This is a genomic window from Polaromonas sp., assembly GCF_029945925.1.
Lineage (GTDB): Bacteria > Pseudomonadota > Gammaproteobacteria > Burkholderiales > Burkholderiaceae_C > Polaromonas.
This window is the reverse complement of sequence record NZ_JAQSDN010000013.1, coordinates 1-55,004: the sequence shown is the minus strand read 5'-3', so window position 1 is coordinate 55,004 and position 55,004 is coordinate 1. Positions and strand designations below refer to the sequence as shown.

Annotated in this window: 54 protein-coding genes, 1 other RNA gene and 1 pseudogene (1 of these 56 running past the window's edge); 34 read left to right on the top strand and 22 right to left on the bottom strand. The window is 64.2% G+C overall.

Annotated elements, in window-relative coordinates; all coding sequences use genetic code 11:
* Both PSV40_RS03600 and PSV40_RS03595 read right to left on the bottom strand, forming a co-directional pair.
* Positions 1 to 1,157, bottom strand: the 5' portion of a protein-coding gene (locus PSV40_RS03600; protein WP_300534281.1) for a hypothetical protein. 208 nt of this gene lie to the left of the window's left edge; only the first 1,157 of its 1,365 coding nucleotides appear in the window; it begins with the start codon at positions 1,155 to 1,157; its stop codon lies off the left edge, out of view.
* 13 nt (positions 1,158 to 1,170) lie between these two features.
* The gene (locus PSV40_RS03595) at positions 1,171 to 1,512 is read right to left on the bottom strand and encodes a metalloregulator ArsR/SmtB family transcription factor (protein ID WP_300534278.1); all 342 of its coding nucleotides are present in this window, start codon (positions 1,510 to 1,512) and stop codon (positions 1,171 to 1,173) included.
* Between the two features lie 53 nt (positions 1,513 to 1,565).
* Between PSV40_RS03595 and arsC the strand changes: the two genes are divergently transcribed.
* Together arsC and arsH are read left to right on the top strand one after the other, a co-directional pair.
* On the top strand, positions 1,566 to 1,970 hold the full coding sequence (arsC, locus tag PSV40_RS03590) for an arsenate reductase (glutaredoxin) (RefSeq protein ID WP_300534303.1): 405 nt from the start codon (positions 1,566 to 1,568) through the stop codon (positions 1,968 to 1,970).
* Complete coding sequence (arsH, locus tag PSV40_RS03585; protein ID WP_300534277.1) at positions 1,967 to 2,704, top strand: arsenical resistance protein ArsH; 738 nt, start codon at positions 1,967 to 1,969, stop codon at positions 2,702 to 2,704. Before arsC ends, arsH begins: the two co-directional genes overlap by 4 nt.
* A gap of 345 nt (positions 2,705 to 3,049) precedes the next feature.
* Here arsH and PSV40_RS03580 read toward each other — a convergent pair whose 3' ends face one another.
* From PSV40_RS03580 to PSV40_RS03570, 3 genes are read right to left on the bottom strand one after another with little or no spacing between them, the layout of a single operon-like run.
* Positions 3,050 to 3,307, bottom strand: a complete 258-nt coding sequence (locus PSV40_RS03580; protein WP_300534274.1) for a DUF2798 domain-containing protein — start codon at positions 3,305 to 3,307, stop codon at positions 3,050 to 3,052.
* Complete coding sequence (locus tag PSV40_RS03575; RefSeq protein ID WP_300534272.1) at positions 3,304 to 3,897, bottom strand: flavodoxin family protein; 594 nt, start codon at positions 3,895 to 3,897, stop codon at positions 3,304 to 3,306. Before PSV40_RS03575 ends, PSV40_RS03580 begins: the two co-directional genes overlap by 4 nt.
* A gap of 49 nt (positions 3,898 to 3,946) precedes the next feature.
* Complete coding sequence (locus tag PSV40_RS03570) at positions 3,947 to 4,444, bottom strand: DUF2938 domain-containing protein (protein ID WP_300534270.1); 498 nt, start codon at positions 4,442 to 4,444, stop codon at positions 3,947 to 3,949.
* A gap of 77 nt (positions 4,445 to 4,521) precedes the next feature.
* Here PSV40_RS03570 and PSV40_RS03565 point away from each other — a divergent pair, with 77 nt between their 5' ends.
* Positions 4,522 to 4,953 carry a helix-turn-helix domain-containing protein gene (locus tag PSV40_RS03565; protein ID WP_300534267.1) on the top strand — a complete coding sequence of 144 codons (432 nt, stop codon included), beginning with the start codon at positions 4,522 to 4,524 and terminating at the stop codon, positions 4,951 to 4,953.
* 354 nt (positions 4,954 to 5,307) lie between these two features.
* Here the strand turns inward: PSV40_RS03565 and PSV40_RS03560 are convergent, their stop codons facing one another.
* Positions 5,308 to 5,685: a hypothetical protein gene (locus PSV40_RS03560; RefSeq protein WP_300534265.1), complete on the bottom strand. Its 378-nt coding sequence runs from the start codon at positions 5,683 to 5,685 to the stop codon at positions 5,308 to 5,310.
* A 277-nt stretch (positions 5,686 to 5,962) separates the two neighbouring features.
* Between PSV40_RS03560 and PSV40_RS03555 the strand changes: the two are divergent.
* Together PSV40_RS03555 and PSV40_RS03550 are read left to right on the top strand one after the other, a co-directional pair.
* Positions 5,963 to 6,091 (top strand): annotated as a pseudogene (locus tag PSV40_RS03555) (arsenical resistance protein ArsH); the annotation flags it as partial.
* Positions 6,092 to 6,169: 78 nt separating this feature from the next.
* Positions 6,170 to 7,201, top strand: coding sequence for an IS30 family transposase (locus tag PSV40_RS03550; protein ID WP_300534262.1), 1,032 nt, complete (start codon positions 6,170 to 6,172; stop codon positions 7,199 to 7,201).
* 61 nt (positions 7,202 to 7,262) lie between these two features.
* Here PSV40_RS03550 and PSV40_RS03545 read toward each other — a convergent pair whose 3' ends face one another.
* From PSV40_RS03545 to PSV40_RS03515, 7 genes are all read right to left on the bottom strand, one after another.
* On the bottom strand, positions 7,263 to 8,108 hold the full coding sequence (locus PSV40_RS03545) for a class II glutamine amidotransferase (RefSeq protein WP_300534259.1): 846 nt from the start codon (positions 8,106 to 8,108) through the stop codon (positions 7,263 to 7,265).
* Positions 8,101 to 9,009: a cation diffusion facilitator family transporter gene (locus tag PSV40_RS03540; protein WP_300534256.1), complete on the bottom strand. Its 909-nt coding sequence runs from the start codon at positions 9,007 to 9,009 to the stop codon at positions 8,101 to 8,103. Before PSV40_RS03540 ends, PSV40_RS03545 begins: the two co-directional genes overlap by 8 nt.
* A gap of 217 nt (positions 9,010 to 9,226) precedes the next feature.
* Positions 9,227 to 9,646 carry an OsmC family protein gene (locus PSV40_RS03535; RefSeq protein ID WP_300534254.1) on the bottom strand — a complete coding sequence of 140 codons (420 nt, stop codon included), beginning with the start codon at positions 9,644 to 9,646 and terminating at the stop codon, positions 9,227 to 9,229.
* A 113-nt stretch (positions 9,647 to 9,759) separates the two neighbouring features.
* Positions 9,760 to 9,999 carry a thioredoxin family protein gene (locus tag PSV40_RS03530; RefSeq protein WP_300534252.1) on the bottom strand — a complete coding sequence of 80 codons (240 nt, stop codon included), beginning with the start codon at positions 9,997 to 9,999 and terminating at the stop codon, positions 9,760 to 9,762.
* Positions 10,000 to 10,040: 41 nt separating this feature from the next.
* Positions 10,041 to 11,087, bottom strand: coding sequence for a permease (locus tag PSV40_RS03525; protein ID WP_300534251.1), 1,047 nt, complete (start codon positions 11,085 to 11,087; stop codon positions 10,041 to 10,043).
* Between the two features lie 350 nt (positions 11,088 to 11,437).
* On the bottom strand, positions 11,438 to 11,980 hold the full coding sequence (locus tag PSV40_RS03520) for a sigma-70 family RNA polymerase sigma factor (RefSeq protein WP_300534248.1): 543 nt from the start codon (positions 11,978 to 11,980) through the stop codon (positions 11,438 to 11,440).
* Between the two features lie 30 nt (positions 11,981 to 12,010).
* Positions 12,011 to 12,430 (bottom strand): helix-turn-helix domain-containing protein, encoded by a 420-nt coding sequence (locus PSV40_RS03515; RefSeq protein WP_300534245.1) that lies wholly within the window; start codon positions 12,428 to 12,430, stop codon positions 12,011 to 12,013.
* Positions 12,431 to 13,466: 1,036 nt separating this feature from the next.
* On the opposite strand from PSV40_RS03515, the gene PSV40_RS03510 reads away from it, so the two are divergent.
* From PSV40_RS03510 to PSV40_RS03485, 6 genes are all read left to right on the top strand, one after another.
* Positions 13,467 to 15,419: a PhoX family phosphatase gene (locus tag PSV40_RS03510; RefSeq protein ID WP_300534242.1), complete on the top strand. Its 1,953-nt coding sequence runs from the start codon at positions 13,467 to 13,469 to the stop codon at positions 15,417 to 15,419.
* 99 nt (positions 15,420 to 15,518) lie between these two features.
* Positions 15,519 to 16,373 (top strand): GNAT family N-acyltransferase, encoded by an 855-nt coding sequence (locus tag PSV40_RS03505; RefSeq protein WP_300534240.1) that lies wholly within the window; start codon positions 15,519 to 15,521, stop codon positions 16,371 to 16,373.
* Positions 16,373 to 17,236 (top strand): UDP-2,3-diacylglucosamine diphosphatase, encoded by an 864-nt coding sequence (locus tag PSV40_RS03500; protein ID WP_300534238.1) that lies wholly within the window; start codon positions 16,373 to 16,375, stop codon positions 17,234 to 17,236. Before PSV40_RS03505 ends, PSV40_RS03500 begins: the two co-directional genes overlap by 1 nt.
* Positions 17,233 to 18,300: a glycosyltransferase family 1 protein gene (locus PSV40_RS03495; protein WP_300534235.1), complete on the top strand. Its 1,068-nt coding sequence runs from the start codon at positions 17,233 to 17,235 to the stop codon at positions 18,298 to 18,300. Before PSV40_RS03500 ends, PSV40_RS03495 begins: the two co-directional genes overlap by 4 nt.
* 88 nt (positions 18,301 to 18,388) lie before the next feature.
* Positions 18,389 to 20,503: a polyphosphate kinase 1 gene (ppk1, locus tag PSV40_RS03490; RefSeq protein ID WP_300534302.1), complete on the top strand. Its 2,115-nt coding sequence runs from the start codon at positions 18,389 to 18,391 to the stop codon at positions 20,501 to 20,503.
* Positions 20,504 to 20,509: 6 nt separating this feature from the next.
* Positions 20,510 to 20,980, top strand: a complete 471-nt coding sequence (locus tag PSV40_RS03485) for a histidine phosphatase family protein (RefSeq protein ID WP_300534232.1) — start codon at positions 20,510 to 20,512, stop codon at positions 20,978 to 20,980.
* A gap of 29 nt (positions 20,981 to 21,009) precedes the next feature.
* On the opposite strand, the gene PSV40_RS03480 is transcribed toward PSV40_RS03485, so the two are convergent.
* Together PSV40_RS03480 and ppx are read right to left on the bottom strand one after the other, a co-directional pair.
* The gene (locus tag PSV40_RS03480; RefSeq protein WP_300534229.1) at positions 21,010 to 21,432 is read right to left on the bottom strand and encodes a hypothetical protein; all 423 of its coding nucleotides are present in this window, start codon (positions 21,430 to 21,432) and stop codon (positions 21,010 to 21,012) included.
* Between the two features lie 79 nt (positions 21,433 to 21,511).
* Positions 21,512 to 23,002: an exopolyphosphatase gene (gene ppx, locus PSV40_RS03475; protein WP_300534228.1), complete on the bottom strand. Its 1,491-nt coding sequence runs from the start codon at positions 23,000 to 23,002 to the stop codon at positions 21,512 to 21,514.
* 315 nt (positions 23,003 to 23,317) lie between these two features.
* On the opposite strand from ppx, the gene pstS reads away from it, so the two are divergent.
* The 7 genes from pstS to phoR all read left to right on the top strand — a co-directional run bounded on the left by pstS (position 23,318) and on the right by phoR (position 29,961).
* Positions 23,318 to 24,349: a phosphate ABC transporter substrate-binding protein PstS gene (gene pstS / locus PSV40_RS03470; protein ID WP_300534226.1), complete on the top strand. Its 1,032-nt coding sequence runs from the start codon at positions 23,318 to 23,320 to the stop codon at positions 24,347 to 24,349.
* 111 nt (positions 24,350 to 24,460) lie between these two features.
* Positions 24,461 to 25,441, top strand: a complete 981-nt coding sequence (pstC, locus tag PSV40_RS03465; RefSeq protein ID WP_300534223.1) for a phosphate ABC transporter permease subunit PstC — start codon at positions 24,461 to 24,463, stop codon at positions 25,439 to 25,441.
* 37 nt (positions 25,442 to 25,478) lie between these two features.
* Entirely contained in the window at positions 25,479 to 26,333 is an 855-nt protein-coding gene (pstA, locus tag PSV40_RS03460; RefSeq protein WP_300534221.1) for a phosphate ABC transporter permease PstA, read from the top strand.
* A 54-nt stretch (positions 26,334 to 26,387) separates the two neighbouring features.
* Positions 26,388 to 27,173: a phosphate ABC transporter ATP-binding protein PstB gene (gene pstB / locus PSV40_RS03455; RefSeq protein ID WP_300534219.1), complete on the top strand. Its 786-nt coding sequence runs from the start codon at positions 26,388 to 26,390 to the stop codon at positions 27,171 to 27,173.
* A 2-nt stretch (positions 27,174 to 27,175) separates the two neighbouring features.
* Positions 27,176 to 27,877: a phosphate signaling complex protein PhoU gene (phoU, locus tag PSV40_RS03450; RefSeq protein WP_300534216.1), complete on the top strand. Its 702-nt coding sequence runs from the start codon at positions 27,176 to 27,178 to the stop codon at positions 27,875 to 27,877.
* 16 nt (positions 27,878 to 27,893) lie between these two features.
* Positions 27,894 to 28,592, top strand: a complete 699-nt coding sequence (gene phoB, locus PSV40_RS03445; RefSeq protein WP_300534213.1) for a phosphate regulon transcriptional regulator PhoB — start codon at positions 27,894 to 27,896, stop codon at positions 28,590 to 28,592.
* 28 nt (positions 28,593 to 28,620) lie between these two features.
* Positions 28,621 to 29,961 carry a phosphate regulon sensor histidine kinase PhoR gene (gene phoR / locus PSV40_RS03440; RefSeq protein ID WP_300534210.1) on the top strand — a complete coding sequence of 447 codons (1,341 nt, stop codon included), beginning with the start codon at positions 28,621 to 28,623 and terminating at the stop codon, positions 29,959 to 29,961.
* 33 nt (positions 29,962 to 29,994) lie between these two features.
* On the opposite strand, the gene PSV40_RS03435 is transcribed toward phoR, so the two are convergent.
* The 6 genes from PSV40_RS03435 to trxA form a co-directional block, all read right to left on the bottom strand.
* Positions 29,995 to 30,915: a carbon-nitrogen hydrolase family protein gene (locus PSV40_RS03435; RefSeq protein WP_300534207.1), complete on the bottom strand. Its 921-nt coding sequence runs from the start codon at positions 30,913 to 30,915 to the stop codon at positions 29,995 to 29,997.
* Positions 30,912 to 31,586: a GNAT family N-acetyltransferase gene (locus PSV40_RS03430; protein ID WP_300534205.1), complete on the bottom strand. Its 675-nt coding sequence runs from the start codon at positions 31,584 to 31,586 to the stop codon at positions 30,912 to 30,914. Before PSV40_RS03430 ends, PSV40_RS03435 begins: the two co-directional genes overlap by 4 nt.
* Before the next feature lie 125 nt (positions 31,587 to 31,711).
* Positions 31,712 to 33,481 (bottom strand): hypothetical protein, encoded by a 1,770-nt coding sequence (locus PSV40_RS03425; RefSeq protein ID WP_300534203.1) that lies wholly within the window; start codon positions 33,479 to 33,481, stop codon positions 31,712 to 31,714.
* A gap of 96 nt (positions 33,482 to 33,577) precedes the next feature.
* Positions 33,578 to 33,859: a type B 50S ribosomal protein L31 gene (locus PSV40_RS03420; protein ID WP_096695864.1), complete on the bottom strand. Its 282-nt coding sequence runs from the start codon at positions 33,857 to 33,859 to the stop codon at positions 33,578 to 33,580.
* Positions 33,860 to 34,155: 296 nt separating this feature from the next.
* Positions 34,156 to 35,418: a transcription termination factor Rho gene (gene rho, locus PSV40_RS03415; protein ID WP_096662678.1), complete on the bottom strand. Its 1,263-nt coding sequence runs from the start codon at positions 35,416 to 35,418 to the stop codon at positions 34,156 to 34,158.
* A gap of 279 nt (positions 35,419 to 35,697) precedes the next feature.
* Positions 35,698 to 36,030, bottom strand: a complete 333-nt coding sequence (trxA, locus tag PSV40_RS03410; RefSeq protein WP_300534200.1) for a thioredoxin TrxA — start codon at positions 36,028 to 36,030, stop codon at positions 35,698 to 35,700.
* Between the two features lie 109 nt (positions 36,031 to 36,139).
* Between trxA and PSV40_RS03405 the strand changes: the two genes are divergently transcribed.
* The 6 genes from PSV40_RS03405 to PSV40_RS03380 all read left to right on the top strand — a co-directional run bounded on the left by PSV40_RS03405 (position 36,140) and on the right by PSV40_RS03380 (position 44,695).
* Positions 36,140 to 38,653, top strand: coding sequence for a PD-(D/E)XK nuclease family protein (locus PSV40_RS03405; RefSeq protein WP_300534197.1), 2,514 nt, complete (start codon positions 36,140 to 36,142; stop codon positions 38,651 to 38,653).
* 133 nt (positions 38,654 to 38,786) lie between these two features.
* Positions 38,787 to 42,098 (top strand): exodeoxyribonuclease V subunit beta, encoded by a 3,312-nt coding sequence (locus tag PSV40_RS03400; protein ID WP_300534194.1) that lies wholly within the window; start codon positions 38,787 to 38,789, stop codon positions 42,096 to 42,098.
* A gap of 168 nt (positions 42,099 to 42,266) precedes the next feature.
* Positions 42,267 to 43,628 (top strand): TIGR03862 family flavoprotein, encoded by a 1,362-nt coding sequence (locus PSV40_RS03395; protein ID WP_300534192.1) that lies wholly within the window; start codon positions 42,267 to 42,269, stop codon positions 43,626 to 43,628.
* Positions 43,629 to 43,765: 137 nt separating this feature from the next.
* The gene (locus PSV40_RS03390) at positions 43,766 to 43,990 is read left to right on the top strand and encodes an AbrB/MazE/SpoVT family DNA-binding domain-containing protein (RefSeq protein ID WP_300534190.1); all 225 of its coding nucleotides are present in this window, start codon (positions 43,766 to 43,768) and stop codon (positions 43,988 to 43,990) included.
* Positions 43,987 to 44,382: a type II toxin-antitoxin system death-on-curing family toxin gene (locus PSV40_RS03385; protein WP_300534188.1), complete on the top strand. Its 396-nt coding sequence runs from the start codon at positions 43,987 to 43,989 to the stop codon at positions 44,380 to 44,382. The genes PSV40_RS03390 and PSV40_RS03385 overlap by 4 nt, the downstream gene beginning before the upstream one ends.
* A gap of 28 nt (positions 44,383 to 44,410) precedes the next feature.
* Positions 44,411 to 44,695: a hypothetical protein gene (locus PSV40_RS03380; RefSeq protein ID WP_300534185.1), complete on the top strand. Its 285-nt coding sequence runs from the start codon at positions 44,411 to 44,413 to the stop codon at positions 44,693 to 44,695.
* Between the two features lie 203 nt (positions 44,696 to 44,898).
* Here the strand turns inward: PSV40_RS03380 and ffs are convergent.
* An RNA gene (ffs, locus tag PSV40_RS03375) (signal recognition particle sRNA small type) lies at positions 44,899 to 44,995 on the bottom strand.
* Between the two features lie 87 nt (positions 44,996 to 45,082).
* On the opposite strand from ffs, the gene PSV40_RS03370 reads away from it, so the two are divergent.
* The 10 genes from PSV40_RS03370 to PSV40_RS03325 all read left to right on the top strand — a co-directional run bounded on the left by PSV40_RS03370 (position 45,083) and on the right by PSV40_RS03325 (position 54,953).
* Entirely contained in the window at positions 45,083 to 47,092 is a 2,010-nt protein-coding gene (locus PSV40_RS03370) for a beta-propeller domain-containing protein (protein ID WP_300534182.1), read from the top strand.
* 30 nt (positions 47,093 to 47,122) lie between these two features.
* Complete coding sequence (dnaX, locus tag PSV40_RS03365) at positions 47,123 to 49,018, top strand: DNA polymerase III subunit gamma/tau (RefSeq protein WP_300534179.1); 1,896 nt, start codon at positions 47,123 to 47,125, stop codon at positions 49,016 to 49,018.
* 29 nt (positions 49,019 to 49,047) lie between these two features.
* Positions 49,048 to 49,380 carry a YbaB/EbfC family nucleoid-associated protein gene (locus PSV40_RS03360; protein WP_300534176.1) on the top strand — a complete coding sequence of 111 codons (333 nt, stop codon included), beginning with the start codon at positions 49,048 to 49,050 and terminating at the stop codon, positions 49,378 to 49,380.
* 137 nt (positions 49,381 to 49,517) lie between these two features.
* Positions 49,518 to 50,144 carry a recombination mediator RecR gene (gene recR, locus PSV40_RS03355; protein WP_300534173.1) on the top strand — a complete coding sequence of 209 codons (627 nt, stop codon included), beginning with the start codon at positions 49,518 to 49,520 and terminating at the stop codon, positions 50,142 to 50,144.
* A gap of 90 nt (positions 50,145 to 50,234) precedes the next feature.
* Positions 50,235 to 50,648 carry an MAPEG family protein gene (locus PSV40_RS03350; RefSeq protein ID WP_300534170.1) on the top strand — a complete coding sequence of 138 codons (414 nt, stop codon included), beginning with the start codon at positions 50,235 to 50,237 and terminating at the stop codon, positions 50,646 to 50,648.
* A gap of 166 nt (positions 50,649 to 50,814) precedes the next feature.
* On the top strand, positions 50,815 to 51,861 hold the full coding sequence (locus PSV40_RS03345; RefSeq protein WP_300534168.1) for an ABC transporter substrate-binding protein: 1,047 nt from the start codon (positions 50,815 to 50,817) through the stop codon (positions 51,859 to 51,861).
* 257 nt (positions 51,862 to 52,118) lie between these two features.
* Complete coding sequence (locus tag PSV40_RS03340; RefSeq protein ID WP_300534165.1) at positions 52,119 to 52,955, top strand: ABC transporter ATP-binding protein; 837 nt, start codon at positions 52,119 to 52,121, stop codon at positions 52,953 to 52,955.
* A 159-nt stretch (positions 52,956 to 53,114) separates the two neighbouring features.
* Positions 53,115 to 53,954: an ABC transporter permease gene (locus PSV40_RS03335; protein ID WP_300534162.1), complete on the top strand. Its 840-nt coding sequence runs from the start codon at positions 53,115 to 53,117 to the stop codon at positions 53,952 to 53,954.
* Positions 53,954 to 54,670, top strand: a complete 717-nt coding sequence (locus PSV40_RS03330) for a glutathione S-transferase family protein (RefSeq protein ID WP_300534159.1) — start codon at positions 53,954 to 53,956, stop codon at positions 54,668 to 54,670. The genes PSV40_RS03335 and PSV40_RS03330 overlap by 1 nt, the downstream gene beginning before the upstream one ends.
* A gap of 130 nt (positions 54,671 to 54,800) precedes the next feature.
* The gene (locus PSV40_RS03325) at positions 54,801 to 54,953 is read left to right on the top strand and encodes a DUF3096 domain-containing protein (protein ID WP_300534156.1); all 153 of its coding nucleotides are present in this window, start codon (positions 54,801 to 54,803) and stop codon (positions 54,951 to 54,953) included.
* Positions 54,954 to 55,004 lie beyond the last annotated feature (51 nt).

Below are 55,004 nucleotides of genomic sequence, written 5' to 3'. Positions count from 1 at the left end.
GCGCGCAGGTCCAGCTTCAGCCGGGTGGGCACGCCATCAACATCGACCAGGCGTTCACTCGGCGGTACCAGCGCCTGCGCGATAAAACCACCGGCCAGGATGGTGCTCCACACGCCGCGTGTGAGTTTGTCGCCGCGGTAGGCGGCTTTGGCGCCGTAACCTGCCACGGGTTTGAAGAAGAGCTGGCGGCGGCGCGCCCAGAGGTCGTCGGCGTGGTCGGCTCTGACGAGTTCGGTATGTGGAACCACCGCCTGCAGCAGGTGCCGGTCTTCAGCCGACACGCCCCATGAGGCCAGCAGTGCGTCGTCGCCGAGGGTGATGAGGTTGCGCTTGTCGGCGTACAGCGCATGGGCGCGCGGGTGCGGCGTGACGACCGCCGCGCCGGCCATATAGGCGCTGCGCAGGGCTTCATGCGCCGGCTCGGCCAGGCTGAAGTCGGTCAGGCGGTTGTAGACCAGATCGACCGCCACGCCCGGCAAGGCCGGGTGCCACAGCGCGCCGCCTTTCCATTGCAGCTCACGCGCGTCGCCCACGGCAGCCGTGATGCCGTGCGCCAGAAACAGCTGCCGTGCCAATGCAAATTCAGGCGCGAGGTATTGGTCTTCCGGTGCATCGTCAACAATCAGCACGCTGCGCAGCGGCTGCGCGCCACGCTGGGCCTGCCACTCGGCGCGGAACATGTCCACAAAGGTCTGGTCGATCTGCGTCAGGTCGCTCGCACTGTCCATCAGCCCCTGCATGGGTTCGCAGCAGTCGCGGTGCGCACGTGCCAGCGCGGCGTTGAGCAGCGCGCCGCCGGCATTGGTGTTGATCTCGATCAGGCGCGGGCCGTCGGCACCCAGGTGAAAGTCGTACGCCATGAAGACACCGGCCGGGCCGAAATTCTGGCGGGCAATCTCGGGCGCGCTGGCCAGGGCCGCTTGCTGGTAGGCGGGCAGGGCGATCACGCCTTCGATGGCGGCAATCGCCTGGCCCAAGGTCGCGCGGATGGCCGGGTCCAGAAACACCGCCGTCTCGGAGAACAGGTGCGGGTGTGTCGTGGCCAGTCCGGCCAACATGCCCTGCAGGCTGGGGTCGGTTTCCAGTTGCTGGCGCAGGCGCTCGGGGTTCAGGGTGCGGCACAGGCAGCCCAGGTTCAAGGCTTCGGCGAGGTTCATGGCGGCGCCCCGGTCAGCAGGCCGCGCACGAGGCGGCGTCGGCGACCACGCACGTTTCGCCCTGGCAACAATGTTGGGTGAGGTAACCCAGCAGGGCGTTCATCTGTTCGAAGTTGGCGCGGTAAATCAGGTTGCGGCCACGCGGCTCGCTGCTGACCAGGCCGGAATGCGCGAGTTCTTTCAGGTGGAAAGACAGCGCGCTGGGCGCGACTTCGAGCAGTTCGGCAATCGCGCCCGGTGTCAACCCGTCGGGCCCGGCGACCACCAGCGCGCGGAAGGTGCGCAGGCGCTGGGCCTGGGCCAGCGCGGCGAGGGCTTTGAGGGCGCCGGTTTCATCGAGAGATTTTGTTTCCATAATTCAAATATAATTGAAATATCGAATTGAAACAAGGCAACAAGGAAAAATTCATGGCCGACATCACGATTTACCACAACCCCCAGTGCGGCACCTCGCGCAACACGCTGGCGCTGATCCGCAACAGCGGGGCAGAGCCCGAAGTCATCGAGTACCTGCAGCACCCGCCCAGCCGCGAAACCCTGGTCGCGCTGGTGGCCCGGACCGGGCAGCCGCTGCGCGCGCTGATCCGCAGCAAGGAAAAGCGCTACGCCGAACTCCAGCTCGACAACCCGGCGCTGACGGACGACCAGCTGCTGGACGCCATGCTGGCCCACCCCCTCCTGATCAACCGGCCCATCGTCGTGACGCCGCTGGGCACCCGCCTGTGCCGGCCTTCCGAAGCGGTGCTCGACATCCTGCCTGCGCCGCAGCAGGGCGCGTTCACCAAGGAAGACGGCGAAACAGGTCATCAATGACAAAGGAGAACGTGTTGCCGGCGCTTGAAGACCTTCCCAACCTCGACCCAACCCTGTTCACGCTGCCCACGGCCAGCGCACTGCAGGCGTTCCGGCCCTCGGCCCATGCGCCGCGCATTTTGCTGCTCTACGGCTCGGTGCGCGAGCGGTCTTACAGCCGCCTGCTCAGCGAAGAAGCCGCACGCCTGCTGCAGGCCATGGGCGCCGAAACCAAAACCTTCAACCCGAGCGGCCTGCCGCTGCCCGACGACGCACCCGACAGCCACCCCAAGGTGCAGGAGCTGCGGCAACTCGCGCAGTGGGCCGAAGGCATGGTCTGGACATCCCCCGAGCGCCACGGCGCCATGACCGGCATCATGAAGTCGCAGATCGACTGGATTCCCCTGGCGCAAGGGGCGGTGCGGCCCACCCAGGGTAAAACCCTGGCCGTGATGCAGGTCAGCGGCGGCTCGCAGTCTTTCAACGCGGTGAGCCAGCTGCGCGTGTTGGGCCGCTGGATGCGCATGTTGACGATTCCGAATCAATCGTCGGTGGCCAAGGCCTTCCTGGAGTTCGACGAAGCCGGGCGCATGAAGCCATCAGCCTATTACGACCGCGTGGTCGATGTGATGGAAGAACTCGTCAAGTTCACGCTGCTCACGCGGGATGTGGCGCCTTATCTGGTGGACCGGTACAGCGAGCGCAAGGAAAGCGCCGAGGCGTTGTCCAAACGGGTGAACCAGCGGAGTCTGTGACTGGTGTAACTACTCAGGTCGTCTGGACTGGTTTTACTCCTTCTTCCCCTGGGAGAGGGCGGGTGCTGAACGCTACGGCTCCAAATGCGCTTGAGCGCATCTGGACAGCGTGAAGAGGCCCGGACTCCGGCCGGGCTGCGGTCTGCAAGACAGGACTGGCGGTCTGTGCATGGAGCTATCGTCATTGTGGCTTGCAGGCCCTCACCCCAACCCTCTCCCACAGGGCGAGGGGGCAAGAAAAGCGTGCTGCATGCAGCGCCCTGTGTAGTTACGATTTTGTGAACAAAATCTGCCCCTGGCCCATGCTGCACGGGCGCAATAAGCTATTGAATTGATAGCGCTGTGTCACCCGGTTTTTGATGCATGGCCTTCTGCTGCCTCCGGTTGCAGAAGGCTGCGAACCACCCGGCGCGCCACGGGCGAAACGAGCAGCACCTCCGGGAAGGCGAACAGCCACGCCGTGAGCCACGAAACCATCCACAGCGCCAGAAAGCCCGGCCCCACCCCGGTGGCGCGCAGCGTGGCTATTCCCGCCACCAGCAGCGACATCAGGCCCGAGAGAAAGAAGCCGAACAGGACGGGCTCGAATTTCCGGGGGATCATGGCGTCACTTCCGCTTCGACATCGGCTGCCATGCGCAGCAGCGCTTCGGCGACATTCGTGCCGAACATCCGCGCCGTCTTGATGTCCCCGGGCACGAACGAATCCGCCGGCGCCGAATGCCCGGCCTGCGCCATCATTCCCGACCACGAGCCCAGCCGGTTGGCGGCTTCTTCGTAAGGCACACCGCTGTGCTGTTCGGGCAGGATGGCGTTGCCGACCCAGACCATGCCGTGCTGCATCGCGAAGACGAACATCGACAGCAGGGTGGATTGCTTGTCGCCTGCAGGCAACGACGACACGGTGAAGGCCGAGGCCAGCTTGCCCTTGAGGGCATGGCTTTTCCAGAGCCGGCCTGTGGCGTCCATGAAAGTCTTGAAGGTGCCGGAGACACCGCCCAGGTAGGTGGGCGAGCCGAAGACGAATCCGTCGTATTCCAGCAGGCGCTCAGGCGAGCTGGTGAGATCTTCCGCTTTGAGCAAATGCGCGGTGATGCCGGGAACAGATTGCGCACCCGCCAGGATGTGCGCGGCAATGTGGCCGGTATGGCCGTGGGCGCTGTGATAGATGACGGCAAGTTGCTTGTTCTTCATGGTGTGGTGTCCAGTTCAGGTTGAGTGAGTGAATCTCTGAAAAAAGTCTTCATCGCGAGATCCAGACGATGACGACGGCGGCCAGGTACAGGCCGAGTCCAAAAATGCTGTGGTTGGCCAGGCTCCTGAGCCGGTTTTTTGCCGGTGCCGGCGTGCGCGACGAGGCGATGCCCGCCCCCATGGCCGGCTGCATGACGAGCCAGGGCGCTGCGACCGTGGCTATGCCCACGCACAGCGCCGGCAGCAGCGTCGGGTTGTGCACCCAGTCCATACCGGCGATGCCGGCCAGCAGGCCCGCGAAGCTGATGCCGGATGCGTAGTGGACGAACCACCCCAAAGCGCGTTCGCCTCGCACCGGCGCGGCCTTCGCGATCGCGTCATGCTTCCAGGTGCCGCGGCGCCAGTGGCCGACCCAGCGGCCGATCATCGCGAAGTTGAGCGTGGGCACGCCCAGGCGCTGGAGTAAGAGCAGCCAGGCGTCCATGAGCGCCGTGGCGCCTATGCCGATCAGCGCGATATGCGCCGCGCCTGCAGTGAATGTGTTCATGTGATTCCTCGTTGACAAAAAGTGACGGTGAGGGCACTCTACAAGTTCAAGTCAACTTGAAGTCAAGGGGTTTTTTCATGGACATTGCCGAAGTCGCCAAAAAGTCAGGCCTGCCTGCCTCCGCGCTGCGCTACTACGAAGAAAAAGGGTTGATAACCTCGGCCGGCCGGCAGGGCTTGCGCCGAACATTTGCGCCGGGTGTGCTGGACCAGCTGGCACTGATTGCGCTCGGGCAGGCCGCCGGCTTTTCGCTGGACGACATCGGCGCCATGTTCTCGCCCGACGGCCAGGCCAGCATCGACAGGACCTCGCTCAGCGCCAAGGCCGACGAACTGGACAACACGATCAAGCGCCTGAAGGCGATGCGCAACGGGCTCAGGCATGCAGCGGTGTGCCCCGCACCCAGCCACGCCGAGTGCCCGACCTTTCAGCGACTGCTTCGCGCCGCAGCGGCCGGCGAGCTGACCCCGCGCGCGAGGAAGCCCGTGCGCGTGCGTTCGAAAGGGTGAGCGCGCTGCCGAGGCACTGGCCAAACGGGTGAACCAGCGGAGTCTGTGAGTTTTGTGGTAACTACTCAGGTCGTCTGGGGCTGGTTTTACTCCCTCTCTCCCTGGGAGAGGGCGGGGGTGAGGGCTGGCGGTCTGTGCATGGAGCTATCGTAATTGTGGCTTGCTGGCCCTCACCCCAACCCTCTCCCACAGGGCGAGGGGGCAAGAAAAGCGTGCTGCATACCGCGCCTGAATAGTTACGTTTTATGAGTCAAATCGGCCTCTGGCCCAGTGGGGGCGGGCGAAAGGAGCTATTGAATTGATAGCGGATGGCCGTGTTTGTTTTCTTTGTCAGCTGCGCGCGTGGCTCAGTCCTCAGTCAAACAGATACTCCACCTCGCCCAACCAGCGCATCTCGATGCGCGTGAGATTGGCCCGCTTTCCAACCTGCACCCGGTCGCCCACCGAGCTGCGAAAGGCGGTCCCCGAGATCTCTTCCAGCCATCTGTCGGCCGTCTCCTCGGGAAAGTCCAGGCCAAGCGCTTCAGCCGCGTCAATTCCGCTTTCATACCCTTTGGCATAGGCGTACAGAAGCGACATCGTGTCGCGATGACGGCCCGGGACGCAGTAAAAAACGCCAAACGCCCGGTCATAAACAAACGGACGGCCCAGGTCGGCAAGATGGAGCGGCTCCGGTTCGGAGGCGCCAGCTTCCTTGAGGGTCTGCAATTGTTGAGAGGTCAAACTTCGCATGGCTGTCTGGTTCAGGCCGCAGCCTGGTACTTCAAATCAAGCCGGGACAGGCGCTTGTGGTTCATGGCATTTATCTTTCACACATCGACATATCCAGACGCCGGGGCGGATGGACGTTGAGGAGGATGCATTCGGTTTGATGCTAGCCCGCTTTGGAGGCGTTTGCACGGGTTCTGGGGATGTAAATAAGTCACACCAAAGTGGGGTGGTGTGCGGCGGCATCAACCGCGGCGTGCGCTGGCGAATCCCGACAAGTCGTCGGCGGGCGGTGTGGTGGAAACTCGTCAAATTCGCACTGCTCACGCGTGATGTGGCGCCCTACCTGGTGGACCGGTACAGCGGGCGCAAGGAGAGTGCGCAGGCGCTGGCGAAGCGGGTCAATCATCGGGGGTTTGTGAGTTTTTGAGCCAAATCGGCCTCCAACCCACGGCGGCCTCAAAAGTGAAGTGCAACACACCTTTAATTTATTCCCTTAAGGTGTGCCATGAAATCAGAACCTTGTTACAGCCAGCTGGACTACCAGGACCGGCAAACCATTGCCATCAGCCTTGAGCAGGGCTTAAGCATACGGGCCATAGGTCGCGTGCTCAATCGCAGCGCCGCGACCATCAGCCGCGAGATTGCCCGCAACAGTGGCGGCAGTAGCTACAGTTGCCGTTATGCCCAACAGCGCCGGGTGAGAAGACGTCGCCACGGCCGAGCCCAGCCCAAGCTGGTTGCCGGCAATCGCCTGTTTGAAGTCATGACTGAACTTCTTCGCCAGCTCTGGTCGCCCCAGCAAATTGCAGCGCACCTGGCTAAACTGCATCCAGGCGATGCTGCCCAACGCGCCTCGCATGAAACCATTTACAACGTCATCTACGCCCAACCGCGAGGGGAGCTGCGCAAAGAGCTCATTGCGTGCCTGCGCATGGCTCGTGCCAAGCGCTGGCCGCGTTCCAAGGGCGAGGATCGCCGTGGACAGATGGCGAACCTGTTGAGCATCCATGTTCGCCCGCCAGAGATTGAAGATCGTCAGTTCCCAGGCCATTGGGAGGGCGACTTGATCAAAGGCGCGCTCAACCAAAGTGCAGTGGGCACGCTCGTCGAGCGTCATACGCGGCTGCTGATACTGGTGAAGCTGCCGCACCCGCATCCCGCCACTGCAGCTCACGTGCTGCAAGCCTTTACGGACAAGCTCAACGCCATAGCGCAGCCCATGCGCAAGACCCTGACGTATGACCGGGGCACGGAGATGGCCTATCACCAGCAGCTCAGTGCCAATACGGGGATTGCGGTGTATTTCTGTGATCCGCACAGCCCATGGCAGCGAGGCACCAATGAGAACACCAACGGCTTGATTCGCCAGTTCCTGCCAAAGGGCACAGACCTGTCTGGCTACACGCAAGCGCAGCTTGATGCGATTGCTGATCTGATGAATGGCCGGCCCAGGAAAACGCTGGACTGGTGCACCCCGCATGAGGTCTACAGTGCCTGGCTGACCAAGCTTGAACCCTCAGCGCAAACTATCCAATAAAATACCTCAGTGTTGCACTTGGACTTGAGCGCGCCCACATCCCGTATGTGCAAGCAGCTATTTATTTAGTAGCAGATGGAGTCCCCGCGACCGTGACGACGCCACGCGTAGCGAGCAGGGCACCATGGCGCACCGCCACCAGCTCCCCCTCGGCCAGCGGCTGCCAGGCCTCGTCGGTGAGCGGCACGCTTGCGATGAACAGGACGACGCGTTCCTCTTGCACGATCGCGACGCCGGCTTCGCGGGCTGTCGCCGGCTCCTCGGGTGGGCAATGCCGTTGCAGCATCCACAGTCCCGGCGGTCCGGCACGGCCGATGTCGGGTTGCAGGCGCTTGTGGCCGTGTGCAAACAGGGTGTCGCCGTCGGCGTACAGGAAGTTGGCCGGGCCGAGCGCGCGCAGGTCGGCGGCGAAGGAGGCCAGCAGCGACAGGCGTGTGTCCAGGGACGGTGGCTCGGCCCCGTTCCACAGTGGCCGCAGGCGTTCCATCAGGGCGCAGAAGGCATGTTCCGAATCGGTCTGCCCCACGGGCCGGTACGCACCGAGCGTCAGCGTTTCGCAGCTTTCAATGCCAGGAAGGTCGCCGTTGTGGGCAAACACATGGGTGCGGCCGCCCAGTTCCCGAACAAAGGGCTGCGTGTTCGAAAAGCTCACCGCGCCCCGCGTGGCATGGCGGATGTGCGAGATGGCCAGTTGGGTGCTCGGCCCCTGGGTTTCGAGGTAGCGAACCAATGGGCTGTCCCCGGCGGCCAGTGGTTCGCGAAACAGCGCCACGTCTTCGCCCTGGTAGAAGGCGACACCCCAGCCGTCGCGCGAGCTGCCGGTAGCACCGCCGCGCGAAGCCAGGGTGTGCAGGGAAAATGTCAGCCGGGTCGGCCCGGAAGTCGACAGGGCCAGCAGCTCACACATCAGGCGGGGCGCAAGGCGCGGTAAATGCTTGCTGCATGACCTGCAGCGTGACATGCGTGATGTGGAAACGGTCGTGCAGCTGGTCGGTCGCGTGTTTCAGAAAGGCGTCGTCAGCGTGTCCTTGCGGCATCACCAGATGCGCCGTCAGGGCGATCTGCGAAGTGCCCATCGCCCAGATGTGCAGGTCGTGCACCCGTGTCACGCCTGGCAGCGCAGCCAGACACGCGTGAACGGCCTGCGGGTCCACGCTGTCGGGCACACCGTCAAACAGCATGTGAAGCGACTGTTTGAAAAGGCTCGCGGTTCCCACCAGGATGACGCCCGCAATCAGCAGGCTGACCACCGGGTCCAGCCACACCCAGCCCATCCACAGCGTCAGCGCCCCGGCGACCACCACCCCGGCGGACACCAGGGCGTCGGCGGCCATGTGCATGAACGCGCCGCGGATATTGAGGTCGTGCTCGCGTCCGCGCATGAACAGCAGGGCGGTGGCGGTGTTGATCACAATGCCGATGCCGGCCACCACCATGATGGTCACGCCTTCGGCACCGGCCAGCGGCTCGGGTGAGAAGAGGCGGCCCACCGCTTCCCAGGCCAGTGCACCCATCGCCATCAGGAGCAGCAGGGCATTGGCAAAAGCCGCCAGAATGGTGCCGCGCTTCCAGCCGTAGGTGTGGCGCGCGTTGGGGCGCAGCTTGCTGGCCAGTGCGCCGCCCCACGCCAGAACGAGACCCGCCACGTCGCTCAGGTTGTGCGCGGCGTCGGCCAGCAGGGCCAGCGAGTTGATCTTCCAGCCGTAAAACGCCTCGATCGCCACAAAGACGATGTTGAGCACGATGCCGATGGCAAAAGCGCGGTTGAAGTTGGCTGGCGCATGTCCATGGTCGTGGTCAGCGCTCATGCGGCGAGGTTCTCCGGCCTCACCGCGACACTGTCCGGCGGGAAAGGGGCGGGTGGGTCCGATGCATCGAAGGATTCTTCGAATGCGCGGCCCCAGGCGGCCATCATGGACTCGCGTTGGCTGCCGGCCTCCTCACACACCCACGCCCTGATTTCTTTTGCGTATCCCATGCACATGTCGCTTGTCCTCTTGTTGCGATGTCGATGTTGCTTGCAGTTCAGCGCCGCCGCAAGACACCGCTCAAGTCAGTTCCCGGCGCAACGGTATTGAACACCGTGCCGTATTTCTTCACATTTTCATGCATCAAGTCCAGTCGCTGGTCCGATTCGTCGGTATCCACGATGATTTCGTAACGGATGGACTCCATTCGGGGCGGCACGTCCTGCCGCACGCCATCGACGATGACTTCAACACCGCGCATCCTGAACTTCAGAATAGGCGCCACCCGCTCCATGCCCTTGATCATGCAGGCCGACAGGGCCGCCAGCAGCAACTCTGCCGGGTTGAAGGCATCCGGGTTGCCCGCCAGGTCGGTATCCAGGGCGATTTCGGCGCTTTTGCAAGTGGACAGGCTGCCGTGCGCATCGACGCGGCGCGACTTGACATGAAAAGTCATTTTGGCCGTGGGCTGGCTCATGAAGGGTGATCCTTGTCGGTTGCGTTCGTACTCGGGGCAGGCGCGGCACAAGCGTCAAGTCGCCCACCGATGACAGGGTAACCCTTTTGCAGCGGGGAACGCGCTTTCGCTGATCAAGCGGTGGCAGTGAGCCATTGCTCGATCTTGTCGCGGCTGGGCACGCCGCCCGCATGGACCACTTTGCCATTGATGACAACACCGGGTGTGCTCATCACGCCGTAGCCCATGATGTCGCGCACTTCCTCCACTTTTTCCAGACGGACGGTGACGCCTTTGGCTTTCGCCACCTGGTCAATGAGGGCGATGGTGTTTTTGCAGTTGGTGCAGCCGGTGCCGAGTACCTTGATGTCCATGGTGTTTCCTTGAGATTGAAGTTGATGAAAAGAGTCTGTGCCTACAGCACCGCGTTGAATACAAAACCCACCAGCAGGATGCCGCCGGACACCACCGCCACAAAGGTGGGAATCAGCCGCAGCTTGAGCACCTTGCGCAGGATGATCAGCTCGGGCAGGGACAGCGCAATCACGCTCATCATGAAAGCCAGCACGGTGCCCAGGGCCGCGCCCTTGGCCAGCAGCGCCTGCACGATGGGAATCACGCCGGCTGCATTGGTGTACATCGGCACACCCATCAGCACCGCCAGCGGCACCGACCACCAGGCTTCCTTGCCCATGAAGCTGGCCATGAACTCTTCCGGCACATAGCCATGAATCAAGGCGCCCAGTGTTATGCCGCCCAGAATGTAGGGCCAGACCTTGCCGACGATCTCACGCACCGCTGAAAAGCCGGCTTGAATGCGGTCGGCCAACGTGGTGCCCGCGTCGTCAAACTGGGCTGATGTTTTGGGCATATCGCGCACCCAGTCTTCGAGGTAGGCTTCCATCTTGAGGCGGCCAATGACCCAGCCCGCGACGATGGCGACCGAGAGGCCCAAGCCCAGGTACAACAGCGCCACCTTCCAGCCGAACAGGCCAAACAGCAGCGTCAGCGCCACTTCGTTGACCATGGGGGCAGAGATCAGGAAGGAGAACGTGACCCCCAGCGGCACACCCGCCTGCACAAAACCGATGAACAGCGGCACCGCCGAGCACGAACAAAACGGCGTGACGATGCCCAAGGACGCGGCCATCACGTTGGCCACACCCTCGCTGCGACCGGCCAGCAGGGCGCGGGTGCGCTCCGGGGTGAAGTAGCTGTTGATCATGCCCATGACAAACACCACGCCTGTCAGCAGCATCAACACCTTGGGGGTGTCGTAGAAGAAAAACTGCAGCGCACCCCCCAGGTGGCTGCCCCGGTCCACCGGCAAGGCGGCGACCAGTGCTTCAGAGCCGGGCAGCAGTGTCTGGTAAAGGCCCAGCCAGACCATGGCGGCCAGGATCAGGAAGATGACCGGCTGGCGCAGGGGCCAGGATTTTTGCGGCGTCGTGACGGTGTTCATATTTATGAAGACGAACGAAACCGGAAAAAGACGCAGAAATCGCAGGAGTAGGTAACTACTCAGATCGCTGCATGCGGCATGCTTTTCTTGCCCCCTCGCCCTGTGGGAGAGGGTTGGGGTGAGGGCCAGCAGGGCACAACAGGCGATAACTCTATGCACAGACCGCCAGCCCTCACCCCCGCCCTCTCCCAGGGGGAGAGGGAGTAAAACCAGCCCAGACGATCTGGGTAGTTACAGGAGTAGTGGTTAAAAGTGCCTCCAGCCCTTATGCAGAAAGCGCAGGCAGCTATTAAAACTGTAGCAATAGGGGCAACACGGCAGGGGGAGCCGGTGAATTCAGCTCTCTGGAACTATGGGCGCGGCACAAAATCCGCCACATGCCCCGCATCGTCGATTTGCACCTGACACGCCACGGTCATGCGCTGCTTCAGGCGTTGGCGTGCGCGCTGCAGGCGCGATTTGGCGGCACTCAAGTTCAGCCCCCTGGCGGCGGCGAATTCGGCTTGTGGCATGCCCTGCAGATCGCAGAGCGTGATGACCTCGCGGTCCTCGGCCGTCAGCTCGGAGAGCACGCGTGGCAGGCAGGCGGTGAGGGTGTCCACCGTGTCGGTCTCGTCGGCCGGTGCGGCCAGGTCGTCGGGCAATTCCACGGTCGCGCGGGCCACGCGCAGCCGATCAGCCAGGGTGTTGCGCGCTACCTCAAACAGCCAGGCGCGGGCGTTTTGCACCGAGCAAAAGCGTTCGCCGTGGCGCAGGGCCTTGATGAACAGATCCTGCAGCAGGTCATCGGCCTCGGCCGGATTGCGCAGCCGATGGCGCAGCCAGCCGCGCAACTCGGGCGCGTGGGAGGCCCAGGCAGCGGTCAGACAATTCGGTGCGGCTCCGTTCAACATGGTTTCCTCAGGCACTGATGGCCAGCCGCTTCATTTTCTCCCAAGCGTCTTGCGGCTGATACCCAGCAGTTCGGCGGTCTTGCCGACACTGCCTTCACAACGGTTCAGGGCCTTGCGGATGTGATCACGTTCTGCTTCCTCCACCATGGCTTGCAGGGGAACAATGGCCTCTGATTCCGAGTGACGTGGCGCAGTCAGGCTTCGTGTCTCGTTGTCGGGCAAGGGTTCGTCCAGAACACCGGCATCGCTCATCACGACGGCCTGCTCCAGGTAGGAACGCAACTCGCGGACGTTGCCACGCCAGTCACGCCCCATGATGTCGCGCAGGAAGGGCTCAGACATCGCCAGCGGCCTGCCTTGTTCGATCACCATGCTGGCCAGCAGACGTTCTGTCAGCCAGCGAATGTCATCGGGACGCTCGCGTAGCGGCGGCAAGGTGATGCGGATCACCGCCAGGCGGTAGAACAGATCTTCACGAAAGCTGCCGGCCTCATGTCAGCGTACAGGACCCGATTGGTGGCCGCCACAAATTCTCCCTTGCTGGCTCGCGGGTCCAGGCTGTGAGCGCGCACGGTATGGCATTCGGCAACAGCCTCACCAGCGGTCAGGCCATGTCTTCATCCCGAATGCGGGCGTTGTTCAGACTTCAAGCTGGCGAAGAGGCCGTGTGTTTCATCAATATCGGCACGGTTTCAAAGCGCAAAGCACCCCGCCTGCATCCCGACGCCTCTGAATTCGTTTCAAGCATGTAATCACCGGCAGTGAGTTGGGCAGAGCCCGATGTGCTGTTTTCAGGTGATCCTGTGAGTCAAATCGACCTCCAGCCCTTATTCTACGGGCGCGAGCAGCTATTTAATCAGGAGCGTGTTGAGACTTCTTCATCGCGTCAGCCGTGGTTCATTGGGACGTTCATGCCGGCCGGCCAGAAAACACTTTTTGACACATCTCTCCGTGGACGTTGCGCTCAGGCCACGGTCAGAGTTTTCCCCAACAATTTGACAGCTGCCGTGTGGAAAATGGGTTTGTGGCTATCCGAAACCTGCTCCTCACGCCTATCGGCACCTTTGTCCTCGCAGTCTTGCTGGGCGCAATGCTCTGGGCGGTGGCGCCCGTCGCTATTGGTCGCCCCCTCAGTCTCTGGGAAGCGTTTGTTGCTACTGCCGCGATTCTGGTGCTTTTGGAGTGGTGGCGACGGCGCCGGCTCTGGCGAGAGCGTGAGCAACTCGAAAGCTTGCGTGACTCTGCCCTCTGGTAGCAGCCCGGCCGAACGAAGGCCATAGCGACGTTCTGGCCGGTTTTTCGCTGATGCCCGGGAGTGTATCGAATTCGCCTCCAGCCCCCTGTTCAGCAAGCGCAAGCGGCTATCGAGTCAATAGCGGGACCCCCGCCGGCACCTGTCATCAAACCGCCATCAAAGTGACATGAACACGTCACCCACCGCTTCCAGAATTCCTCCATCAGTCAAAAACACGATGGAGAGTGATTCATGGGTCAAGGATTCGGCAAGGATTATGAGCAGGGCGAAGGCGTCAACACGACGTCCAATCCCTTCATTCATGAAGTAGACGGCGAGCGCCGCCATGTGCTGCGCTGCACGACGGCGGCGGTGGCGCTGCTGATGGGCTCGCACACGCTGACGGCCAGCGCCGCGGCGCCTGCCAAAGGCAAGCCGCTCGGTTTTACCAGCGTGCCGGCTTCCAGCGCCGACGCGCTGGTGGTGCCGCCTGAATACGATGCGCAGGTGCTGTACCGCTGGGGTGACGCGACCGGCATTCCCGGGGCTGCGGCGCCTGCCTTCAGTGCGGACGCATCGAACAGCTGGCAGGAGCAGTTGCTGCAGTCGGGCATGCACCACGACGGCATGGAGTATTTCCCGCTGGACAAGAACCCGCGCCACGGCCTGCTCGCCATCAACCACGAATACACCGACGACGGCCTGCTGCACAGCGACGGCATGAAGACCTGGACGGCCGACAAGGTGCGCAAGTCGCAGGCGGCGCACGGCGTCAGCGTGATCGAGGTGGTGGAACGCGCCGGTGTCTGGCGCGTGATGCCCAACTCGCGTTATGCGCGCCGCATTACGGGCAACACGCCCATGCTGTTCAGCGGCCCGGCGGCCGGACATGCACTGCTGAAAACCGCGGCCGATCCCGAGGGCCTGCGCCCGCTGGGCACGCTGAACAACTGCGCCGCCGGCCAGACGCCGTGGGGCACCTTTCTGACCTGCGAGGAAAACTGGAACGGTTACTTCTCGGCTCAGGACAAGCCGAACCCGGACGAGGCGCGTTACGGCCTGCGCGCCAAGGGCTTTGGCTACCGCTGGCACGAGTTTGACGAACGTTTTGACGCGGTGAAACACCCCAACGAGCCGCACCGCTTTGGCTGGGTGGTGGAGATCGATCCGCAGGATCCGACACAGACCCCGATCAAGCGCACGGCGCTGGGCCGCATCAAACACGAGGGGGCGACGACGACCTTGAGCCGCGATGGCCGCGCGGTGGTCTACATGGGCGATGACGAGCGTTTTGAATACATCTACAAGTTTGTCAGCCGCGACAAGGTCAAGCCTGGCGGTTACCGCGCCAACAAGGACATTCTGGACCACGGCACGCTGTATGTGGCGCGCTTTGATGCACAGGGTTACGGCCGCTGGCTGCCGCTGGTGCATGGCGAGGGCGGCCTCAATGCCGCCAGCGGCTTTGCCAGCCAGGCCGACGTGGTGGTGAAGTGCCGCCAGGCGGCAGACGTGGTGGGCGCCACCAAAATGGACCGCCCCGAATGGGTGGCGGTGCACCCCAACACCGGCGAGGTGTTTGTCACGCTGACCAACAACAGCAATCGCGGCAAGGACGGCCGCATGGCCGACGCGGCCAACCCGCGCAACGACAACATCATGGGCCACATCATCCGCTGGCGCGAAGGCAAGAGCCGTCAGGGCGACGCTGTCAGCCGGCTCGATGGCGACGCCAGCGCCACCGAGTTCCGCTGGATGCACTTTGCCCTGGCAGGTGACCCGAATGCCGACAAGGCTGAGTACCGCGGCACCATCAAGGGCGACATGTACGGCAGCCCCGATGGCCTGCAGTTCGACGCCAGCGGCCTGCTCTGGATACAGACCGACATCTCCACCTCGGCCATGCACAAGGGTGCCTACAAGGGCATAGGCAACAACATGATGTTGTGCGCCGACCCGGCGACCGGCGAGACGAAACGCTTTTTGACCGGCCCGGCCGGCTGCGAGGTCACCGGGGTGAGTTTCACACCGGATCGCCGCGCGGTGTTCATCAACATTCAGCATCCGGGCGAAACCGCCAGCGAGCGCAGCGACCCGGCCCAGCCGAAGGCGGTGAGCCATTGGCCGGACGGCCCGGCGGGCGGGCGGCCGCGCTCGGCCACCGTCGTCATCCGGCGCAAGGACGGCGGCATCGTCGGGACTTAATTTCCATACATCACAGCCCCGACCTCCGGGGCTTTTTTACAGCATTTTTTGAGTGTCGAGTGTCGAGAGTCATTTGCGAGAAGACAACCAGGAGTCATCATGAAAGAACTGCCCAATCCCACCTTTGCATTGTCGCCAGTCGCAATGCCACGGGGGTCACTTCATCAAAGCTCTCATGCTGCCAATCCGGTCGCTGTTCAAGGGACTGCGCCGGGGAAAATCCAGGTAGGCTGGGCCAGGCACCAGGACGAGGTCCGGCAGGCGCAGCGGCTGAGGTACCAGGTCTTCGCGCTGGAGATGGGGGCGACACTGCCCAGCACGGTGGCGGGCCACGACATCGACCTGTTCGACGATTTCTGCGAACACCTGCTGGTGCGCGACGAAGCCAGCCAGGAAGTCATAGGCACTTACCGCGTGCTCACGCCGACCCAGGCCAAACGCGTGGGCAGCACCTACAGCGACACCGAGTTCGACCTGACGCGCCTGCGCGCCCTGCGCGAACGCATGGTCGAGCTGGGGCGCAGCTGTGTGCATGCCGACCACCGCCACGGCGGTGTGATCCTGGCCTTGTGGGGCGCGCTGGCCGAGTTCATGGCGCGCAACCAGCTCGACACCATGATTGGCTGCGCCAGCATTCCGATGCAGCACAGCGGCCATCCGGAATACGGCAGCGGGCATGCCGCGGCCAGCATCTGGCGCCAGGTGCGGCAAAGCCACCTCGCAGCCATCGAATACCACGTGACGCCGCGCCTGGCCCTGCCGGTCGAGCAGCTCGACGATTCGCTGGACGTCGAGCCGCCCGCGCTGATAAAGGGTTACCTGCGTCTGGGCGCCAGGGTGCTGGGCGCACCGGCCTGGGACCCCGATTTCAACTCGGCCGACCTGCCCATGATGATGCGCATTGCCGACTTGCCGCCACGTTATCGCAAGCATTTTTCCGCGGTGGGGGCCTGATGCGTACGCTGTTCGACAAGCTCGGTTCGCTCAACCCCGGTTTCCCACCGGGTGGGGATGACGCGCATGACGACGCCGCATTGCGCAAACGCTACCGCAGCATCTTCATCTCCGACCTGCACCTGGGCACGCCCGGCTGCCAGGCCGCGGCACTGCTGGACTTCCTCAAGGCGCACCCGAGCGACTACCTCTACCTGGTGGGCGACATCGTGGACGGCTGGCAACTGCGGCGCAAATGGTACTGGCCGCCGTCGCACAACGACGTGGTGCAAAAGCTGCTGCGGCGCGCCCGCAAGGGCTGCCGGATTGTCTACGTGCCCGGCAACCATGATGAGTTTGCGCGTGAATTTATCGGCCACCAGTTCGGCGGCATCGAGGTCATGGAAGAAGCGGTTCACGTCACGGCCGATGGTCGCCGGTTGTGGATCGTCCACGGCGACTATTTCGACGCCGTCGTGCAGTGCGCCCGCTGGCTGGCCTATGTGGGCGACAACCTGTATGAATTCACGCTCAAGCTCAACCGCCACCTCAACAGCCTGCGCGCGCGCATGGGCCTGCCGTACTGGTCGCTCTCGGCCTACCTCAAACACAAGGTCAAGAGCGCGCTGAACTACGTCACCGACTTTGAAGTCGCGGTGGCCAACGAGGCGCGCCGGCGCGGCCACCAGGGGGTGGTCTGCGGCCATATCCACCGCGCCGAGATGCGCGACATCAACGGCGTGCTTTATTGCAACGACGGCGACTGGGTCGAAAGCCGCACCGCGTTGGTGGAGCACTACGACGGCAAGCTGGAGCTGCTGCACTGGGCGCCTGCCCACGAAACGCAGGGCCGGGGCCATGTGGCGGGCACGGTGACCGCATGAAGATTGCCCTTGTTACCGACGCCTGGCAACCGCAGGTCAACGGCGTGGTCACCACGCTGGTGGAGCTGGTGCGTGAACTGCAGGCCCTGGGCCACACGGTGGACGTCATCCATCCCGGCCTGTTCAAAACGCGGCCTTGCCCGGGTTACGCCGGCATCGATCTGGCCGTGCGTCCGAAGGCCTTGCTGACCACCCGGCTGGACGCCTTTGCGCCCGAAGCCATCCACATCGCCACCGAAGGCCCACTGGGCTGGGCGGCGCGCCGCTACTGCCTGAAGCGGGGCCTGCGTTTTACCACCGCGTTCCACACCAAATTCCCGGAAATCCTCCACGCCGCGCTGAAAATACCGCTGTCCTGGGGTTATGCGCTGTTCCGGCATTTCCACAAGGCCTCCTCCGGGGTCATGGTTCCCACCCACGGCGTGTTGCGCATGCTGGAGCAGCGCGGTTTTCGCCAGCTGCGCAGCTGGACGCATGGGGTGGACACCGCCTTGTTCCCGTTTCATCCCGAGGCGCGGCTCTATCCCCGCATGGGCACGCTGGTGCGGCCGGTGTCGCTGTTTGTCGGCCGCGTGTCGTATGAGAAAAACATCGAGGCCTTCCTGACGCTGGACATTCCGGGGACCAAGGTGGTCTGCGGCGTCGGGCCGCTGGAGGCGTCGCTCAAGGAACGTTATCCGCAGGTGCGCTGGCTTGGTGTGTTGCCGCGCGACGAACTGGCCAGGGTGTACGCTGCCGCCGATGTGTTTGTTTTTCCCAGCCGGTCGGAAACCTTCGGCCTGGTGATGCTCGAAGCCATGGCCAGCGGCACGCCGGTCGCGGCCTACCCGGTTGACGGCCCGCTGGAGGTGCTGGGCAAGCCGGATGGCAGTTGCCACGGCGGTGTGCTGGATGAGGACCTCAAGCGCGCTTGTTACAGCGCGATGGCGGTGCCGCGTCATGAGGCCCGCGCCCGTTCGCTGGACTTCAGCTGGGCGCATGCCGCCCAGCTGTTCGAAGGGTTTATGGTGCCGGTACGTGGCCAGGCCACCAGTGCCCTGGTAACGGTGCAAGCCGCGGCCTGAAACATTTGTCATGATGTTGTCACGCTTTTGTCATCAAACCAGCGCACACTGACAAGTCAGATTCATGACAATTACCAGCTCGGACCGCATGTTTCAAACTTCTGCCAACTCGCCCCCGGCTGCGAGCGCCCCTGCCGCGGCTGCTGCCGTCCAGTTTCTGGACCGGGATCACAGCATCCTGGCTTTCAACGAGCGGGTGCTGGACTGGGCCAGGCGGCCCAACGTGCCGCTGCTGGAGCGGCTGCGCTTCCTGTGCATTGTTTCGTCCAACCTGGACGAGTTTTTCGAGGTGCGCGCCGCACTGCACCTGACGGCTGCGCTCAGTCAGGAGCAGAAGGCGCCGTACTCGACCGAGTCCTTCAAGACCCTGTCTGCCGCCGCCCACGACATGGTGGCGCGCCAGTACGCGCTGTACAACGACGAATTGATGCCGGAATTTGCGAAGCAGGGCATTCGGATCGTTTCCCACGGCGACCGCAGTGCGGCGCAGCGCCGCTGGGTCAAGGCCTACTTCGAGCGGGAGGTCAGGCCGCTGTTGATTCCGGTCGGACTGGACCCTTCGCACCCGTTTCCGCAGGTGGCCAACAAGTCGCTCAATTTCATTGTCCGGCTCGGCGGGCGCGATGCCTTCGGCCGCGAAAACGACATCGCGATCGTCAAGGTGCCGCGGGTATTGCCGCGCCTGATCCACATGCCCGACAAGGGCTCCCAGAAGAAGCTGCTGTTTGTCTCGCTGTCGAGCATCATCCGGGCGCACCTGGCCGACCTGTTCCCGGGCCGCGAAGTCGGGGAGTTTTCGCAGTTTCGCGTGACGCGTCATTCCGACCTGGCGGTGGATGAGGACGACGTCAAAAACCTGCGCACCGCACTGCGTCTGGGCCTGGAGCAGCGTCATTACGGGCAGGCGGTGCGGCTGGAGGTGTCGGCCGGTTGCTCCAAACACCTGTCGGACTTTCTGCTGACCCAGTTCAGCCTGCCGGAGGAAGCCTTGTACCGTGTGCACGGCCCGGTCAACCTGGTGCGCCTGACGCAGCTGGTGGACCTGGTCAATGACCCGAAGCTGCTTTTTCCGCCCTACAAGGCCTGTTACCCGACGCAGCTGGTGCCGGGGCAGTCGTTTTTCGAGCGGCTCAAGCTGGGCGACGTGTCCATCCACCAGCCTTTCGAGAGTTTTAACGGCGTGCTCGATTTCCTGCGCGAGGCGGTGAACGACCCGCAGGTGCTGGCCATCCGGCAGACCATTTACCGCACGGGGCCCGACTCCGAACTCATGGTCCTGCTGCGCGAGGCGGTGCGTCGCGGCAAGGAAGTCACGGTGGTGCTCGAGCTCAAGGCGCGCTTCGACGAGGAAGCCAACATCAACTGGGCCGAGATGCTGGAGTCGATCGGGGCGCAGGTGGTGTATGGCGTGGTCGGGCTCAAGACCCATGCCAAGATGCTGCTGGTGACGCGGCGTGAAGGACGCCAGCTGGTGCGTTATGCCCATCTTTCCACCGGCAACTACAACCCGAACACCGCGCGCCTGTACACCGATGTCAGTTACCTGACTGGCGACCCGGCGCTGACTGCTGAGATCGACAGCGTCTTCGGGCATCTGGCCAGCCAGAGCAAATTGCCCAAGCTGCAGCGCCTGCTGGTGGCGCCGTTTCAGCTGCAGCGCAAACTGATCGAAAAAATCGATGCGCTGGCGGAAGCCGCTGCGCTCGGCAAGGACGCGCGCCTGGTGGCCAAGATGAACGCGCTGACCGACGAGGGCCTGATGCTGGCCCTGGTCAGGGCAGGGCAGCGCGGCGTGAAAATTGACTTGGTGGTGCGCGGCGCCTGCATGCTGCCTGCCGGCGTTCCGGGGGTGACGGACAACATCCGCGTGCGTTCCATCATCGGACGCTTCCTGGAGCATTCACGCGTGTTCTATTTTCGCTGCGACGGGGAGGAAACCCTGTACCTGTCCAGCGCCGACTGGATGAACCGCAACATGCTGCGGCGCGTGGAGCTGGCCTGGTCGGTGACCGATCCCGTGCTGCGCCAGCGCATCATCGACGAATGCCTGGTCGCCTACCTGCATGACAGCCAGGACGCCTGGGACCTGCAGCCCGATGGAAGCTACCTGCGGGCCGGTGCATCGCCGCAGGGCAAGCAGCACGGTGCGCAGGCCGCGTTGATGGCCCGTTACTCGGCCGGTGCCGCCGCCGTGCAGGGTTAGACCGTAATGGACCTGATCCTGTGGCGTCATGCAGAGGCTGAAGAGTTGCCTGCCGGCGTGCAGAGCGGGAATGACCTCGAACGTTCACTGACGACTAGAGGCGAGAAGCAGGCGGCCCGCATGGCCGCCTGGCTGGACCGGCAGCTGCCTGAGCGGGCGCGCATCCTGGTGAGCCCGGCGCGCCGCTGCGAGCAGACGGCGCTGGCGCTGGGGCGCAAGTACAAAATCCGTGCAGAACTCGGGCCCGACGCGCCGCCGTCGCAATTGCTCGAGCTGGTGCAATGGCCGGTCAACAAGCTGCCGATCCTGGTGATCGGCCATCAGCCGACCCTGGGGCAAACCATCGCCCAGTTGCTGGGCCTGCAGGAAAGCGAATGCGCCGTGAAGAAGGGGGCGCTCTGGTGGCTGCGCACGCGTGAGCGCGAAGAGGGGTTGCAAACCGTGGTGGTCACGGTGCAATCACCCGAGTTGCTCTGAGCCACGCCTGCCGACTGGGCGGCGCTGATTCAGGAGGACTTTGTCGGGCGGCCGGTCTTGATCGTCGGCACATTGGCCAATGCCGCCAGAAAGGCGGCATCCTGCATGGCGGCCAGTGCCTTGATGCCGGCCCTGAGCAGTTCACTTTTTTTGACCGGCTGGGTCAACTTGGCAGCGCGCTGCTTGAGCTCGTCAAGCACCACATATTCGGCCTTGGGAATGGTGAAGCTGTCGCGTACCAGTTTGGGCTTTTTGACCTTGGCGGGCTTTTCCGGCGCGGTGGCTGACCCTGACGTGATTGCCTGTTTCTTGACGGGGCCGGTCGGGGCAACTGCTCTTTTTGCGGCCGGGGGCTTGGCCTTCGTGACGGGTCTTGCCGCTTGCCTGACGGGCGCCTTGCGGGAGGCGGTGCCGGCTTTCACCGGGAGGCCGGATTTTTTTGCAGTTGCCATGGGAATGCCTTTCGGAATAAACGGTATATACAGTTTATTCCGTTCCCGAAAAACAGGTCAAACCCCGGCCCGCAGGACTTCAGAGTCCTGCGAGCGCCAGGCTCCAGGGCGTTTTCTGCCAGGCCAGCACCTCTTCACGCAGCAGGTGCGCGGACTGGGGGAAAGCCTCGGCCCAGCCCGGCCGGCAGGCCAGCGAAAACTGCCGATTGCTGGCGCTGGCGATCTGCACGCCCTTGACGTCGGGGTCGCGGCGCGCGTGGCACAGGATCACCGCCAGCCGCAGGCAGAGCAGCTGCAGCACGAAAACTTCGTCCTCGAAATCTGCTTCCAGCTTGCGCAGCTTGCCGCGGTGGCCCAGCACCAGCAGGCTCAGGCGGTGCAGTTCCTGCAGGGTGAAGCCCGGTGCATCGGCGTTGTCCAGGATGTAGGCGCCGTGCTTGTGGTAATCGCTGTGCGAGATATGGCTGCCGATTTCATGCAGCAGGGCGGCCCAGTCGAGCTTGCGCTGGACACGCCCGAGTTCGGCCGGCGACAGGCCAGTGCTGGCTTGCGCGAAGAGGGTGCGGGCAACCTTGCTCACGCGCTGGGCCTGCGCGGTGTCGGTGTCGAACTTGTGGGTCAGCCGCTGCACGCTGGTCGAGCGCAGGTCGGTCGTTTCTTCCTCGCGATCGAGCAGGTCATACAGCACGCCATGGCGCAGGGCGCCCTGGGCGGTCTGCATCTGCTTGATGCCCATCAGCTCGAACACGGCGCGCAGCACGCTGACGCCGCCGCCAATCACGGCACGCCGGTCGTCCTTCATGCCCTCGAGCTTGAGACGCTCTGCGCTCTGGGCCTTGAGCAGGCGGTCCAGCAACCAGTCCAGCCCTTCGCGTGTAACCAGGCCCTGGGGCCAGCCCCCGGCCATCAGCACGTCGCTGACGGCACCCACGGTGCCCGACGAGCCGTAGGCCACATCCCAGCCGCCGCGGTAGAGGTTGGTGGCTTCGTCCAGCACCGCCTTGGCGGCCACCTCGGCCGTCTGGAAGGCCCGCGCAGTGAACTGGCCGTTGGGGAAATACTTCATGGACCAGCCCACGCTGCCGACGCGGTAGGACTCCATGGTCACCGCGTCCAGGCCCTTGCCCAGGATCATTTCGGTGGACCGGCCCCCGATGTCCACGACCAGGCGGCGTTCGCCGGACTGGGGCAGCAGGTGCGCCACGCCCTGGTAGATCAGGCGGGCTTCCTCGCGTCCGGAGATCACGTCGATGGGAAAGCCCAGCACCTTGTGGGCGCGCTGCAGAAAAACGTCGCGGTTGCGGGCTTCGCGCAGGGTCTGGGTGGCGACGGCGCGCACTTCCCCTTTCTTGAAGCCAGCGAGGCGCTCGCCAAACCGGGCCAGGCAGTCCCAGCCGCGCTGCATGGCTTCCGGCGTGAGGTTGCGCTCCTCATCCAGGCCGTTGCCCTGGCGCACGGTTTCCTTGAGGTATTCGGTACGGTGGATCTGGCCGTGATCGAGGCGGCCTATTTCGAGGCGGTAGCTGTTGGACCCAAGGTCCACGGCAGCCAGGCGGGTTCCATTTTGCATGTGTGAGTGATTGTTGGGGCGCAGCCAGCATAGCATTCACGCGGAACGCTGGTGCCGGGACAGGCATGGCGGCAAGGCCCCAGAAGGGCTACCTGCCGTCGGGGAAGCGACACAAACAGGCAGAATGCCGGGCACCTGTAACCGGGCTGTGAAACCCGGCCCAATCCTGGCCGCGGCCAGTGTCCGGTTGTGGGAGCGACGAATGCCCCGTTGGCAAAATTTAGCCCTGCTTTTTCATGCGATTGTCACGTACTTGTCACATTGAGCTTCTACAGTACAGCCTGTTGACCCGTTTATCCAACCGTAAGGAGCCACATGAAGCACAAGCGCAATTTCCTCAAAGCAATGGCCGTCGCTGCCTTTGCCACCTTGGGCATGGGTTCCGCCATGGCCGCCGACATCACCGGCGCCGGCGCGACCTTCCCTTTCCCCATTTATGCCAAATGGGCTGAAGCCTACAAAAAGGCCACCGGTGTCGGCCTGAACTACCAGTCCATCGGTTCGTCCGGTGGCATCCGCCAGATCCGCGCCAAGACGGTCGCTTTCGGCGCGTCTGACGCCCCCGTGCCGGGCGCCGACCTGGACAAGGACGGCATGGTCCAGTTTCCCGCCATCATCGGCGGCACCGTCCCCGTGATCAACCTCGAAGGCTTCAAGCCCGGCGAACTGCGTGTCACCGGCCCCGTGCTGGCCGAGATGTTCCTGGGCAAGGTTGTCAAGTGGAACGACCCGAAGCTGGTGGCCCTGAACCCCGGCAAGACCCTGCCTGACCAGAACATCACCGTGGTGCACCGCGCTGACGGCTCCGGCACCACCTTCAACTGGACCGACTATCTGACGGCGGTCAGCAAGGATTGGGCTGACACTGTGGGCAAGGGTGCAGCAGTCAAGTGGCCTGCACCATCCTCCGTCGGCGGCAAGGGTAACGAAGGCGTCGCCGCCAACGTGAATCGTGTCAAGGGCGCGCTGGGTTATGTGGAATACGCCTACGTGAAAAAGAACAACATGAACTTCCTGCAGTTGCAGAACGCCGACGGCAAGTATGTGAGCCCGGATGACTCCGCGTTTGCCGCAGCTGCAGCCGGCGCCGACTGGTTCAGCGTACCCGGCATGGGCATCTCCATGGTTAACGCCAAGGGCGCACAGAGCTGGCCCGTGAGCACGGCATCCTTCATCCTGATGTACAAGGACCCAGCCGACAAGGCCCAGTCCGCCGAAGTGTTAAAGTTCTTCGACTGGGCCTTCAAGAATGGCAAAGGCATGGCTGCTGAGCTCGACTACGTGCCGCTCCCCGACGCGCTGACCGCCCAGATCCGCACCAAAGTGTGGTCGCAGATCGCGAAGTGAGTTGAACTGATTCTGAAATGACATCCGCCGTCCGGGAAGTCCGGCCGGCGGATGTCGGTTTGTCAGATTGGATGACCTCACATGGGAGTCAAAATGAGCGTGGAAATCACCATGAATCCGCTAAATGCGCCTGTCGAGACCGCTAACCCCAACATGGCCACGATCGCCAGGCGGCAACGCTTCCAGGACGTCCTGTTTCACCGCGTCACCCAGAGCTTTTCGCTGCTGGTGCTGATCGCCCTGGTGGGTATCATCGTTTCCCTGTTTATCAACGCCTGGCCGACCTTCCAGAAGTTCGGCTTCAACTTCATCTGGCGCGTTGAGTGGGACATCATCAACGAAGAATTCGGCGCGGCGATCGCCATCGTCGGCACCATCGCCAGTGCCGGGTTGGCCATGCTGATTGCGGTACCGCTGGCATTCGGCATCGCACTGTTCCTCACGGAAACCTGTCCTGTCTGGCTGCGTCGCCCCTTGGGAACCGCGGTGGAGCTATTGGCGGCGGTGCCTTCCATTATTTACGGCATGTTCGGCCTGTTTGTGTTTGCGCCCGTTTTTGCAGACTACTTTCAGGTGCCGGTGCAGAAAGTGCTGGGCGGCATGCCGCTGGTGGGCTTCCTGTTTGGCGGCAGTACCAACGGGTTCGGTATCCTGGCCGCCGGCATTGTGCTGGCCTTCATGGTGCTGCCATTCGTGGCGGCGGTGATGCGCGACGTGTTCGAGATCGTGCCGCCCATCCTGCGCGAATCGGCTTACGGTCTGGGATGCACCACCTGGGAAGTGGTCAGCCGGATTGTCCTGCCTTACACGCAGAAGGGCGTTATTGGCGGGATCATGCTTGGCCTGGGCCGTGCTCTGGGTGAGACCATGGCGGTGACCTTTGTGATCGGCAATGCCAACCGCATGCCCACCTCGCTGTTTTCGCCGGGCACATCGATTGCATCCACGCTGGCCAACGAATTCGGAGAAGCGGCCGACTTCCATCTCTCCACACTGTTTGCGCTGGGTTTTCTGCTCTTCGTCATCACCTTCATCGTGCTTTCGCTCGCCAAGATACTGATGTTGCGCGCCGAAAAGGCCAAGGGCCTCTGAGCCGCTCTGCCTCACTCCAACAAATCGGGAAGCCCTGATGAAATTCAACCAACAACTCTACACAAGCCGCAGGCGCTCCAATGCCATCGGTCTGACGCTTTCCATGGGCGCCATGGTGCTCGGTCTGGTCGTGTTGCTGTGGATCCTGAGCGTGCTGTTCGCCAACGGCTTTGCTGCGCTGGACTGGAACATGTTCACCCAGTCCACGCCCGCGCCGGGCAGCGAAGGCGGGGGCCTGGCCAATGCCATCGTCGGCAGCCTGATGATGGTCGGCTTCGCGGTGCTGGTGTCCACGCCCATCGGCGTTTTCGCCGGCGTGTACCTGGCCGAGTACGGCGATCAGAGCAAGACAGCTGAACTGACGCGTTTTGTCACGGACATCATGCTTTCCGCACCGTCTATCGTGCTGGGGCTGTTTGTATATGCCATCGCAGTGGCCACTGTGGGCAATTTTTCCGGTTGGGCGGGTAGCCTGGCGCTGTCGCTGATCGCGGTGCCGGTGGTGGTGCGCACCACCGAAAACATGATGCGCCTGGTGCCCGGCAGTTTGCGTGAAGCGGCCTTTGCGCTTGGCGCCCCCCGCTGGAAAGTGGCCACGCTGGTTACCTTGCGGGCGGCCAAGAGCGGCGTCATGACAGGCCTGCTGCTGGCGGTTGCGCGCATGAGTGGGGAGACCGCACCATTGCTGTTTACTGCCCTCAACAATCAGTTTTTCAGCACCGACATGGGCGCGCCCATGGCCAATCTGCCGGTGGTGATCTTCCAGTTTGCGCTCAGTCCCTACGACAACTGGATACGTCTGGCTTGGGGCGGCGCATTGCTAATCACCCTGTCGGTACTCGTTCTCAACATCGTGGCACGCGTGTTCCTGCGTGAAAAGGCGCCGGGTTAACGCCGCCGTCCCCTTGCTCAAAACATCTGACTTTTTCAAGACCCGGAACCCACCATGCCCGATAACCCAGCCGCCGTGCAAACCAAAAAAAACGCCCTTGAGCTGCGCAAGCTCCACTTCTTCTACGGTAAATTTCAGGGCCTCAAGAACGTCAACCTCGATATCGAGGAACGCAAGGTGACGGCTTTCATCGGCCCGTCGGGTTGCGGCAAGTCCACGCTGCTACGCACGCTCAATCGCATGTACAGCCTTTACCCGGGCCAACGCGCCGAAGGCCAGATCAATTTCTACGGCCAGAACATCCTGGATGCTAAACAGGACATCAACCTCTTGCGCGCGCGCATCGGCATGGTGTTCCAGAAGCCCACGCCGTTCCCGATGTCGATCTACGACAACATCGCCTTTGGCGTGAAACTCTATGAAAACCTGAGCAAGGGCGAAATGGATGATCGCGTGGAGTGGGCCTTGTCCAAGGCGGCGCTGTGGAACGAGGTCAAGGACAAGCTCAGCCAGAGTGGCCTGTCCCTGTCCGGCGGCCAGCAGCAGCGACTTTGCATCGCGCGCAGCGTGGCGGTCAAGCCTTCGGTGCTCCTGCTTGATGAACCCACATCCGCGCTGGACCCGATCTCCACGGGCAAGGTGGAGGAGTTGGTGCATGAACTGAAGCAGGACTACACCATTGCCATCGTCACCCACAACATGCAGCAGGCGGCGCGTTGCAGCGACTACACCGCGTACATGTACCTTGGCGAACTTATCGAGTTTGGCGAGACCGACCAGATATTCCTCAAGCCAAAACGGCAGGAAACTGAAGATTACATTACAGGAAGGTTTGGTTGATCATGAGTGACAAACATCTGTCCAGCCAGTTCGACAGCGAACTGACAAGCGTCTCATCCCGCGTCATGGAAATGGGCGGGCTGGTTGAGTCCCAGATTCGCACTGCGGTTTATGCACTCGCCCAGTTCAGTGCCGAAGCTGCAACTGAAGTCACCGACATGGAGTCTCGCGTCAATGCCATGGAGATAGATATCGACAAGGAGCTGTCTTCCATCATCGCGCGCCGCCAGCCCACGGCCCGCGACCTGCGCCTGCTGATCGCCATTTCCAAAACCACCGCGAATCTCGAGCGTGCCGGAGATGAGGCAGAAAAGATCGCACGCATGGTGCGCTCCATCATCGACAGCGGCGCCACGCGCACCTTGCCGTCGTCCGAGCTGCGCATCGCTGCCGACCTGGCTTCCGGCCTGCTTCGCAAGGCGCTGGATGCGTTTGCCCGGCTCGATGTCAATGTGGCCGTGTCCATCCTCAAGGAAGACGACGCCATCGACAAGGAGTTTGACGGTTTCGTGCGAAAGCTGATCACCTACATGATGGAAGATCCCCGCACTATTTCGTCCAGCCTGGACCTGCTGTTCGTGGCCAAGGCCATAGAACGTATCGGCGACCACGCGAAAAATATCGCGGAGTTCATCATTTACGTGGTCAAGGGCGCCGACGTACGCCACACCTCCATGGAGGCGATAGAGTCCGTGGTCCGCTGACCATGGACCGCTGCATATGAAGACTGTACCGCGCGTATTGGTGGTGGAAGACGAGCCGGCGATTGCCGAGCTCGTCGCCGTCAACCTCAGGCACAACGGCTTCCAGCCCATCTGGGCGGCCGACGGCGATGCTGCCCAGCGCGAGCTCGATGCCGTGTTGCCAGATGTCATCCTGCTGGACTGGATGCTGCCTGGCCACAGCGGTCTGCAGCTGGCCAAGAAATGGCGCGCCAGCGCGCGCACCAAGGCCATCCCCATCCTGATGATCACGGCCAGGGGCGACGAGCCGGACAAGATCGCCGGGCTCGACGCCGGTGCGGACGACTACATCACCAAACCTTTTTCCACCCAGGAGTTGCTGGCCCGCATTCGCGCCGTGCTCAGGCGGCGTGCACCCGAGACAATGAATGACAGTGTGACGGTGGGCGCCCTGGTGCTCGATGCCGCCACACACCGCATTTCTTTTGAGAGCGAAGAGCTCAAGCTGGGGCCGACGGAGTTCAAGCTGCTGCACTACCTGATGAAACATGTGGAGCGCGTTCACAGCCGGGGCCAGTTGCTCGACAAGGTCTGGGGTGACCACGTGTTCATTGAGGAGCGGACGGTGGATGTCCATGTCAAGCGCCTGCGCGAAGCCCTGGGCCCCGCCGGTGCGCTGGTGGAAACAGTGCGAGGCGCGGGCTACCGGCTGACCGCTCGTCCCCGAACCTCATGAGGGATTGTTTTTCCCCCACAATCCGCGCATGACGTGGCGTCTTTTCCGCTTCTTCCTTTTTCAGCTGGCAGGCGCATTGCTGGGCCGGTTCCTGTTTCGCGGCAGCAGCCCTACGCAGGGCGCCATCCTGGGCCTGCTGGCTGCGAGTTTGTTGTGGGTGCTGATAGACCTGCGGCGCGGTGCCCGCCTGCTGCTTTGGCTCAAACGCGGCGAGACGGCTGTTCCGGCCAGGGTTGATGGCCTGTGGGGTGAAGTGGCCGACCGGACCTGGCGGCTGATCAGGGCGCGGGAGCAGAAAGCGGCAGACAGCGAGGCGCGGCTGCAGGAATTCCTTGCCGCCATTCAGGCTTCCCCGAACGGGGTGATCTTGCTCGACAAAAACAACCGCATTGAGTGGTGCAACGAGACCGCTGCGGTCCATTTCGGCTTCGACCCGAAAAAGGATGTCATGCAGCATGTCGGCAATCTGCTGCGGGACCCTCATTTTGCGGGCTACCTGGCGAGCGACGACTTCCTGCACGAAATCGTCATCATCGGTCCGCGCAGCACGGCCAGCCGGCCCGTCAGGCTGGCTGTGCATTTGCATCGTTACGGCGAAGGTCGCAAGTTGCTGCTGTCGCGTGACGTCACAGCGCTGGAACAGGCAGAAACCATGCGTCGCGATTTCGTGGCCAACGTGTCGCACGAAATCCGCACGCCACTGACCGTGCTCACAGGTTTTGTGGAAACTCTGCAGACCCTGCCGCTCGATGACGAGGAGCGCGCCCGTTACCTCGCCCTGATGGCCAGGCAGGCTGAGCGCATGCAGACGCTGGTCAACGACCTGCTGACGCTGTCGCGGCTGGAGGGTAGTCCGCCACCGGGAAGCAGTGAATGGGTATCCGTGCGTGCCCTGCTGACCCTGTGCGAGCAGGAAGGGCGCGCCTTGTCGGTCCTGCTTACCGACGGAAACGGGAAAAAGCATGACTTGCGGGTGGAAGATGCGGCAGACGAGGAGATCGCCGGTTCGCAGGCGGAGTTGCTCAGTGCGATGTCCAACCTGCTCAATAACGCGGTTCGCTACACGCCGGCGGGTGGCCGCATCGAGGTCGGGTGGCAGACGCTGCCGGACGGGCGTGCCGAGTTTTTCGTCAAGGATTCCGGGCCAGGCATCGCGCCTGGGCACATCCCGCGCCTGACCGAGCGCTTCTATCGGGTCGACAGCAGCCGCTCACGCGAAACCGGTGGCACCGGGCTGGGCCTGGCGATTGTCAAACACGTCACGCAGCGTCATGGCGCCGAACTCCGCATCGAGAGCCAGCCCGGCCAGGGTTCGCGCTTTTCCATCGTTTTTCCCGCCGGCCGGGTGCGCCAGCTTCAACCCGTTTGATTCCTCCGGCTGGTGCGGCCTTGACCGGCTGTGTCAGACCGTGGAGACGATCTCGACATCGTTGGCGTAGACGTCGACCCGCTTGTCGTACAGGGGGATGGTGGTGCCGTTGACCCGGTTGCTGACCAGCTTGCCGAGGTCCACGTCGGCAATCACGATCTGCTCCATGTTGGGCACACCCTCGGCAGCGATGCCGTCCCGCGCGAAGGGAAAGTCGGACGGGGTGATGATCGCGGCCTGGCCAAAATGAAGACCCAGACCCTCGACGGCGAGATTTCCCACGGTGCCGGTCACGGCAACGTAGACCTGGTTCTCGATGGCGCGCGCATGGCAGCAGTAGCGCACACGCCAGAAACCTTGCCTGTCGTCGGTGCAGGAAGGCACGAAAATGATGTCGGCCCCCTGTTCGCACACCTTTCTCGAGAGTTCGGGAAATTCGATGTCGTAGCAGATGAGGATGCTGATGCGACCGTACGGTGTTTCAAACACCTTCAGTTCGTTGCCCGGGTCCCCCTTCCACTTTTCCTTTTCCCAGCGCGTCAGATGGATCTTGTCCTGGGTGAACACCTTGCCGCCGGGCGTGAAAAGATAGGCGGTATTGAGCAGGCGTCCGTTGGTGATGGTGGGGTGGCTGCCGCCGATGATGTGAACACCCCAATGCGCCGCCAGCTCGGTGAACAGCGCGACGTAGCGGCCGGTGTAGCTGTCCATTTCCCGCACGGCGCTGCGCAGGTCGCTGGTGTCCATGAAGGACAGCAGCTGGGTGGTGAAGATTTCCGGGAACATCACGAATTGGGGCTTGTAGTCGCCGGCCGCTTTCATCACGAATCGGACCTGGTTTTCAAAACCATCCCAGTCGCTGATGGCGCGCAACAGGTACTGCACCGCCGCGATGCGCACCGTGGTCTGCTGGGGTTTGTGCGCGGGTTCGCGCGCGAGATCGGTGCTGCTCATGCTGTTGCCTCCTGCTGCAGAGCCGCGGCCAGCTGCAATGCGGGTGTTCGCGCTGGGTCGTAGTCCGGGTTGACCCAGGCGATCAGTGCGGCATGACCGAGAGAGTCGCTGTCTTCGGGCAGGTAATTTTCCATGATGCCGCAGTAGCGGAATCCCTCACGCAGCTGAAAGCTCAGAACGGGGTCCACGAAATCGCCCCACAGCGTTTTTTTGGCGTAGAGCTCTATCGACATCTGCTGCGCCACGACGCTGTACCCCGGCAGTCTGCCGCAGGCAATGATTCGCCGGAGGTTGAGTTGCCGGCAAATGCGGCGCCGGCCTTCGTACAGGGCGTGGCCTACGCGTTTGCCGCGCAGGCGCGGGTCGACAAAAACCTCCGCGCCGTACAAGGTGAACCCCGCCGGGTTGTGTGTGTCGAAGGTGCCGGCGGCGGTGATCTGGGACCAGGTATGTTCGTCTGCCCATTCGTCCCAGGCAATCACCAGCGCGCTGGCGCAGCCGACAATGCGCTGGTCCAGCGTGGCGACCAGCTGTCCTTCGGGGAACAGGTCCAGCTGGTGGGCCAGTTGATCGCGCCGCCAGGGGGCAATGGTGGGATAGACATGGGCCTGTAGTTTCAGCAAGGCGTCAATGTCCGCGGGAGAGGTCGAACGAACGGATAGTTTGGTCATGCACCATTTTTCTCCTGCGTCAACGCCTTCGCCAGAGCTTGTTGACGCAAGCGGCCGTAGGAGAAGGGCTGCATTGCCCGCACCGTGTCCGGCGCATATCCTTCCGGCGCGGGGCGGAAGACCGCTTACGGTCGCTGGCGGGCCGGTGCCGTGCCCGGGTCTGCCGCCTGGCCGGCAGCCGCCACGCTGACTCTTTTGTACAGTGCCACGTTTTCGTTTTTGTCGGTGGGCCGGCGCAGGGTGGCCAGGTAGGCCCACTCGGGCATGTCCACGGTCCCGCTGAGCGCGCCCTGGGCGTCGGCATCGACCACCAGGTAGGGGCAGACGGCTTTGGCGCCAGCCCGGCGCAGTTCCATGTGACCGTGGTACTGGAAGGCGGCGACCTGGGCGCTGTTCAGGCCGTACACCTCGACGCAGGCACCGGGCTCCACGCGTGCTGCGACCTGACGCGATAGCGGCGCGTAGCTGCGGGCGTAGTCGAGCAGGGGCAGCCACAGCGTCATCAGCAGCAGCCAACACAGCGTGGCGCCGCCGGCGGGCAGCACCATGGATTTCCACACTGCCGCGCGCTGGCGGCCGGCCCGCCACTTGACCAGCCAAGCCCAGGCCAGGGTGGCCAGCGCGGCGGCCAGAAAGGCCAGCCACGAAAAGCTGGGCTCAAAGCCAGGCGCCAGCTTGGCGACGTTCGCGGCAGGCTGCCTGGGCATGCCGGTCTGCATGGCAATCCAGATCACCCAGATGATGATGGCGCAGCCGGTGAAAAACAGCAGTGTGAACCAGTCAATCAGCGAGGCCACGCTGCGCTTGAGGGTGGGCAGGGCAAAGGCCGCCAGGGCCGCCAGCGGTGGCAGGCTCAGCAGCAGGCTGCGGTCCGACGCGGTGGTGGTCACCGTGGCGGCCAGCGCCACCAGCGCAAACCACAGCGGCAGGGCCACGTGCCGGCTGGTCAGCTGCCGGCGCCAGCGCCACAGGGTCCAGGCGGCCAGCGGCCAGGTGGGCCAGGTGAACCAGATCAGCAGGCGCGCCACGCTGCGCCATTCCTTGCGATCTGCCGGGCTTTCCAGGCCGGGAATTTCGATGCGCCACCGCCAGAGATCCAGCCCCCAGGACAGAGCGGCCACCGCCAGGGTCAGGGTCCCGGTCAGAAGTACCCAGCGCCAGGCGTGGGCCGGGTTGTTATCGGGGCGGGTGCTTTGCGCGCGGCCCAGCGCCACCAAAGTGCTGCCCGTCCCAAGGAGGGCGGCCACCGCCGGGGCGCCGCTCAGGGCCAGGCCGGCCAGGCCGACCACCAGCCCGAGCGCCGGTCCCATCACTTTCCAGGCGTTGCGGTAGGCGCTGGCCGCCACGGCGTAAAAAACCAGTGCCGTGAAACCGAGCTGCGCCAGCGCGGGGGTGGTTTCATGCGAGAGCTGGGCCAGGCCCAGGCTGGCGATCAGGGCCAGCAGGGCGGCATCGGCAATGGCCCGGGCGTAGTCGACCGGGCTGGCTTCCCCGCCAAAGGCAAACGCCACCGGCTGGGCCTGCGGGCTGCGCGCCAGGTAATAGACGGCGTACCAGGTGCACAGCAGCGTCAGCGCCAGCAGCAGGCCGAACGGTATCCGCGCCGCAAAAGCCGGGTCGAGAAAGGGCAGGGCCTTGATCGCCAATGCGCCCATCCAGTAGGGCGCGAGCGCTTCAAACTCGCCGACCTGCCCCAGCAGCAGTGGATGCAGCCAGCTGGTGTTGCCGGCGGCCAGTTCGCGCATCGTGCCGAAGGCCGCAATGTCGGCGTTTTTCCAGGGCCCGCGGCCCAGGAAGCCGGGCAGGATATAGGCCACGCAGAACAGCAGCAGCGCCAGCCGGGGCAACCGGCGAACCGCGGACTGGGCAATGATGGCGGGCGAGGGTTTGTTCAAGGGAAGTCAGGCTGGGCGAAAGGCCCGATTTTGGGGCAAAAAAAAGCAGCCTGACGTTCAGGCTGCTTTTTCGTGTGGCCGGAGCAGTTTCGCAGCTTACTCGGCAGCAGGTGCTGCAGCGTCTTTGGCAGCGGTTTTGCCAAAACGGTTGCGGAATTTCTCAACGCGGCCACCCATGTTGTCCACGGATTTCTGTGTGCCGGTGTAAAACGGATGCGATTCGCTCGAGGTATCGAGTTTGTACAGCGGCAGTTCGCGGCCGTCTTCCATCTTCACCATTTCTTTGGTGTTGGCGCAGGAACGGGTCACAAACTTGAAGTTGTTGGACATGTCCAGGAAACAAACTTCGCGGTAATTGGGGTGAATGCCTTCTTTCATGATCTTTCCTTGTTCGTTTCGGGAGCCACTCAGAACCGTTCTGAGCACTTTCCGTGAAGCCTCGCATTATGGCATGAAATCAATCACTTAGCGCGGTTTCGACCGGTTTTATGCCAGCCGGGGCCGCGGAACCGGCTTCGCCAGGCCGCAGGCGCAGCGGCCACCGAGGGGCTGGAGCCTGCGGCTCCAAAGCTGCTTGAGCAGCTTTGGACAGGCGACAGAAGCGAAGCCTCTGGCGAGCGGCGGCCTGCAAGGCCTCGGGCGCTACGCGAAGCGAGCAACCGTGGGGGCAATATCTAGCCGCCGCGCCTCATCATGTCGAAGAACTCGTGGTTGTTCTTGGTGGCTTTCATGTTCTTGAGCATCAGCTCCATGGACTCGATTTCGTCCATGTTGTACATGAATTGACGCAGGATGCGCGACTTCTGCAGGATTTCCGGGGCCAGCAGCAGCTCTTCCTTGCGGGTGCCGCTGCGGTTCAGGTGAATCGCCGGGAACACGCGTTTTTCGTAGAGGCGGCGGTCCAGGTGGATCTCGCAGTTGCCGGTGCCCTTGAATTCCTCAAAGATCACCTCGTCCATGCGGCTGCCGGTATCGACCAGCGCGGTGCCGATGATGGTCAGGCTGCCGCCTTCCTCGATCTTGCGGGCGGCGCCGAAGAAACGTTTCGGGCGCTGCAGCGCGTTGGCGTCCACACCGCCGGTCAGGACCTTGCCCGACGAGGGCAGCACGTTGTTGTAGGCGCGGGCCAGGCGGGTGATCGAGTCCAGCAGGATGACCACGTCCTTGCCGAGTTCGACCAGGCGCTTGGCGCGCTCGATCACCATTTCGGCGACGTGCACGTGGCGCGCGGCGGGTTCGTCGAAGGTCGAGGAAATCACTTCGCCGCGCACGCTGCGCTGCATCTCGGTGACCTCTTCAGGGCGCTCGTCGACCAGCAGCACCATCATGACGACTTCAGGATAGTTGGCGGTGATGGCGTGGGCGATGTTCTGCATCATCACGGTCTTGCCGGACTTGGGCGGCGCCACCAGCAGGGCGCGCTGGCCCTTGCCGATCGGGGCGATGATGTCGATGATGCGGCTGGTCAGGTTTTCTTCGCCCTTGATGTCGCGCTCGAGCTTGAACTGCTCGCGCGGGAACAGCGGCGTCAGGTTCTCGAACATCACCTTGTGCTTGTTCGCTTCGGGCGCGCCGTCGTTGACCTTGTCGAGCTTGTTCAGGGCAAAGTAGCGCTCGCCGTCTTTCGGGGTGCGCACTTCGCCTTCGATCATGTCGCCGGTGTGCAGGTTGAAGCGGCGGATCTGGCTCGGACTGATGTAGATGTCGTCGGTGGACGCGGTGTAGCTGGAGTCCGGCGCGCGCAGGAAGCCGAAACCGTCGGGCAGCACTTCGAGCACGCCGTCGGCGACGATGGTTTCACCCGTTTTGGAGCGCTTTTTAATGATCGCGAACATCAGCTCCTGCTTGCGCATGCGGCCGGTGTTTTCGATTTCGAGTTCTTCGGCCTGCTTGAGGACTTCAGACACGTGCAGTGCCTTGAGTTCGTTTAAGTGCATGGGGAAACCTTGCGTGAAGTCAACTCCTCGCGGAGTTCAGATAAAAAAAACGGGGGAGGTCTGAAAGGAAGCTAGAGGCGCTTCACAAACCGGGAACTCGAACCGGCCGGCAGCAGCCGGTCAGCGAACAGGGCCATTATGACAGGAAATTGTGGGTGTCTATCGGGGCGATGGAGGTGCGGGAGCCGGTCCTGCCGATCCGCTTCATGCCGGATGGCGCACCGGCAGGCTGTGCAGGGACAGCGCGCCGGTGGTTGGGGACAAGGCTAAGGAGGCCGATCAGGCCAATTGCTGGTCGATGAAGGCGGTCAGCTGCGCCTTGCTCATGGCGCCGACCTTGGTGGCGGCCAGCTGGCCGTCCTTGAACAGCATCAGCGTCGGGATGCCGCGAATGCCGAACTTGGCGGGAATGTCGCGGTTTTCGTCCACATTCATCTTTGCGATCTGCAGGCGGCCATCGTAACCGGTGGCGACTTCGTCCAGAATCGGGGCAATCATCTTGCAGGGGCCGCACCACTCGGCCCAGTAGTCGACCAGCACGGGTTTGGAGGCCTGCAGCACGTCGACTTCGAAGGTGGCATCGGTGGTATGTTTGATCAGTTCGCTGGCCATGGCATGTCCTTTGGAAGAGGGTTCAGAAATTTTTATGTCAGGGACTAAAGTTGCAGGCATTGTGGCAGAAACCAAGTCCCCCCGTCGGACATCCAGTCAGGTGCCCCCTATGAGCGTGATAGTCCATGCCGGCGTTTTGGCGACCGGCCCCGGCGAGTTTTGCTGGCAACAGGCGACCGCCCGGGTGGCGGCGCTGCTCCGCGAGCGGGACGTGCATCCCGCCCGGGCGGTGGTGCTGCTGCCCTATGCGCAACTGATGCAGCAGGCCAAAGCCGCCTGGGCCGCCGCCGCAGGCGACATACATTTTGTGCCGCGTTTTGAAACCACCATGAACTGGGCTGCCAGCCTGGGCGGCTGGGAGCCGGGCGCCGGGGACATCCGGCTCGATGCCGCCTGTGACGTGCTGACGGCCGCCTCGCTGCTGGCGCGTACCGGCCTGGCCGCACAGCAGGGCCTGCTGGCCCCGCGCCTGGTCGAGGCCGCCAGTTCGCTGGCCCGGCTGGCCGCCGCCGTGCCTCCGGCGCAGCGCCTGGCCTGGGGGGGGCGCATGGGGGCCCTGCTGGGCGCCGGGCTGGAGTCGCCGGTGCTGCAGCTCGAGTCGGTGCTGGGCCAGATCGCGCTGGCCTGGGTGGCCTCGTCCGCCTACCCGTCGGATGCGCTGTTTCTGGAGCCGGCCGACGTGGACCTGCTGGTGCTGGTCGAGGGTTTCCAGACCGAGGCGCTGACCGCGGCCTTCCAGGCCCACTTCGGTGAACGTGCCGTGACGCTGAACCTCAACCTGCCCGGCGCGCCTTTGCTGCCGGCGCTGCACGCGGCGCAGGACACGGAAGACGAGGCCGGGCGCGCCGCCGCCTGTGTGCTGGCGCATCTGGCCCAGGGCCGCAGTCCGGTCGCGCTGATTGCCCAGGACCGCGAACTGACACGCCGCATCCGCGCCATGCTGGGCGAGCGCGGCGTGGCGCTGCGCGACGAAACCGGCTGGAAACTCTCCACCACACGCGCCGCCGCCACGCTGATGGGCCTGCTGCGTGCCCTGAGCTGGAATGCGAGCACCGACACGGTGCTGGACTGGCTGAAAAATGCCCCGGCTTTTGACGCGGCGACCGTTGCCGCGTGCGAGAAGGAGTTGCGCCAGGCCGGCGTGCGCGAGTGGCGCGCGGTGGGCGATGCGCTGCTCGCCAGCAGCGCCATCGCGGCCCGGCTGCAGGCGCTGCGTGATGCGCTGCAGCGCTCGCGGCCGCTGGCCGTCTGGCTGCGCGACTTGCGCAGTGCCCTGCAGACGAGCGGGCAGTGGGACGGCCTGGTGCGTGACGTGGCCGGGCAGGCCGTGCTTGATGCCTTGCGTTTGCAGGAGGGCGCAGAGCTGGAGTTTGCCGATGCCGACGGCCGCATGGGGCTGGCCGATTTCAGCAGCTGGGTCAACCAGGCGCTCGAAGCCGGGGATTTCAAACCGCCACATCCGCCCGAGGCCCAGGTCATCCTCCTGCCGCTGAGCCAGCTGCTGGGCCGCGCGCCGCAGGCGGTGGTGCTGCCGGGCTGTGACGAGCTGCACCTGCCGGTGTCGCCCGAGCCTTCGGGCCTGTGGACGCCGGCCCAGCGCGAGCTGCTGGGGCTGCCCTCGCGCGAGACCCTGGCGGCCGACCAGCGCGCGGCCTGGCAACACGCCTTGTGTTTTCCGCACCTGGATGTGCTCTGGCGCGAAAGCGAAGGTGGCGAGCGGCTGATGCCCAGCGGTTTTGTGCAGGAGTTGCTGCTGCAGTTTTCGCCGGAGCTGGCGCGCGATCCGCGTGAGCCGCGGCTGCTGGCGGCCCAGCCCACGCCGCACCCGATGCCGACCGGCGAAGCGCTGCCGGTGCAGCGCCTGTCGGCCAGCGCGTATGAGGATCTGCGGCGCTGCCCCTACCGCTTTTTTGCCCTGCGCCAGCTCCGGCTGCAGGAGGCCGACGAGCTCGACACCGAGCTCGGCAAGCGCGACTTCGGCAACTGGCTGCACACGCTGCTGAAGATCTTTCATGAAGCCCTGCAACAGGCGCCGGCGCCCGACCTGCCGGCGCGCATGGCCCTGATGGACACGGCCGCCGCGCAGGCGGCCCGGGAGCTGGCCCTGAGCGACAGCGAGTTTTTGCCCTTTGCCGCGAGCTGGCCGCGGGTGCGTGAAGCTTATCTGGACTGGCTGGCCGGCCACGAGGCCGAAGGCGCGGTGTTCGAGGCGGCCGAAGTGGCGAAAGAGGTGCCCCTCGGGAGCCTGACGCTGATCGGAAAAATAGACCGCATCGACAAACTCGCCGACGGCAGCACGCTGGTGATGGACTACAAGACGGAAAACCGCACCACCACCGCCGAGCGCCTGAAGCAGCCGCAGGAAGACACGCAACTGGCGTTTTACGCCGGGTTGCTGGAAGACGACACGCTGGCTGCCGCCTACGTGAACCTCGGCGAAAAGGAAGCCACCAAAACCTACGCGCAGCCCGACATCGTGGCGCTGCGCGACGAGTTGCTCGACAGCATCCTGACCGACATGGCACGTGTGGCACGCGGCACACCGCTGCCGGCACTCGGTGAAGGCAAGGCCTGCGACTATTGTTCCGCTCGCGGCTTGTGCCGGAAAGACTTCTGGTCATGAATATTGCCCCCACGCTCCCCACTGTGTGTGGTTCGCTGCCCCCCGAGGGGGCCGCTGCGCCTGCGCCCCGGCAAAGCCGGTTCCGCGGCCCCTGCTGGTATCAGATGCCTGCGTCCGTCAGAGAAACTGGGCGATGAAGATGGTCCATCAAGCCGCTTACGAACACAACGGCCAGCCGGTCTCCGCCGAAGCCTTTTACGCTATCGCCTGCGATCCGCGGCGCAATGTGGCGGTGGAGGCCTGCGCCGGCGCGGGCAAGACCTGGATGCTGGTGTCGCGCATCGTGCGGGCCTTGCTGGCCGGTGCGCAGCCGCATGAAATCCTGGCGATCACCTTCACCAAACGGGCGGCCGGCGAGATGCGCGAGCGGCTTTACGAATGGCTGGAGCAGTTTGCCCACGCCGACGACGCGACCCTGAGGCGCGAACTGGCGATGCGCGGGTTTGCATATGAAAAAGGCCCGCAGCCCCCGCCGGAAGGGCGCGAGCAGCTATCAAATTTATACCAGCGCATTCTGGCCACCGGCCGCGCGGTGCAGATACGCACCTTCCACAGCTGGTTTGCCGCCTTGCTGCGCAGCGCGCCGCTGGCGGTGCTGCAGCAGCAAGGCCTGCCGCTGAACTACGAGCTGCTCGAAGACGACGCACCGGCCCGGGCCCTGGTCTGGCGGCGGTTTTATGCGGCGCTGCTGAAATTGCCGGAGCTGAAGGCGGACTTCGAGGCGGTGGTGCTTGCGCACGGGCGCTTCCAGACCGACAAGGCCCTGCAGGCCGCCCTCGACAAACGCACCGAGTTTGTACTGGCAGATGCGAGCGGCGTGGTCGACGCGTCGGTGCAGCATTTCACCGTGCAGTTTGCCGGGTTTGAGGGGCTGGCCGAACCCGAGGCGCTGCTCACGAGCGACCATCTGCACCGCCAGACCCTGGCCGACGCCGCCGTGGCGCTGGCGCGCGCGAGTGCACCGACCTTTGCCGCCAAGGGTGTGGAGCTGGAACAGGCGCTGGGCTCCTGCAACCTGCAGGCCGTGTTTGGCGCCTTGCTGACCGAGAAAGGTACGCCGCGCAAGTTCGGTGAAAAAATCATCGGCATCGAACAGGTGCGGACCGCGCAGGACCTGGTGGGGCGCGTGCTGGCCGCGCGCCAGCAGCACGAGGCCTGGCTTTACCAGCAGCGCATGGCGCGGCTCGCGCGCCTGTTGATCGCCGAGTTCACCGCCCTCAAGCGCGAGCGCGGCTGGGTCGACATGAACGACATCGAGCGTGTCGCGCTGGTGCTGCTCGGCGACGAGGAACTGTCGGGCTGGGTGCAGGAACGGCTGGACGCGCGCATCCGGCACCTGCTGATCGACGAGTTCCAGGACACCAACCCCTTGCAGTGGCAGGCGCTGTGGTCCTGGCTCAGTGCCTACGGCGGCGCCGGCAACGCGCCCAGCGTGTTTATTGTGGGCGACCCCAAGCAGAGCATTTACCGCTTCCGCCGCGCCGAACCGCAGGTCTTCAAGGCCGCGCAGCAGTTCGTGCGCCAGGGCCTGGACGGCGAACTGCTCAGCTGCGACCACACGCGGCGCAACGCCCAGGGGGTGATCCGCACCGTCAACGCGGTGATGGGTGCGGCGCGCGAGAACGACGGCTACGACGGTTTTCGCGAACACACGACCGGCTCCGCCGAAGAAGGTGCGGTCGGCCGCCTGCCGGCCATCCCGCGCAGTGCAGATAATTCCGTTCGGGCTGAGCTTGTCGAAGCCTTCGACGGGACATCAGCAAGCCCTTCGACGGGCTCAGGGCGAACGGATCTCGGGGGCGGCTGGCGCGACAGCTTGACCACGCCGCGCGAGATCCCTGAAGAAACCTTGCGCACGCTGGAAGCGCGCCAGGCGGCAGCTTGGATTTCTGAACAGGTCACACAAGGCCTGCTGCCCGCCGACATCATGGTGCTCTCGCGCAAACGCGCGGGCCTGCTGCCGCTGCAGGACGAGTTGCGGGCGCTGCACATCCCGGCGCTGGTCGGCGAGAAAACCGCGCTGATCGACTGCTGCGAGGTGCTCGACATCGTGGCGCTGCTCGACGTGCTGGTTTCGCCCGAGCATGACCTGTCGCTGGCCCGCGCCTTGCGCTCGCCGCTGTTCGGCCTGGGCGACGACGCGCTGGTGCAGATCGCGCTGGAGCGCCAGGCGCTGCGCCTGCCGTGGTTCAAGGTGCTGCAAAAATCGGAGCAGCTGCCACCCGCCATCAAGGCGCTGGTGCCGGCTTTGCTGCAATACCAGGCGTGGCTGGGCAGTCTGCCGCCGCACGATGCGCTGCAGGCGATTTACCACCACGGCGACGTGCTGGCGCGTTTTGCTGCCGCCGCGCCCGCCGCGCAACGCGCCGGCGTGCTGGCCAATTTGCGCGCTTTGCTGTCGGTCGCCCTGCAGCTCGACGGCGGCCGTTATGCCACGCCTTACGCCTTTGTGCGCGCGCTCAAGGCCGGCGGCCTGCAGGCGCCCGCGACGGTGGACAGTGCAGCGGTGCGCTTGCTGACCATCCACGGCGCCAAGGGCCTGGAAGCCGACGCCGTGCTGCTGCTGGACACCGACACCGTGGAGCGCAACGCCGACAGCATGGGCGTGCTGGTGGACTGGCCGGGCGCTGACGCCGCGCCGCAGAAGTTTGTTTTTCTGGTCAGCGAAAGCCGCCCACCCGCCTGCGCCGCCGATGCGCTGGCCGCCGAGCAGGAGGCGCGCCGGCGCGAGGAGCTCAACGCGCTGTACGTGGCGCTGACCCGCGCCCGCGGTACGCTGGTGCTGTCATCGATCACGCCGCACCGTGAGGCGCCGGCCAGCTGGTGGCAGCGGCTGGCCGCACACGTGGGCGAGCTGCCCGCGCCGCTGCCGGCCCCCGTCATTGATCCGGCCCGGGCCGGGGACGATACCCGTTTTATGTTGCCGGAATTGCCGAAAGCCCCCGTCCTTCCTGCGCCGGCAGCTATTGAAACCGTAGCAGACGAAGATGCGTTGGTGGCGCGTATCGGCAAGGCCATGCACCGGCTGCTGGAGTGGGGCGGTGTTTCGCCGGCGCGTGCGCGCGCGGTGCAGCGCGAGTTCCGCCTGGACGCGGCGCAGGCGCGGGACGCGGCCGACATGGCCCAGCGCATTCTGCAGGGTGAGGGTGCCTGGGCCTGGGATGCCGCGGTGGTGGCCTGGCAGGGCAACGAGGTCGAACTGGTGTACCAGGGCCAGACCCTGAGGCTGGACCGGCTGGTGCAGCGCAGGGATGCAGGCCATGCCGGCCACTGGTGGGTGCTTGACTACAAGTCCCGCGGCGCGCCGCAGGAGCAGCCGGCGCTGCTTGCGCAGATGCAGACCTACCGCGCCGCAGTGCAAGCGGTGTATGGCGGGCAGACGGTCAAGGCGGCTTTTCTGACGGCCCAGGGCCGCCTGGTGGCGCTTTCCGATGAACTGCAATAATCAGGGCATCAGCGAATCGGCACCTTTGCCGGGTTTCAAGCCTTTTTGCATGGCAGCCCTTGAGGGACGGGCGCTGCCAGCTATGAAAAACAGAGCAAACCGGCCGCGCCGGCATGCTCTGCTTCTTGTGCCATTTCACATTGCCATCACGTGCAGACGGACATTTTCTTGAACGATTCAACTTCTCCTGCCCCGCCACGGCGTGTGGCCATCATCGGCGGCGGCCCCGCCGGCCTCATGGCCGCCGAGGTGCTGGCCGGTGCCGGCGCGGCCCTGTCCGTGCAGGTGTACGACGCCATGCCTTCGGTGGGCCGCAAGTTCCTGCTGGCCGGCAAGGGCGGGCTGAACCTCACCCATTCCGAAGCCGCCGAACCTTTTCTCAGCCGTTACGGCGAGCGCAGCACGCAGCTGCAGCCGCTGCTGGCCGGCTTCGGGCCTGCCGAGCTGCGCGCCTGGGCCCAGGCCCTGGGGGTGGAGACTTTTGTCGGCAGCTCGGGCCGCGTGTTTCCCAAGGACATGAAGGCCGCGCCGCTGCTGCGCGCCTGGCTGCAGCACCTGCGCGCTGCGGGCGTGAAGTTCTCCATGCGGCACCGCTGGCTGGGCTGGGCCGACGACGGCGCGCTGACGTTTTCCACACCCGCCGGCCCGGTACAGGTGCAGGCCGACGCCGTGGTGCTGGCCCTGGGCGGCGGCAGCTGGGCGCGGCTCGGTTCGGACGGCGCCTGGGTGCCGCTGCTGGCCGCACGCGGCGTGGCCGTGGCGCCGCTGCAGCCCTCGAACTGCGGCTTTGACGTGGGCCCCGAGCCGCACGCGCTGGCGGCCGCCGAGCAGGGCGAAACCCGCCGCGAGTTTTTCAGGGAACTGGTGGGGCAGGGCCCGTCGCAGCAGCCTGGCTGGACCGAACACTTTGCCAGCCGTTTTGCCGGCCAGCCCTTCAAGTCGGTCGCCATCAGTTTCACCGATTCGCAGGGCCGCAGCTTCAGCCGCAAGGGCGAGTTCGTGGCCACCGCCACCGGCGTGGAGGGCAGCCTGATTTACGCGGCCTCCAGCCTGCTGCGCGATGAAATTGCGCTGAAGGGCAGCGCAACTTTCCTGCTGGACCTGCTGCCGGACAAGTCGCCCGAGCAGGTGCTGGTCGAGGTACGCCATCCGCGCGGCTCACGCTCCCTCTCCAGTCACCTCAAAAGCCGCTTGAGCATCGAAGGCATCAAGGCCGCGATGCTGCATGAGCTGCTCGGCAAGGAAGCGATGAACGATCCGGTGCGACTGGCCCGCGCGATCAAGGCCTTGCCGGTGCGTGTGGTCGCGGCGCGGCCGATCGACGAAGCCATCAGCAGCGCCGGTGGCGTGCGCTTCGGCGCCATGGATGGCCGACTGCACCTGCAGACGCTGCAGGGTGTGGCGCAGCCGGTGTTTTGCGCCGGTGAAATGCTCGACTGGGAAGCGCCCACAGGCGGCTACCTGCTAACCGCCTGTTTGGCCAGCGGCCGTGTGGCCGGGCAGGGTGTTTTGAGCCATTTCGGGCTCTAGCCGTTACCGTACGGGCGAAGACAGCTATTGATTTTATAGCGTGCCATTTCCCCTTACGTGACCTCATTCGTCACCACACTGGCAAGGTCAGAGAGTTTGGATTAGTATTACATACGTTATAACCAAGGTCGCATGTCATGCACACCCTCAAACTGACACAAATTGGCAATTCCATCGGCGTGATTTTGCCGCGCGAGGTGCTGGGACGGCTCAAACTCGAAAAAGGTGAGTCGGTGTTTCTCATGGAGACACCCGACGGCTACACCATCACGCCTTACGACCCCGCCTTGGACGAACAGATTCAAGCCGGCCGCGAATTCATGCGTGAATACCGCGACACCTTCCACCAGCTTGCCAAATGACCTGGCGCTGGATCGACAAGCAGGCACTGCTGCTTTTGCACGGCGAGAGTCTGGCTGAGCACGGCGGCGGTGAGGGCTTGCGTGACGAGGGGCTGCTGGACTCCGCGTTGGCCCGGCCTTTGAACCTGCTTGCCTACGGCGAACCTGATGTAGCCGCTCTGGCTGCGAGTTACGCCATGGGTGTGGCCAAAAATCATCCGTTTGTTGATGGCAACAAGCGTGCTGCTTTTTTGACGGTGGGTATGTTCCTGTTCTTAAACGGACACCGTCTGAACACAACGCAAGCGGATGCAACTGTTACCGTGCTGGCACTGGCTGCAGGTGACATCACCGAAGAGCAGTTTGCAGCCTGGCTTCGCACAAAAGTGGTCATTCGACCCATGAAAAAATAACGATGCTATTGAAGAAAAGAGGCTTGCCATGATTGTGCGTTTCCACATTGACCTGATGGAACAGGACCAGTACGAATACCGTGTCACTTACGAAGGCGAGGACCTGTACAGCGACGCCGGGCTGGACAGCATCGAGGCCTGCATCGTGGCCGCCACCGAAGGGCTGGGGCAGGACGCCATCGCTGCCGAAGTGGCCTACAAGGGCATCATCAGCGGCACTTACGCGCTGGCTTCACTGGCGCTGGTGTCGGCGCAGATTGCCGAACATGCGCTGCAGACCACGGCGGCGATTGAAGAGGTTCTGGAAGGCTGAACTCCTTCATCTCCTGGATCACGCCCTCGCGCCGCTCGAAGTAGTTGCTCCGGCATTCAGCCGTTCCGACTCGACTTGCAGCCGCCGCATCCGTTTGCAGGAATCTGGCGTGGCGATGGCTGGATGTGAGTTTTTTTCACTGCATCAGCGTACAGGTGAAAAAAACAGGGCGTCCATGGAAGCCCTGTTTTTTTTTGAAATAAGGTGACGGACCTTGACCCCGGCACTGGCTCGACAGTTAGGGCTGCTTGGTTCCCCATCTGACCCGGTTGGCCGCTTCACCATGCGGGAAGGCCCGTCACTCACTATTTTATGCGAGGCGCGGCGCGCCCGGCCCGAATATCATCGAATAGCTTAAAAATAGTCCGGCCTTTCAAGGAAAAAAACATGTCCTGGTTGTTGAAGGCCCTCGCGGGTATGGTGATGTGTGGCGGGTGGTTGGTCGCGCAGGCGCAGGCACAGGCACAGGCACAGGGTGAGGCCTTCACACCGGCCGGAAACCTGACGGCCTTTGCCGACGAGGTCGCCTTGCAGGCCTGGTTCGAGCCCTTTGTGGTGGAGCGCCGGCGCCGCGAGGAAGAACGCCTCAGGCAGGAAGAGGAACGCCGGCTGCGCCAGGAAGAAGTCCGGAAAAAATGGGAGGCCGAGAACCCGGGCAAGACCTGGGCCTCCCGGCCGAACCCTCCCGCCCCGACCGCCATGGCCATGGCCGCACCGGCGCCTGCCGCGGCCGGCGCCAGCGAGTCCATCACCAACAACCAGACGGCCGGCGTGGATGAAGGCGGCATTGTCAAGGTGCACGGCAAACACCTGGTCATCCTGCGCCGTGGGCGATTGTTCACGGTCGATGTGGAGCGTTACCAGCTGCTGCCGGTGTCGTCCATCAACGCCTACGCACCGGATGTCAGCCCGTCGGGCGCCTGGTACGACGAGATGATGGTGTCCGGCAACACGGTGGCCGTGATCGGCTACAGCTATGCGCGCGGCGGGACGGAGCTCGGCCTGTTCAACATCGACGAGGCGGGCAAGCTCAGCTACCGCGCCACTTACCATGTGCGCTCCAGCGATTACTACTCCTCGCGCAACTACGCCAGCCGTCTCATTGGCAGCGAGCTCATCCTGTACACCCCCATCCCGCTCAACGTCTGGCATGCCGATCCGGCGGCACGCCTGCCCGCCATGCGGCGCTGGCAGCCGGGCGCGACAGCCGCGGACTTCAAACGCATTGCCGACGCGACCCGCATTTACCGCACGGACGAGCCGCTGAATCCGCAGGAAGGCATCACCCTGCACACCATCGTGCGCTGCGACCTGGCCCGGCCCGAACTGGACTGCCGGTCCAGCGCCGTGCTGGGGCCGCCCGGCCGGGTGTTTTATGTATCGAGCCGGGCTGTGTATGTGTGGACCACGCGCAACCAGCGCGACGCCGCCAGCGGGCGTGTCGCATCGCATTCGGCGGTGTTTCGTCTGCCGCTCGACGGCGCGGCGCCCAGCATGCTCAAAACGCAGGGCAGCCCGATCGACCAGATGTCGTTTCTGGAGGGCGACGACGGTTACCTGAACGTGCTGCTGCGCGCCAACGGCAACGGAGACGGCATGTGGCGCGGCGAAGGCAGCGGCGGCAACCTGTCCCTGCTGCGTGTGCCGGTGCGTGATTTTGGCGATGGCCAGACCCGTGCCGGCGAGCAGGCCTACACACGCTTGCCGGCCGCCGGGGACGGCAGCCTGCAAAACCGTTTTGTCGGCCAGCGCCTGCTCTACGGTGCGGGCAGCGGTTGGCGCCGGCCTGCACCGGGAACGATGGGGCAGTTGCAGGTGGTGCATGTGGCCGACCGCGCCAGGACCGAAACCCTGACCCTGCCGCACGGCGTGGACCGCATCGAGGCGCTGGGTGCCGACGCGGTCGCGGTGGGCACCGACGGGCAGGACCTGCATTTTTCCAGCGTGCAGCTGGCACCCCGGGCGCGCGTGGCCGGGCGTTATGTGCAGGCGCAGGCGGCGCAGGGCGAGACGCGCAGCCACGGTTTTTTCTACAAGCCCGATGACGCCGCCTCCGGTGTGGTGGGCCTGCCGGTGCGCGGCGCGGGGCAGGGCGGCTACCGCCAGCTGTGGGACGAGCCCGCCGGCATGCTGTACCTGAGGAGCAGCAGCCTGAAGCTGTCCGGCATCGGCAGCCTCGCGTCGCGGCCGGGTATCGGCAGGGATGACGGCTGCCGCGCCTCCTGCACCGACTGGTATGGCAATGCCCGCCCGATCTTTCTGCGCAACCGGGTGTTTGCCTTGCTGGGTTACGAACTGGTGGAAGGCCGGATATTGACGGCGCCCGGCAGCTCCGGGCGCCTGGTGGAGACGCGGCGCATCAGTTTTGCGCCGGGTTCGGCAGATTACCCGCACTGAGGGGCTCTGGCGCAACCGTAGAATCAGGGAATGTCCTACCTCGTCCTTGCCCGCAAATACCGCCCCCGGAATTTTTCTGAAATGGTCGGGCAGTCGCATGTGGTGCAGGCGCTCAGCAACGCACTGGGCACGCAGCGGCTGCACCATGCCTACCTGTTCACCGGCACGCGCGGCGTCGGCAAGACCACGATCTCGCGCATCCTCGCCAAGTCGCTCAATTGCCTGGGGGTGGACGGGCAGGGCGGCATCACCGCCACGCCGTGTGGCGTCTGCCAGGCCTGCACCGATATCGACAGCGGCCGGTTTGTTGACTACACCGAGCTCGATGCGGCCTCCAACCGAGGCGTCGACGAGATTGCGCAACTGCTCGAGCAGGCGGTTTACAAGCCGGTGGTGGGGCGCTTCAAGGTCTTCATGATCGACGAGGTCCACATGCTGACGAACACGGCGTTCAACGCCATGCTCAAGACGCTGGAAGAGCCGCCTGAATACCTGAAGTTCGTGCTGGCCACGACCGACCCGCAGAAGGTGCCGGCCACCGTGTTGTCGCGCTGCCTGCAGTTCAACCTGAGGCCGATGGCACCGGAAACCATTCTGGAGCACCTGGTGCAGGTGCTGCGGGCCGAAAACATCGAAGCCGAGCCGCAGGCCCTGCGCCTGCTGGCGCGCGCCGCGCGCGGCTCCATGCGCGACGCGCTGTCGCTGACCGACCAGGCGATCGCCTTCGGCTCCGGCCAGTTGCAGGAAGCCAGCGTGCGCCAGATGCTGGGCAGCGTGGACCGCAGCTATGTGTTCCAGCTGCTCGATGCGCTGGCGCGCGGCGACGGCAAAAGTGTGGTCGAAACCTCCGAGGTCTTGCGCCTGAACGGCCTGAGCGCCGCCTCCACCCTCGAGGAAATGGCCACCGTGCTGCAGCGCATGGCGGTGCTGCAGGCGGTGCCCGGCATGGACGCGGGGGACGACGATGCCGACCCCGAGATCGCCGCCACCGCGCGCCTGGCGCAATCCATGCCGTCCGACGAGACGCAGCTGCTGTACAGCCTGTGCCTGCATGGCCGCGCCGAACTGGGGCTGGCGCCCGACGACTACGCGGCGCTGACCATGGTGCTGCTGCGCCTGCTGGCCTTCAAACCCCCGGGCGCGACGACGGCGGCCGCCGCACAGGGGGGCGCCGTCGAGCCCCCAAAAAAGCCGCAGCCTGAGAGTGTGCCGGCCAGCGCCGTGGCCGCCCGTCCCGTTGCGGCGTCTGTCGCGCCCTCCGCTCCGGTTCGCCCCGCGGTGGCTGCACCGCCGCTTCGCCAGAACATGGAAGAAAATCGGCCTTCTGCCCTTGTGCAGCGGGCGCCGGCAGCTCCTGATTTTGTAGCATCGAGGGATCCCCTGCCGTGGGAAGACGCCTTGCCCATGCCGGTTTCGGCGCCAGCACCGGCCCCATCGCCCGCGCCGGTCGCAGCTTCTGTGTTGGCGCCAGCCGCCGCTGCGCCTGCTGCGCCCGTGGTCATGAACAGCCCTCTCGGCGACCTCTGGACGGCGCTGGTCAACCGCATGGTGGCCGCTGAAATGATAGGCGCGCTGGTGCGTGAACTGGCGCTGCAGTCCGAGTTGCGCGCGCAGACCGACGGGGTCTGGACCCTGCGCGTTGAACGCGAGTCACTGAACCAGGCCGCCGCGCGTGAAAAACTCCAGCTGGCGCTGCAGGCCGCGCTGCCTGAGAGCAGCCAGGCACCGACACTCGTGGTCGAACTTGGCCCCGTCGGCGATTCGCCGGCCCGGCGCAATGCCGCCGCCGCGCAGGAGCGGCAACGCCTGGCCGAGGAAACCATTCAGAACGATCCGTTTGTGCAGGACATGGTGCGCGACTGGGGTGCCAGAATTGTGCCGGGCAGCATCAAACCGCTCGCTCCGGTGGCGGGCAAGCCGATATGATTACCACCAAGTTTTAAAGGAAAAAAGACATGTTCAACAAAGGACAACTCGCCGGCCTGATGAAGCAGGCGCAGGCCATGCAGGACAACCTGAAAAAGGCGCAGGACGAACTCGCCTTCATCGAAGTCACGGCCGAGTCGGGCGCCGGCCTGGTCAAGGTCACCATGACCTGCAAACACGACGTCAAACGGGTCGAGATCGACCCCAGCTTGCTGACCGACGACAAGGACATGCTCGAAGACCTGGTGGCCGCCGCCTTCAACGCGGCCGTGCGCAAGGCCGAAGACCTGAGCCAGGAAAAAATGGGCAAGCTCACGGCCGGCATGCCGGGACTGCCCGGCGGGATGAAACTCCCGTTCTAGAATTTTGGGCCCCCACGTTCCCTCGCTGCGCGTAGCTCTCTGCCCCCCGAGGGGGCCGCTGCGGCCCGGCAAACCCGGTTCCGCGGCCCCGGCTGGTCTGGTGTCCAGGCCTGCATACGCCGCAGTTGCCCTCCACCATGGCTGATTCGAATGCGCTTGAAGGCCTGACCCAGGCGCTGCGGCGCCTGCCGGGTGTAGGCGCGAAGTCGGCCGCGCGCATGGCGTTTCATCTGCTGCAGCATGACAAGCCCGGCGCCCTGCAGATTGCGCGGGCGCTCGAACATGCGGTGCACAGCGTCAGACACTGCGCGTTGTGCAACACCTTGACCGAGCTCGACATCTGCAGCACCTGCGCCAACCCGGCGCGCGACCGCAGCAAGCTGTGTGTGGTGGAAACCCCGGCCGACCAGGCGGCGCTGGAGCGCACGCTGGCTTACCGCGGCCTGTATTTCGTGCTGATGGGCAAGCTCAGCCCGCTTGACGGCATCGGACCGCATGACATCGGTCTGCAAAAGCTGTTCGACCGCGTGTTGCCCAGGGACGCCCAGGGCGATCCGCCCGCTGCCGCGGAGCGCGAGGTGCAGGAAGTCATCCTGGCCACCAACTTCACCGCCGAAGGCGAGGCCACCGCGCATGTGATTGCGCAGGCGCTCAAAAGCCGCGGCGTGCAGGTCACCCGCCTGGCGCGGGGCGTGCCTGTGGGCAGCGAGCTCGAGTACGTGGACCTCGGCACGATTGCCCATGCGCTGGTGGATCGCCGCTAGCGCGCGGCTGCGCCCCATTCCTATTGCTACTGTTTTTATAGCTAACCGCGCCCGTTCATCCATGACTGCAAGCCAGAAAGGCACTTCACCATGACCTATGCTCGTTTCACCGTGGCCTACTGGTGCCTGCTGGCCGCTGCGCTGCTGCCCATCGCCTGCGCGGCGCTGGCCAAGTGGGGCACGATGACGACCCCGGCGAACAGGGGCGGCTTCGACAACCACAACCCGCGTGCCTGGCTGGCGCGGCAAACCGACTGGCGCGCGCGAGCCAATGCCGCGCAGGCCAACACCTTCGAAGCCTTGCCCTTCTTCTTTGCCGCCGTGATCATTGCGCACCAGCTGCAGGCCTCGCAGGTGCGGCTCGACGTGTTTGCGTTCGTGTTTGTCGTGCTGCGCATCGCCTACGTCATGATGTACGTTGCCGACATGGCCATGAGCCGCAGCGTGATCTGGTTCCTGGCGCTGCTGGTCAATATCGGCATTCTTTTTCTGGGCTACCGGTAACGTCTGGTAACCAATGACTCTCTGCCTAACTCTCGCGCGCGGCGCGAGTTAGGCAGAGAGTCCTTGTTCCGTACAAACCCGCACGGGATGATACCGATGCGGGTTTTTTTTGTGCTGGCTATGCTCTTTCCGAAGCCATAAAAAAATCAGAGAGAGAACCCGCCCAATGAATCACCTCGCCGTCAACCGCAGAACTTTCGCCAGTGCGGTCGCACTCGGTGCCGCGTCCTTGGCCTTTCCGGCCTTGCGTGCGCAGGGCAAGCTGGAAAAAACAAAAATCGCGCTGGCTGTCGGCGGCAAGGCGGCGTTTTATTACCTGCCGCTGACCATCACCGAGCAGCTCGGCTACTTCAAGGCCGAGGGCCTGGATGTGGAGATCAGCGACTTTGCCGGCGGTGCGCGGGCGTTGCAGGCGGTGGTGGGCGGTTCGGCCGATGTGGTGTCGGGCGCTTACGAACACACCATCAACCTGCAGTCGAAGAACCAGATGTTCCAGGCCTTTGTGCTGCAGGGCCGGGCGCCGCAGATTGCCTTTGGCGTGTCCACCAAAAACATGCCCAACTACAAAACGGTGGCAGACCTGCGTGGAAAGAAGATCGGCGTGTCCGCACCGGGCTCGTCCACCAACATGATGGCCAACCTGGTGCTGTCGCGCGCCGGACTCAAGCCGGGGGACGTGAGTTTCATCGGTGTCGGCACGGCGGCCGGTGCGCTGGCGGCCCTGCGCTCGGGCCAGATCGACGCCATGAGCAACACCGACCCGGTGATGACCATGCTCGAGCAAAAAGGCGAGGTGAAAATCATCTCGGACACACGCACGCTCAAAGGCACGATTGACGTGTTTGGCGGCCCCATGCCGGCGGCCTGCCTGTACGCGCCCACCGAATTCATCCAGAAAAATCCCAACACCTGCCAGGCGCTGGCCAACGCCATCGTGCATGGCCTGAAGTGGCTGCAAACCGCCGGCCCGGGCGACATCATCAAGACCGTGCCCGACAACTACCTGCTTGGTGACCGCGGCCTGTACCTGGCGTCGTTTAACAAGGTGCGTGACGCGATCGCGCTGGACGGCCTCATTCCTGAAGAAGGTGCCAGGACGGCGCTCAAGGCCCTTGCCAGTTTTGACGCCAGCATCAAGGCCGACAAGATTGATCTGGGCAAGACCTATACCAATGAGTTTGCGCGGCGCGCCAAGGACAAATTCAAGGCATGAATATGGCCCCCACGTTCGCTCGCTTCGCGTAGCTCTCTGCACCTTGCAGGCCGCCGCTCGCCAGAGGCTTCGCTTCTGTCGCCTGTCCAAAGCTGCGCAGGCAGCTTTGGAGCCGCAGGCTCCAGCCCCGAGGGGGCCGTTGCGCCTGCGGCCCGGCGGAGCCGGTTCCGCGGCCCAGGCTGGTATGAGACCCTCACAGCCGTTTCGCGTGCCGCTCGCTCCCATTGAGCAGCCCTGTTCGCAACGACAATCGACCCATGCCGGACCTGACCGCCCATCACAGCGCCGATTACGCACTCGAGTTGCTGGACATCACCTGCACCTTCCGTTCGCGTGATGACGCCGGGCCGGGCTACACCGCTGTTGGCCAAACCACGCTGCGCATACGGGCGGGTGAATTTGTCTCTGTGGTCGGCCCGACCGGCTGCGGCAAATCCACCCTGCTCAACATAGGCGCGGGCTTGTTGCCGCCGACTTCCGGCACGGTGAAGGTGTTCGGCCAGCCGCTGAACGGCATCAACACCCGCGCCGGCTACATGTTCCAGACCGAGGCGCTGATGCCCTGGCGCAGCGCGATCGACAACGTCATGGTCGGCCTGCAGTACCGCGGCGTGCCCGACGGGCAAGCCCGCGCCCAGGCGCAGGCCTGGCTGGAACGGGTCGGCCTGAGCGGCTTCGGTGACCGTTACCCGCACCAGCTCTCGGGCGGCATGCGCAAGCGCACTGCGCTGGCCCAGGTGCTGGCGCTGGACCCGGACATCATCCTGATGGACGAGCCTTTTTCGGCACTCGACATCCAGACCCGCCAGCTCATGGAGAACGAGGTGCTGGACCTGTGGGCGGCCAAAAAGAAGGCGGTGCTGTTCATCACGCACGACCTCGACGAAGCCATTGCCATGAGCGACCGGGTGGTGGTGTTGTCGGCCGGACCGGCCACGGTTCCCATGGGTGAATTCGTGATCGACCTGCCGCGCCCGCGCAACGTCGCCGAGGTGCGCACCCAGCCGCGTTTCATCGAGCTGCACACGCAGATCTGGGACGTGCTGCGCGACGAGGTGCTCAAGGGTTATGCGCAGCAACTGAAGAAAGCCTGAACATGTGCCCCCACGTTCGCTCGCTACGCGTAGCTCTCTGCCCCCCGAGGGGGCGCTGCGCCTGCGGCCCGGCAAAGCCGGTTCCGCGGCCCCGGCTGGAGGGTGTGAGGTGGTTCGGCGGAAAACTGCGCGCCACCGCTCGCTGCGGAGGAGCTTGATATGTGGCGTTATCTCAAACCCTCCGACAAAAACCTGCGCGTCTGGCAAATCGGCATGCTGGTGGTTTTTCTGGGCCTGTGGCAACTCGCCTCGCGCGACCAGCAACTGGCTTTTTTCCTCGGCGAGCCGGTCAAGGTGGCGGGGCGGGTCTGGTCCTGGTTCATGCCTTTCGGCTTCGGCCCCAGCCTGTTGTTCCCCGACGGTCTGCCGGGCAACGCCGACATTTACCTGCACCTGGGCACGACGCTGCTCGAAACCGTGCTCGCCTTCGGCATCGGCACGGTGCTGGGCCTGGCCTGCGGCCTGTGGCTGGCACTGGCGCCCATGGCCAGCGCGATCATGGATCCCTACATCAAGGCTGCCAACTCGATGCCGCGCGTGATCCTCGCGCCGATTTTTGCGATGTGGTTCGGCCTGGGCATCTGGAGCAAGGTGGCGCTGGCGGTCACGCTGGTGTTCTTCATTGTGTTTTTCAATGTCTATCAGGGCGTCAGGGAGGTCAGCCCGGTGGTGCTGGCCAATGCGAGGATGTTGGGCGCGAATCAAAGACAGTTGCTGCGCACCGTTTACCTGCCCAGCGCCACCAGCTGGGTGTTTTCCAGCCTGCACACCTCGGTCGGCCTGGCTTTTGTCGGGGCCGTGGTGGGCGAGTACCTCGGTTCGGCGCGCGGCGTCGGTTATCTGATCCTGCAGGCCGAAGGCACCTTCGACGTCAACACCGTGTTTGCCGGTATCGTGGTGCTGACGGCGTTTGCGCTGGTGCTCGACGGTATTGTCGGCCGCATTGAACGCAAGCTCATGAAGTGGCAACCCCGCACCGGCGAGACGGAGAAACTCTGATGAACCATCTTTCTGCACCGATACGCCTGTACTCCGGGCCCCTGAGCATGTTCGGCGCCAAGGTGCAGATCGCCGCCCTGGAAAAAGGGCTGGACTTCGAACTGGTCATGGTGCCCTTTGACATGCAGCGCCTGTACCAGCCCAAACATCCCGAGGTGCTGCGCATCAACCCCAGGCAGCAGGTGCCGGTGCTGGTTCATGGGGCGCTGGAGTTGTTCGACTCGACCCAGATTTTTGAATACCTCGAAGAGCTGCAGCCCGAACCCGGGCTGTGGCCGGCAGGTGCCGCTGCGAAAGCCAGGGCGCGCCTGCTCGAGCACCAGTCGGACGAGGTCTATTTCCCGCCCATTGTCCGGCTGATGAGCCTGCAGGACCAGCCGCAGGACCCTGTGGCTGTTGCCGCGCGTGAGGCGTCCGCACTGTTTTACCTGAAGATGGACGGCCTGCTGGCCAACCGCGATTACCTGGGCGGCGCGTATTCCTTTGCAGATATTGCGTTTTACATGGCGCAGTTGTTCGGCGAACGCATGGGCGCCGCGATGGATGGACGCACGCCGCGCCTGCTGGCTTGGCGCGAGCGGCTTTCACGACGGCCGGCCGTGCGCGAGGTGGCTGGCGCGATGGCGGCCTACCTGCAGTCGCAGGGTCGGCCGCTGCCGGGTTTTCTGGCGGCGATGCTGCCGTCTCCACCGCTGGCACCGGCCGACCGGGCCTGATGGTCCTGATTCTTCCATCTGGCCGTTTCGTCCTACATACACGCGGCAGGCCGGTCGCTACATTGGTGCCTGCCTTGCCGCCGTGCCTCGAGGACTGGCGGCATCCCTTCACTCCCCGCAAGGAAACCCCATGAATCTTCATCTCAGCATCGGCCCCGTCGTCTCCCTGATCGCAGGCATCCTGATCCTGATCATGCCGCGCCTGCTCAACTTCATCGTTGCGATTTACCTGATCATCATTGGCCTGCTCGGCCTGTTCGGGACCGGCTCGCTCAAGCTCTAGTACATTGACACATAAATAACGAAACATGTGTAAACTCTCGTTGCCGCCATT

Coding starts and splice junctions, on each gene's coding strand:
- PSV40_RS03595 (WP_300534278.1), bottom strand. CDS start 1,512: ATGGAAACAAAATCTCTCGATGAAACCGGCGCCCTCAAAGCCCTCGCC.
- arsC (WP_300534303.1), top strand. CDS start 1,566: ATGGCCGACATCACGATTTACCACAACCCCCAGTGCGGCACCTCGCGC.
- arsH (WP_300534277.1), top strand. CDS start 1,967: ATGACAAAGGAGAACGTGTTGCCGGCGCTTGAAGACCTTCCCAACCTC.
- PSV40_RS03580 (WP_300534274.1), bottom strand. CDS start 3,307: ATGATCCCCCGGAAATTCGAGCCCGTCCTGTTCGGCTTCTTTCTCTCG.
- PSV40_RS03575 (WP_300534272.1), bottom strand. CDS start 3,897: ATGAAGAACAAGCAACTTGCCGTCATCTATCACAGCGCCCACGGCCAT.
- PSV40_RS03570 (WP_300534270.1), bottom strand. CDS start 4,444: ATGAACACATTCACTGCAGGCGCGGCGCATATCGCGCTGATCGGCATA.
- PSV40_RS03565 (WP_300534267.1), top strand. CDS start 4,522: ATGGACATTGCCGAAGTCGCCAAAAAGTCAGGCCTGCCTGCCTCCGCG.
- PSV40_RS03560 (WP_300534265.1), bottom strand. CDS start 5,685: ATGCGAAGTTTGACCTCTCAACAATTGCAGACCCTCAAGGAAGCTGGC.
- PSV40_RS03550 (WP_300534262.1), top strand. CDS start 6,170: ATGAAATCAGAACCTTGTTACAGCCAGCTGGACTACCAGGACCGGCAA.
- PSV40_RS03545 (WP_300534259.1), bottom strand. CDS start 8,108: ATGTGTGAGCTGCTGGCCCTGTCGACTTCCGGGCCGACCCGGCTGACA.
- PSV40_RS03540 (WP_300534256.1), bottom strand. CDS start 9,009: ATGAGCGCTGACCACGACCATGGACATGCGCCAGCCAACTTCAACCGC.
- PSV40_RS03535 (WP_300534254.1), bottom strand. CDS start 9,646: ATGAGCCAGCCCACGGCCAAAATGACTTTTCATGTCAAGTCGCGCCGC.
- PSV40_RS03530 (WP_300534252.1), bottom strand. CDS start 9,999: ATGGACATCAAGGTACTCGGCACCGGCTGCACCAACTGCAAAAACACC.
- PSV40_RS03525 (WP_300534251.1), bottom strand. CDS start 11,087: ATGAACACCGTCACGACGCCGCAAAAATCCTGGCCCCTGCGCCAGCCG.
- PSV40_RS03520 (WP_300534248.1), bottom strand. CDS start 11,980: ATGTTGAACGGAGCCGCACCGAATTGTCTGACCGCTGCCTGGGCCTCC.
- PSV40_RS03510 (WP_300534242.1), top strand. CDS start 13,467: ATGGGTCAAGGATTCGGCAAGGATTATGAGCAGGGCGAAGGCGTCAAC.
- PSV40_RS03505 (WP_300534240.1), top strand. CDS start 15,519: ATGAAAGAACTGCCCAATCCCACCTTTGCATTGTCGCCAGTCGCAATG.
- PSV40_RS03500 (WP_300534238.1), top strand. CDS start 16,373: ATGCGTACGCTGTTCGACAAGCTCGGTTCGCTCAACCCCGGTTTCCCA.
- PSV40_RS03495 (WP_300534235.1), top strand. CDS start 17,233: ATGAAGATTGCCCTTGTTACCGACGCCTGGCAACCGCAGGTCAACGGC.
- ppk1 (WP_300534302.1), top strand. CDS start 18,389: ATGTTTCAAACTTCTGCCAACTCGCCCCCGGCTGCGAGCGCCCCTGCC.
- PSV40_RS03485 (WP_300534232.1), top strand. CDS start 20,510: ATGGACCTGATCCTGTGGCGTCATGCAGAGGCTGAAGAGTTGCCTGCC.
- PSV40_RS03480 (WP_300534229.1), bottom strand. CDS start 21,432: ATGGCAACTGCAAAAAAATCCGGCCTCCCGGTGAAAGCCGGCACCGCC.
- ppx (WP_300534228.1), bottom strand. CDS start 23,002: ATGCAAAATGGAACCCGCCTGGCTGCCGTGGACCTTGGGTCCAACAGC.
- pstS (WP_300534226.1), top strand. CDS start 23,318: ATGAAGCACAAGCGCAATTTCCTCAAAGCAATGGCCGTCGCTGCCTTT.
- pstC (WP_300534223.1), top strand. CDS start 24,461: ATGAATCCGCTAAATGCGCCTGTCGAGACCGCTAACCCCAACATGGCC.
- pstA (WP_300534221.1), top strand. CDS start 25,479: ATGAAATTCAACCAACAACTCTACACAAGCCGCAGGCGCTCCAATGCC.
- pstB (WP_300534219.1), top strand. CDS start 26,388: ATGCCCGATAACCCAGCCGCCGTGCAAACCAAAAAAAACGCCCTTGAG.
- phoU (WP_300534216.1), top strand. CDS start 27,176: ATGAGTGACAAACATCTGTCCAGCCAGTTCGACAGCGAACTGACAAGC.
- phoB (WP_300534213.1), top strand. CDS start 27,894: ATGAAGACTGTACCGCGCGTATTGGTGGTGGAAGACGAGCCGGCGATT.
- phoR (WP_300534210.1), top strand. CDS start 28,621: ATGACGTGGCGTCTTTTCCGCTTCTTCCTTTTTCAGCTGGCAGGCGCA.
- PSV40_RS03435 (WP_300534207.1), bottom strand. CDS start 30,915: ATGAGCAGCACCGATCTCGCGCGCGAACCCGCGCACAAACCCCAGCAG.
- PSV40_RS03430 (WP_300534205.1), bottom strand. CDS start 31,586: ATGACCAAACTATCCGTTCGTTCGACCTCTCCCGCGGACATTGACGCC.
- PSV40_RS03420 (WP_096695864.1), bottom strand. CDS start 33,859: ATGAAAGAAGGCATTCACCCCAATTACCGCGAAGTTTGTTTCCTGGAC.
- rho (WP_096662678.1), bottom strand. CDS start 35,418: ATGCACTTAAACGAACTCAAGGCACTGCACGTGTCTGAAGTCCTCAAG.
- trxA (WP_300534200.1), bottom strand. CDS start 36,030: ATGGCCAGCGAACTGATCAAACATACCACCGATGCCACCTTCGAAGTC.
- PSV40_RS03405 (WP_300534197.1), top strand. CDS start 36,140: ATGAGCGTGATAGTCCATGCCGGCGTTTTGGCGACCGGCCCCGGCGAG.
- PSV40_RS03400 (WP_300534194.1), top strand. CDS start 38,787: ATGAAGATGGTCCATCAAGCCGCTTACGAACACAACGGCCAGCCGGTC.
- PSV40_RS03390 (WP_300534190.1), top strand. CDS start 43,766: ATGCACACCCTCAAACTGACACAAATTGGCAATTCCATCGGCGTGATT.
- PSV40_RS03385 (WP_300534188.1), top strand. CDS start 43,987: ATGACCTGGCGCTGGATCGACAAGCAGGCACTGCTGCTTTTGCACGGC.
- PSV40_RS03380 (WP_300534185.1), top strand. CDS start 44,411: ATGATTGTGCGTTTCCACATTGACCTGATGGAACAGGACCAGTACGAA.
- PSV40_RS03370 (WP_300534182.1), top strand. CDS start 45,083: ATGTCCTGGTTGTTGAAGGCCCTCGCGGGTATGGTGATGTGTGGCGGG.
- dnaX (WP_300534179.1), top strand. CDS start 47,123: ATGTCCTACCTCGTCCTTGCCCGCAAATACCGCCCCCGGAATTTTTCT.
- PSV40_RS03360 (WP_300534176.1), top strand. CDS start 49,048: ATGTTCAACAAAGGACAACTCGCCGGCCTGATGAAGCAGGCGCAGGCC.
- recR (WP_300534173.1), top strand. CDS start 49,518: ATGGCTGATTCGAATGCGCTTGAAGGCCTGACCCAGGCGCTGCGGCGC.
- PSV40_RS03350 (WP_300534170.1), top strand. CDS start 50,235: ATGACCTATGCTCGTTTCACCGTGGCCTACTGGTGCCTGCTGGCCGCT.
- PSV40_RS03345 (WP_300534168.1), top strand. CDS start 50,815: ATGAATCACCTCGCCGTCAACCGCAGAACTTTCGCCAGTGCGGTCGCA.
- PSV40_RS03340 (WP_300534165.1), top strand. CDS start 52,119: ATGCCGGACCTGACCGCCCATCACAGCGCCGATTACGCACTCGAGTTG.
- PSV40_RS03335 (WP_300534162.1), top strand. CDS start 53,115: ATGTGGCGTTATCTCAAACCCTCCGACAAAAACCTGCGCGTCTGGCAA.
- PSV40_RS03330 (WP_300534159.1), top strand. CDS start 53,954: ATGAACCATCTTTCTGCACCGATACGCCTGTACTCCGGGCCCCTGAGC.
- PSV40_RS03325 (WP_300534156.1), top strand. CDS start 54,801: ATGAATCTTCATCTCAGCATCGGCCCCGTCGTCTCCCTGATCGCAGGC.